The 57,671-nt window shown below is 44.6% G+C and carries 46 protein-coding genes (2 of these 46 only partly in view); 24 read left to right on the top strand and 22 right to left on the bottom strand.

The annotated features are described in order from the left end of the window. On the top strand, positions 1–142 hold the end of the coding sequence (locus tag OCV20_RS10220) for an LssY C-terminal domain-containing protein (protein WP_086773623.1). The gene continues 1,178 nt to the left of window position 1, outside the view; the window shows 142 of its 1,320 coding nt (coding positions 1,179–1,320); its start codon lies off the left edge, out of view; the stop codon is at positions 140–142. Positions 143–363: 221 nt separating this feature from the next. Continuing rightward, positions 364–744, top strand: a complete 381-nt coding sequence (locus OCV20_RS10215) for a VOC family protein (RefSeq protein WP_050052990.1) — start codon at positions 364–366, stop codon at positions 742–744. Positions 745–837: 93 nt separating this feature from the next. Here OCV20_RS10215 and OCV20_RS10210 read toward each other — a convergent pair whose 3' ends face one another. The 4 genes from OCV20_RS10210 to radD form a co-directional block, all read right to left on the bottom strand. Further along, complete coding sequence (locus OCV20_RS10210) at positions 838–2,184, bottom strand: ATP-binding protein (protein WP_086773624.1); 1,347 nt, start codon at positions 2,182–2,184, stop codon at positions 838–840. Between the two features lie 104 nt (positions 2,185–2,288). Beyond that, complete coding sequence (locus OCV20_RS10205; protein WP_017060377.1) at positions 2,289–2,948, bottom strand: response regulator transcription factor; 660 nt, start codon at positions 2,946–2,948, stop codon at positions 2,289–2,291. Positions 2,949–3,009: 61 nt separating this feature from the next. Next, entirely contained in the window at positions 3,010–3,408 is a 399-nt protein-coding gene (locus OCV20_RS10200) for a PepSY domain-containing protein (protein WP_086773625.1), read from the bottom strand. 180 nt (positions 3,409–3,588) lie between these two features. Next, positions 3,589–5,331 carry a DNA repair helicase RadD gene (radD, locus tag OCV20_RS10195; protein ID WP_086773626.1) on the bottom strand — a complete coding sequence of 581 codons (1,743 nt, stop codon included), beginning with the start codon at positions 5,329–5,331 and terminating at the stop codon, positions 3,589–3,591. A 97-nt stretch (positions 5,332–5,428) separates the two neighbouring features. On the opposite strand from radD, the gene rsuA reads away from it, so the two are divergent. The 3 genes from rsuA to OCV20_RS10180 all read left to right on the top strand — a co-directional run bounded on the left by rsuA (position 5,429) and on the right by OCV20_RS10180 (position 8,201). Then, positions 5,429–6,124 (top strand): 16S rRNA pseudouridine(516) synthase RsuA, encoded by a 696-nt coding sequence (gene rsuA, locus OCV20_RS10190; protein WP_017060380.1) that lies wholly within the window; start codon positions 5,429–5,431, stop codon positions 6,122–6,124. 200 nt (positions 6,125–6,324) lie between these two features. After that, positions 6,325–7,542, top strand: coding sequence for a Bcr/CflA family multidrug efflux MFS transporter (locus tag OCV20_RS10185; RefSeq protein WP_048617529.1), 1,218 nt, complete (start codon positions 6,325–6,327; stop codon positions 7,540–7,542). Next, positions 7,542–8,201 (top strand): DUF2913 family protein, encoded by a 660-nt coding sequence (locus tag OCV20_RS10180; protein WP_010441495.1) that lies wholly within the window; start codon positions 7,542–7,544, stop codon positions 8,199–8,201. Before OCV20_RS10185 ends, OCV20_RS10180 begins: the two co-directional genes overlap by 1 nt. Before the next feature lie 237 nt (positions 8,202–8,438). On the opposite strand, the gene OCV20_RS10175 is transcribed toward OCV20_RS10180, so the two are convergent. Then, complete coding sequence (locus OCV20_RS10175; RefSeq protein ID WP_086773627.1) at positions 8,439–9,869, bottom strand: DUF2867 domain-containing protein; 1,431 nt, start codon at positions 9,867–9,869, stop codon at positions 8,439–8,441. Between the two features lie 98 nt (positions 9,870–9,967). On the opposite strand from OCV20_RS10175, the gene OCV20_RS10170 reads away from it, so the two are divergent. The 5 genes from OCV20_RS10170 to nhaA all read left to right on the top strand — a co-directional run bounded on the left by OCV20_RS10170 (position 9,968) and on the right by nhaA (position 17,145). Next, a complete protein-coding gene (locus tag OCV20_RS10170) occupies positions 9,968–11,341 on the top strand; it encodes an MATE family efflux transporter (protein ID WP_086773628.1) in 1,374 nt (457 codons plus the stop codon). Positions 11,342–11,463: 122 nt separating this feature from the next. Further along, entirely contained in the window at positions 11,464–12,135 is a 672-nt protein-coding gene (locus OCV20_RS10165) for an ABC transporter ATP-binding protein (RefSeq protein ID WP_017060385.1), read from the top strand. Next, positions 12,116–14,569 (top strand): ABC transporter permease, encoded by a 2,454-nt coding sequence (locus OCV20_RS10160; protein WP_086773629.1) that lies wholly within the window; start codon positions 12,116–12,118, stop codon positions 14,567–14,569. The genes OCV20_RS10165 and OCV20_RS10160 overlap by 20 nt, the downstream gene beginning before the upstream one ends. Continuing rightward, on the top strand, positions 14,559–15,707 hold the full coding sequence (locus OCV20_RS10155; RefSeq protein ID WP_086773630.1) for a lipocalin-like domain-containing protein: 1,149 nt from the start codon (positions 14,559–14,561) through the stop codon (positions 15,705–15,707). Before OCV20_RS10160 ends, OCV20_RS10155 begins: the two co-directional genes overlap by 11 nt. Before the next feature lie 274 nt (positions 15,708–15,981). Continuing rightward, positions 15,982–17,145: a Na+/H+ antiporter NhaA gene (gene nhaA / locus OCV20_RS10150; protein ID WP_086773631.1), complete on the top strand. Its 1,164-nt coding sequence runs from the start codon at positions 15,982–15,984 to the stop codon at positions 17,143–17,145. A 242-nt stretch (positions 17,146–17,387) separates the two neighbouring features. Here nhaA and OCV20_RS10145 read toward each other — a convergent pair whose 3' ends face one another. After that, entirely contained in the window at positions 17,388–17,999 is a 612-nt protein-coding gene (locus tag OCV20_RS10145) for an OmpA family protein (RefSeq protein WP_086773632.1), read from the bottom strand. Then, a complete protein-coding gene (locus OCV20_RS10140) occupies positions 17,999–19,306 on the bottom strand; it encodes a TolC family outer membrane protein (protein ID WP_048617517.1) in 1,308 nt (435 codons plus the stop codon). Before OCV20_RS10140 ends, OCV20_RS10145 begins: the two co-directional genes overlap by 1 nt. 301 nt (positions 19,307–19,607) lie before the next feature. Here OCV20_RS10140 and OCV20_RS10135 point away from each other — a divergent pair, with 301 nt between their 5' ends. From OCV20_RS10135 to fabV, 4 genes are all read left to right on the top strand, one after another. Further along, positions 19,608–23,417 carry a VCBS domain-containing protein gene (locus OCV20_RS10135; protein ID WP_086773633.1) on the top strand — a complete coding sequence of 1,270 codons (3,810 nt, stop codon included), beginning with the start codon at positions 19,608–19,610 and terminating at the stop codon, positions 23,415–23,417. 444 nt (positions 23,418–23,861) lie between these two features. Further along, the gene (gene psrA / locus OCV20_RS10130; RefSeq protein WP_017065403.1) at positions 23,862–24,491 is read left to right on the top strand and encodes a TetR family transcriptional repressor PsrA; all 630 of its coding nucleotides are present in this window, start codon (positions 23,862–23,864) and stop codon (positions 24,489–24,491) included. A gap of 55 nt (positions 24,492–24,546) precedes the next feature. Next, positions 24,547–26,829 carry an acyl-CoA dehydrogenase gene (locus OCV20_RS10125; protein WP_048609220.1) on the top strand — a complete coding sequence of 761 codons (2,283 nt, stop codon included), beginning with the start codon at positions 24,547–24,549 and terminating at the stop codon, positions 26,827–26,829. Between the two features lie 209 nt (positions 26,830–27,038). After that, a complete protein-coding gene (fabV, locus tag OCV20_RS10120; protein ID WP_029405477.1) occupies positions 27,039–28,241 on the top strand; it encodes an enoyl-ACP reductase FabV in 1,203 nt (400 codons plus the stop codon). A gap of 301 nt (positions 28,242–28,542) precedes the next feature. On the opposite strand, the gene OCV20_RS10115 is transcribed toward fabV, so the two are convergent. Next, positions 28,543–30,225: an aspartate:alanine antiporter gene (locus OCV20_RS10115; RefSeq protein WP_086773634.1), complete on the bottom strand. Its 1,683-nt coding sequence runs from the start codon at positions 30,223–30,225 to the stop codon at positions 28,543–28,545. A gap of 250 nt (positions 30,226–30,475) precedes the next feature. Further along, positions 30,476–30,739: a GrxA family glutaredoxin gene (locus tag OCV20_RS10110; RefSeq protein WP_009847069.1), complete on the bottom strand. Its 264-nt coding sequence runs from the start codon at positions 30,737–30,739 to the stop codon at positions 30,476–30,478. Between the two features lie 406 nt (positions 30,740–31,145). Here OCV20_RS10110 and OCV20_RS10105 point away from each other — a divergent pair, with 406 nt between their 5' ends. Further along, the gene (locus tag OCV20_RS10105) at positions 31,146–32,438 is read left to right on the top strand and encodes an iron-containing alcohol dehydrogenase (protein WP_086773635.1); all 1,293 of its coding nucleotides are present in this window, start codon (positions 31,146–31,148) and stop codon (positions 32,436–32,438) included. A 122-nt stretch (positions 32,439–32,560) separates the two neighbouring features. Here OCV20_RS10105 and OCV20_RS10100 read toward each other — a convergent pair whose 3' ends face one another. From OCV20_RS10100 to OCV20_RS10080, 5 genes are all read right to left on the bottom strand, one after another. Beyond that, positions 32,561–33,415, bottom strand: a complete 855-nt coding sequence (locus tag OCV20_RS10100) for a MurR/RpiR family transcriptional regulator (RefSeq protein WP_004734686.1) — start codon at positions 33,413–33,415, stop codon at positions 32,561–32,563. A 359-nt stretch (positions 33,416–33,774) separates the two neighbouring features. Next, positions 33,775–35,418 (bottom strand): pyridoxal-dependent aspartate 1-decarboxylase PanP, encoded by a 1,644-nt coding sequence (gene panP / locus OCV20_RS10095; protein WP_048609217.1) that lies wholly within the window; start codon positions 35,416–35,418, stop codon positions 33,775–33,777. Between the two features lie 118 nt (positions 35,419–35,536). After that, positions 35,537–36,064 (bottom strand): hypothetical protein, encoded by a 528-nt coding sequence (locus OCV20_RS10090; protein WP_017065407.1) that lies wholly within the window; start codon positions 36,062–36,064, stop codon positions 35,537–35,539. Between the two features lie 174 nt (positions 36,065–36,238). Next, positions 36,239–37,144: a LysO family transporter gene (locus OCV20_RS10085; protein WP_086773636.1), complete on the bottom strand. Its 906-nt coding sequence runs from the start codon at positions 37,142–37,144 to the stop codon at positions 36,239–36,241. Positions 37,145–37,198: 54 nt separating this feature from the next. Further along, a complete protein-coding gene (locus OCV20_RS10080) occupies positions 37,199–38,119 on the bottom strand; it encodes an HDOD domain-containing protein (protein ID WP_050643191.1) in 921 nt (306 codons plus the stop codon). Between the two features lie 358 nt (positions 38,120–38,477). Between OCV20_RS10080 and OCV20_RS10075 the strand changes: the two genes are divergently transcribed. Beyond that, positions 38,478–39,059 carry a TfoX/Sxy family DNA transformation protein gene (locus OCV20_RS10075; RefSeq protein WP_017060401.1) on the top strand — a complete coding sequence of 194 codons (582 nt, stop codon included), beginning with the start codon at positions 38,478–38,480 and terminating at the stop codon, positions 39,057–39,059. A 150-nt stretch (positions 39,060–39,209) separates the two neighbouring features. Here OCV20_RS10075 and OCV20_RS10070 read toward each other — a convergent pair whose 3' ends face one another. From OCV20_RS10070 to OCV20_RS10060, 3 genes are all read right to left on the bottom strand, one after another. Continuing rightward, on the bottom strand, positions 39,210–39,752 hold the full coding sequence (locus tag OCV20_RS10070; RefSeq protein WP_048609214.1) for a hypothetical protein: 543 nt from the start codon (positions 39,750–39,752) through the stop codon (positions 39,210–39,212). Positions 39,753–40,039: 287 nt separating this feature from the next. Further along, entirely contained in the window at positions 40,040–40,537 is a 498-nt protein-coding gene (locus OCV20_RS10065) for a response regulator (RefSeq protein ID WP_017071960.1), read from the bottom strand. Further along, a complete protein-coding gene (locus tag OCV20_RS10060) occupies positions 40,530–42,473 on the bottom strand; it encodes an ATP-binding protein (RefSeq protein WP_086773637.1) in 1,944 nt (647 codons plus the stop codon). Before OCV20_RS10060 ends, OCV20_RS10065 begins: the two co-directional genes overlap by 8 nt. 183 nt (positions 42,474–42,656) lie before the next feature. Between OCV20_RS10060 and OCV20_RS10055 the strand changes: the two genes are divergently transcribed. The 4 genes from OCV20_RS10055 to OCV20_RS10040 all read left to right on the top strand — a co-directional run bounded on the left by OCV20_RS10055 (position 42,657) and on the right by OCV20_RS10040 (position 48,586). Next, positions 42,657–43,919 (top strand): DUF945 family protein, encoded by a 1,263-nt coding sequence (locus OCV20_RS10055; RefSeq protein WP_048609212.1) that lies wholly within the window; start codon positions 42,657–42,659, stop codon positions 43,917–43,919. Positions 43,920–44,082: 163 nt separating this feature from the next. Then, positions 44,083–45,177, top strand: coding sequence for a 3-phosphoserine/phosphohydroxythreonine transaminase (serC, locus tag OCV20_RS10050; protein WP_086773638.1), 1,095 nt, complete (start codon positions 44,083–44,085; stop codon positions 45,175–45,177). Positions 45,178–45,527: 350 nt separating this feature from the next. After that, on the top strand, positions 45,528–46,676 hold the full coding sequence (locus OCV20_RS10045) for a sugar ABC transporter substrate-binding protein (RefSeq protein ID WP_050634578.1): 1,149 nt from the start codon (positions 45,528–45,530) through the stop codon (positions 46,674–46,676). A 20-nt stretch (positions 46,677–46,696) separates the two neighbouring features. Next, positions 46,697–48,586: a GGDEF domain-containing protein gene (locus OCV20_RS10040; protein ID WP_086773639.1), complete on the top strand. Its 1,890-nt coding sequence runs from the start codon at positions 46,697–46,699 to the stop codon at positions 48,584–48,586. A 25-nt stretch (positions 48,587–48,611) separates the two neighbouring features. On the opposite strand, the gene OCV20_RS10035 is transcribed toward OCV20_RS10040, so the two are convergent. Then, positions 48,612–49,427, bottom strand: coding sequence for an AraC family transcriptional regulator (locus OCV20_RS10035; RefSeq protein WP_086773640.1), 816 nt, complete (start codon positions 49,425–49,427; stop codon positions 48,612–48,614). 124 nt (positions 49,428–49,551) lie between these two features. Here OCV20_RS10035 and OCV20_RS10030 point away from each other — a divergent pair, with 124 nt between their 5' ends. Then, positions 49,552–50,244, top strand: a complete 693-nt coding sequence (locus OCV20_RS10030; RefSeq protein ID WP_086773641.1) for an MOSC domain-containing protein — start codon at positions 49,552–49,554, stop codon at positions 50,242–50,244. Positions 50,245–50,321: 77 nt separating this feature from the next. Here the strand turns inward: OCV20_RS10030 and OCV20_RS10025 are convergent, their stop codons facing one another. Both OCV20_RS10025 and OCV20_RS10020 read right to left on the bottom strand, forming a co-directional pair. Beyond that, positions 50,322–51,038 (bottom strand): 3'-5' exonuclease, encoded by a 717-nt coding sequence (locus OCV20_RS10025; protein ID WP_017060409.1) that lies wholly within the window; start codon positions 51,036–51,038, stop codon positions 50,322–50,324. Positions 51,039–51,043: 5 nt separating this feature from the next. After that, a complete protein-coding gene (locus tag OCV20_RS10020; protein WP_050634573.1) occupies positions 51,044–52,933 on the bottom strand; it encodes a DUF294 nucleotidyltransferase-like domain-containing protein in 1,890 nt (629 codons plus the stop codon). A 150-nt stretch (positions 52,934–53,083) separates the two neighbouring features. Here OCV20_RS10020 and OCV20_RS10015 point away from each other — a divergent pair, with 150 nt between their 5' ends. From OCV20_RS10015 to OCV20_RS10005, 3 genes are all read left to right on the top strand, one after another. Beyond that, positions 53,084–53,728: a hypothetical protein gene (locus OCV20_RS10015; RefSeq protein ID WP_086773642.1), complete on the top strand. Its 645-nt coding sequence runs from the start codon at positions 53,084–53,086 to the stop codon at positions 53,726–53,728. A 97-nt stretch (positions 53,729–53,825) separates the two neighbouring features. Beyond that, the gene (locus OCV20_RS10010) at positions 53,826–54,335 is read left to right on the top strand and encodes a helix-turn-helix domain-containing protein (RefSeq protein WP_086774936.1); all 510 of its coding nucleotides are present in this window, start codon (positions 53,826–53,828) and stop codon (positions 54,333–54,335) included. Beyond that, positions 54,332–55,174 (top strand): IS3 family transposase, encoded by an 843-nt coding sequence (locus OCV20_RS10005; RefSeq protein WP_108721729.1) that lies wholly within the window; start codon positions 54,332–54,334, stop codon positions 55,172–55,174. The genes OCV20_RS10010 and OCV20_RS10005 overlap by 4 nt, the downstream gene beginning before the upstream one ends. An 88-nt stretch (positions 55,175–55,262) precedes the next feature. Here the strand turns inward: OCV20_RS10005 and OCV20_RS10000 are convergent, their stop codons facing one another. Both OCV20_RS10000 and OCV20_RS09995 read right to left on the bottom strand, forming a co-directional pair. Continuing rightward, on the bottom strand, positions 55,263–56,453 hold the full coding sequence (locus OCV20_RS10000) for an amino acid aminotransferase (protein ID WP_086775909.1): 1,191 nt from the start codon (positions 56,451–56,453) through the stop codon (positions 55,263–55,265). A gap of 202 nt (positions 56,454–56,655) precedes the next feature. Then, a protein-coding gene (locus OCV20_RS09995; protein ID WP_086775910.1) for an HD-GYP domain-containing protein crosses the window boundary here: on the bottom strand, positions 56,656–57,671 show its 3' portion. It continues 526 nt past the right edge of the window; the window shows 1,016 of its 1,542 coding nt (coding positions 527–1,542); the start codon falls outside the window, past its right edge; its stop codon occupies positions 56,656–56,658.

Here is a 57,671-nt window from a genome sequence, read left to right as displayed (position 1 = left end):
CCCATTGGCAACGGTGGAAGTGATCAATGACGATCATGACTATTACACTGATGGTCGGGTATTAATGATTGGAGCAATGACCCTTAGTAATAGTTCACAAACTTTAGATGTCGCGGTGAACGATATCCAGAGTGATATATAAGGTCGAATCAACGAAGTCTCTTTCCGTAGTGCTCTGGTTTTTCTAAGACATCAACAAACTAAAGCCTTGTTTGAACCCTCAATCAAACAAGGCTTTGCACTGTCTGCTTGCCATGTTTATTCAAACATCGCCTTCTCTTACGCAATGCCTCGGCTATAACTTGTTCTACTTTGACTATGCTCATTAAGGGCGAGTAAGCGGCGAAAGCTAAGGACAACGTTATGCAAATGAATCCGATTGGTTGGTTTGAAATTTATGTTGATGATATGTCGAGAGCAAAAGCTTTCTACGAGTCAGTATTTAAAGTGACGCTGGAAAAGTTGAACAATGAAACGGGAATCGATGTTGAGATGTGGGTATTCCCTTGCGAGATGGAGAGTTATGGTGCCACCGGTGCTTTATGTAAGATGTCCGATGTAAAAGCGGGAGGCAACAGCACCATGGTTTATTTCTCTTGTGAAGACTGTGCGACAGAAGCAAGTTTGGCTGCGGCCAATGGCGGCACCTTACAAGTGCCAAAAATGGACATTGGTGAGCATGGTTTTATTAGTGTAGTTAGCGATACAGAAGGCAATATGATTGGGCTACATTCGATGGGCTAATTATGTTGAAGTGAGAGTGTTTCGCTGAACCGAGATAAAACTAAGCCCTAACATTACGCTAGGGCTTATTGGTTTCACTTTTACTTAGCTTGTTCAGCCTTTACTTATTTTAAGCACCAGAGAAGCTTTTAAGCCGCCCATTGAGCTCTTACTGAGCGTTAGGCTGCCTCGGTAACTGTGTGCCATTTCATTTACGATATTAAGCCCTAAGCCTGTTCCTGGCGTGGTTTCATCAAGTCGAACGCCACGTTTGGTCACTTGCTCAAGCTTCTCTTCAGGAATGCCTTGGCCATCATCTTCGATCACCAACTCTATGTTGCCATCGTCGAGTTCATTTGCATGGACACGAATAATGCTGCCCGCCCACTTGTAACTGTTCTCGAGTAGGTTACCGACCATTTCATCAAGATCGGTTTTTTCTACCGCAACTTCAATCTCAGAGTCTAGCTCGTTAATCATGGTGACTTCGTTGGCAGCGTAGACTTTATCAAACGCCATTGAGATAGCTTCGACACGCTCACAAGGTGAAGACTTCACCGAAAGAATGTTCATTGCACCTGCCATGCGCGCACGGCCAAGGTGATAGTCTATTTGGCTTTGAATCTGATGAATGGGTTGTTGCAGCAGTGCCTTGTCATCCTCTGGAAGTCGCTCTATCTCATTTTTTAGAACTGAAAGCGGTGTTTTCAACGCATGAGATAAGTTGCCCGCGTGGTTACGAGCTCGCTCTAATAGCTCTTGATAGTGGAAGAGCAGGGCATTGAGATCAGAGACTAATGGAGAAACTTCTTTTGGGTAGTTATCGCTTAACCCTTGTTGCTCGCCGTTTCTTAGCATCACCAGTTCGCGTTGCATCTTGCTGAGCGGTAATAGCGACCAACTGACTTGAATACCGATCAACATCAACACGCCAACAAACAGCAGCATTAGGATCAACCAGACTTGGCCAGTCAGTTCGGTCAGTGTCGATTCTAGCGGATCTTCATCAATACCAATGGTGATCGTGACAGGGTCGCTCAGTTCAGGCAGGTAGATATCTTGCTCGATGTAAATCAGCTTTTCTTTCTCAGGCCCTTTGACTGATGTGTGAATTGGCGAACGCTTGATGGTGAGGTCTTTATCCCATAGCGAGCGAGATCGGATGATCTGGTCTTGGGTTGCGGCGCGCCAATAAATACCACTGTAGGGCTGGTTGAACCTAGGATCAGACAGACGCTCTGCCATGATCAGGTTACCACTGTCATTGGTTTCGATATTGGCGGTTAACTCATCCATGGTTAAACCAAGCTGCTGCTTCATGTCGTCGACGAGGTAGTCGTTAACCAGCTTCGGGATCCCGACACCTGCCGCTAATATCATCGCACCTAGCCAAAAAGCCGCAGCAAGGAGCAAGCGGCTTTTTAGACTGATGTTTTTAAGTGTTCGTTTCTTTAGATTCATGCATTTCCAGCCTGCCTTTGCTCATCGTGACTCATCGTATTGCGATGATCAGAACAGGCTGTCCGCTTAATTGATGGTTACTCTTGGCGTGATTGACGACTGAGCTATTCGGCATTCAGTTGGTAGCCAAGGCCGCGAACGGTTTTGATGATCTTTGGTGCGATTTTTTTGCGAATACGTCCAATGAACACCTCAACCGTGTTTGAGTCGCGGTCGAAGTCTTGTTTATAGATGTGTTCAACCAGCTCTGTGCGCGAGATAACCTTGTTTTGGTTATGCATGAAGTACGCGACGACTTTATATTCTAGCGCGGTAAGGCTAACCGCTTGGCCTTGCCACAACACTTTGGAACTGCGTGTGTCTAGGCTTAGATCGCCGATTTGAAGTATCGGAGCAGCACTGCCCGATGCTCGGCGCAGTTGAGCTCGGATACGGGCAATCAGCTCGACCATCTCAAATGGCTTAGTTAGATAGTCATCAGCACCTGCGTTCAAGCCCTCAACACGTTGAGTTAGCGTGTCACGAGCACTTAAGATAATCACTGGCGTGTTGATGTTTTCGTCTCGAATGCCTTTTAATACCGTTAGGCCGTCAAGCTTAGGTAAACCTAAATCGAGGACAATCGCGTCCCATTCTTCTGACGTTGCACGGTAGAGTGCGTCGATCCCATCTTGAGAAAGCTCTGGAACCCAGTCGGCTCCCTCAAGCGTTTCAATAATTTGTTGGCCCAAACGAGGCTCATCTTCAACGACTAAAATTTTCATAATTGTTCTTCTTAATTCTTGTAATGACTATTCGTTGTGCTTAGCTCTTCGTCGTACGTAACTAGTCGCTGTGTTTAATTGCGTCTTTAAAGTTGCGGCCTTTGATCATAAGCATTTCTAACGTCTCAGCGTTGTATTCGACTTTGATGATGTTGTTTTGGTAATTGATTTTTAGTTCATAGACCCAAATGTCGTCATCTTCTTCTAGTTCTACTTTAATGATTCTGCCATGAAGATCGTTTTCAACCGCTGCATACATTTCTGAGAAAGGGCGAATGTAGCCTTCTCGTACGGCTTCATAGACTTCGTCTTGGTCTTCTTCAAATTCGATGCTGGTTCCTGCTTTGTGAACGTCCTGCACCAATTCATGACCATTATGATGTGAGTCAGCCCATGCGCCAGCAGAAACAAATAAGCCTAAGCTTATAGAAAACAAAGAAATCATAGCTTTACTAAACATAGCGAATCCTAGAGAAGGTTGATAGCGTTCAGTATAAAAAAGTAATTCTGAACAGAAAGTGAACCTGATTAATAATGAGAATTTGATACCGAAAAACTTAACGCTTAACTGGCGCAGGCTTTAATACATAAGATTAATTGCCGAGTGTTAAGAACGTAAGACTTACCTTTATTGTTAACCTTAACGCTGCTGTAGTTCGTCTTCGAATATCTTGTCTCTCATTTTCCAAAAGCGTCCGACCTTACGTGCAATCACGAATTGAGGTGGGCGGAATCTATGTTGGTGAGCAACCACTTTCGTTGGCGAGGCTTCTTCAAAAGGGCGATGTCTGTCTGCAAGGTGAGGGCGAACAAACTGGTCTTTGAAGTTTTGCTTCTGCTTTTTGGTGGTTAATGACCAAAACTCATGCACTTGCGCTTGGTTTTCCCCGCGATAGGTGACCTTAAGTTGTGATTTACCTTTGTCGTCCTTAAGCACGTTGAGGTCCATTTCTAAACATTCAAATACCAAGGCATCTTTTAGATTCAGCGCTTCTTTCAGCTTTTTGTCTGGGTCGACTAAGGTTGCATCGCACTCATGACAAATGCGCGCAGCAATGTCATTATCAGCACCACATTCACCGCAATATTTCGCTCGGAAACGATAGTTGCAGTGTTCGCGTTCGCCGGTGTCTTCATCGGTAAAGTAACCTTGGCATTTACGACCAAAGTGCTCAAGTAAGAAGCCATTGCTGTCTAGTTTGCCCCAAAAGTTATTGTTGAAGCCGCACGCCGGGCAGGGGATGGTGATGATTTCACTGTCTGAATCGGGTTTAGGGTCGCCGACCTCAGGTTGGTAAAGGTCGTAACTGTTGCCCGCATAGTCGAGCACCAAACACTCTTTTTTACCCGGAGATAGGCGTAAGCCACGGCCAACGATTTGTTGATACAAACTGATGGATTCTGTCGGGCGTAAAATCGCGATTAAATCGACGTGTGGCGCATCAAAACCTGTGGTTAATACCGATACGTTAACCAAGAACTTGATTTTACGTTCTTTGAAGTCGCTGATAATTTGGTCACGTTCGAGAGTTGGTGTATCGCCAATCACAATTGAAGCTTCACCTGCTGGCAATAAGCCGAGGATCTCTTGCGCGTGTCGAACAGTGGCAGCGAATACCATGATGCCTAGCTTGTCTTGGGCTAGATGAACAATCTGGTCGACAATCTGCGGAGTCGCTCGTTTCGATTGCTCGATCACCATGTCGAGTTCAGCTTCTTTGTAGCGACCAGTACTCGCTGGCTTTAACTGGGAGAAGTCATAGCTCAGTACAGGCGCATCAATCATGCGTGCTGGTGTGAGAAAGCCTTCGTCGAGCAGGTAACGAATCGGCAGCTCAAAGATACAGTCGCGGAAGAAGCGTGGCTCATCTGAACGCACTTGACCGCGAGTGTGGTATTGATAAATCCAACCCATCCCAAGACGATATGGGGTCGCTGTTAATCCAAGCACCTTGATGCCCGAATTATTCTCGCGTAAGTGAGTGATGACTTTCTGATAACTACTGGTCTTTTCATCGGGAACACGGTGGCATTCGTCGATAACCAACAGCGAAAATTGGTTAGAGAATGAATCGAGATTTCGCACCACAGATTGCACCGAAGCAAACACGACTTGTTGGTCGGTCTCTTTGCGTCCTAAACCCGCAGAGAAAATCGAGCCTTTCAGCCCGTAACCTTCATACTTTTCATGGTTCTGTTCAACCAACTCTTTTACGTGAGCAAGTACCAACACTCGACCTTTCGCAAGCCTTGCCAGGTCTGCAATCACAAGGCTTTTTCCTGCCCCCGTCGGAAGCACGAGAACAGCCGGCGTTTGGTGTTTTCTGAAGTAATGAATCACTGATTTTACAGAATCAGCTTGGTACGGGCGGAGTGTATACATATCGCGTCTTGTAAGAAGGAAAACAAATAGTGTGAAATAGCTCAACTAATTGAGCAAAGGTGACTATAATACCCGACTTAGATTAGTTGAGGTATTCATGCGTTTAGATAAATTTCTGTGCGATGCATTAGGCGTCACTCGAAGAGAAGCAACACACTTATTAAAATCCAAGGCAGTGACAGTAAATGATGTCATTCAAAAAAGCGGTTCACTCAAGGTAACTGAAGAGTGCGTTGTGGAATGGCAAGGCAATGAACTGAATGTTCACGGCCCACGTTACATCATGCTTTATAAGCCAGAAGGCTTTGTTTGTTCGCATGAAGATGGCGCAAATCGTATCGCGTTTGAATTACTTGATGAAATCAAAATGGACAAGCTGCACTTTGCTGGCCGTCTAGATATTGATACAACAGGTCTTGTGTTGATTACCGACGATGGTAAGTGGTCTCACCGTATCACTTCGCCAAAGCACAAGTGCGAGAAGACGTACCGTGTGTGGTTGGTTGAACCTGTTGAAGACGATTACGTTGAAAAATTTAAAGAGGGCATCCAGCTTAAGAGCGAAGATGGCCTAACACTTCCTGCACACCTAGAAGTTCGTGCAGAGCGTGAAGTGCTGCTAACGATTCACGAAGGCAAATACCACCAAGTTAAACGTATGTTTGCGGCACTTGGTAACAAGGTAGAAGCACTACACCGTGAACGTATTGGCGAAATTGAGATGGACGAATCTTTAGAGTTAGGTGAATACCGTTACCTAACGCAAGAAGAAGTCGATTCAATCTGGAAGTAGTCCTTAGCTAGAAGTTGCTCTTAACAAGAAATTGTTCTTAGCAAGAAACAACTTTTGCTGGAAATAGCCCTTTCGTTGTAAAGCCGACCATGGATAGCGTCGGCTGATGATGTTGACTGGTACTAGGAAAGTCTCAGCCAATCTTTGACTCGCGTACTCACGCTAGTCCCTAGCTCTATCAGTTGAACATTCGGAGAACCATGCAAACATCGACCTCACAGAGCCCAAGCTCCCAACCAGAAACCCCTCAATTAGGCTTAATGCTGTTTTTGATTCTTGGCGCGATTGGTGCACTTACTCCGCTAGCCATTGATATGTATCTGCCAGCGATGCCGACCATTGCTAAAGATCTTGGTGTGACGGCGGGTGAAGTACAAATCACGCTAACAGCTTATACCGCAGGTTTCGCGTTGGGGCAGTTGCTGCATGGCCCGTTGGCGGATAGCTATGGTCGCAAGCCTGTATTGCTTATTGGTGTGTTCTTGTTTGCTATCGCTTCTATGGTGAGTGCGACAACACACGGTATTGAAGCGCTGACTTACATCCGTACCGCTCAAGGTTTTGCTGGTGCTGCGGCGGCCGTTATCATCCAAGCGGTAGTAAGAGACATGTTCGATCGTGAAGATTTCGCAAGAACCATGTCTTTCGTTACTTTGGTGATGACAGTTGCGCCATTGGTTGCTCCGATGATAGGCGGTTACTTAGCATTGTGGTTCGGCTGGCGTTCAATTTTCTGGGTTCTGGCTATTTTTGCGGTGATCGTGATTCTGGCGGTATCGATGAAGATCCCAGAAACGCTTCCTGCAGAAAACCGACAACCACTGCGCTTTAAAACAACGATTCGTAACTACGCCCGTCTGTGTAAGAACCCAACGGCGATGGGCCTGATTTTCTCTGGCGCATTCTCATTCTCAGGGATGTTTGCGTTCTTAACGGCAGGTTCATTCGTTTACATCGATATCTATGGCGTTCGCCCTGATCTGTTTGGCTACCTGTTCGGCTTGAATATTGTTGCTATGATCTTGATGACGAGTATCAACGGTCGAATCGTTAAGAAAGTGGGCTCTCACGCTATGCTTAGAGTCGGCTTAACCATTCAACTGTTTGCGGGCTTAGGTCTGTTAGTTGGTTGGATGTTAGATATCGGTTTGTGGGGTATTGTGCCATTCGTGATGCTGTTTATCGGCACACTGTCTACCATTGGTAGTAACTCAATGGCGCTGCTATTAAGCGGATACCCGAATATGGCCGGCACAGCTTCTTCGCTTGCGGGCACGTTAAGATTTGGTACTGGTTCTGTGGTGGGGGCAATTGTTGCCATGCTACCAAGTGACACTGCAGGGCCAATGGCTATGATGATGGCAGCATGTGCAATACTGTCAGCATTACTATATTGGACATTAGGAAAGAAGGCATAATGTCAAAATACTATATTGAAATTCAGAAGTTAGTGAACGATGCGTTGGGCGAGCTATATGCTCTGCATAAGTCTGGCAAAGCAATCGACGCACCTATCGCGAACAACCTTTATCTTGTTCGTTGGGTAACAAAAGCGATTAAATCTCAAGCTTATGATCGCGTGATTGTGCCTGACTTAGTTCGTTGGCAGAAACAGGGTCGCTCAAAAGGCAATAACTCTGATTTAACTTTTACCTTTAAACGCATTTCTGCGTTTTACGGACGTTTTTTCCCTGAAGGCGAAGAGCCTAAAGCGCTAAAAGACAGTGATGTTGAAGCGTTCATGGACAAAATGTACGAGATGGGTTGGAGCGTATCGAGTGAAGACGAGCTAACGACTGGCGGTAAGATTCAATTCTTCACCGATGGCGAGCACTCTTTTGCTTTGTGTGGCAAACAGTGTGACGACTCTTTCGACGGTGAGTTGATGGTTAAGCCAATGAACTGGTTTGTTCGTGGTAACCACGCTGAGTTCATCCAAGCGGCGATGGAAGCGGGTTTCATGCTTCACAAAGTAACGGACTATAAGTCTGCGGTGAAGTATCACGGTGAATACATCGTTTACCCTGCTAACCAAGGTAACCAACTGGCTGAGATCCCGATTAGCGTTATCGGCTAATAGCGGATTCGAGATGAGAGATACGAAGAGCGGAATTATCCGCTCTTTTTTTGCCTCTCATAGCGCGTGTCGCTAATTTACTTTTAGTCTTTTCGCATCCCGCATCCGCTTTTAATCTTTTCTCATCTCGACACTCGAATCCCGCATCTGCTTTTAATCTTTTCGCATCTCGTTACTCTAATCCCATATCCGCTTTTAATCTTTTCTCATTTCGACACTCGAATCCCGTATCTGCTTTTAATCCTGTTCTTTAGCCTGCTTCTCAATTGCCTTTACCATGCCTTTAAAAATAAACAGGTGGGCTGGCATCATCGCAAACCAATACAGTAATCCTAGAAAGCCCTTTGGATGCCACCAAGCCGAGATGTTTAGCTCGCGAGAATCACCGTGGTCAGAAACGGTAATCTCCAGTCGTCCTAAGCCCGGGCCTTTCATTCCAAATAGTAGAGATAAAAACTGGTTTTCTTCACAACGAATAACCTTCCAAGAGTCGATCTTATCACCGACTTTTAGATTGGGTCCTTCTGGCATTTGTCGAACCGGTACGCCGCCACCGAAAAGAACATCCAACCATTCGCGGGTGCGCCATAAAGCGTTGGCGAAGAAGTAACCTTGCTTAGGGCTTCCGATTTGCTGAGCCACGTGCCAGAGCGACTCTAATGACGCGGTTGAAGTGATACTTGCGCCTGTTTTCTTCGGGTAATAACCGTATCCCGCTTGCCAGCGTTTGAAGGCGGTTTTATCAAAGCCCCACACGTTACTTTTGACAAAGTTTCCTTCAGCGTGAATGGCTTGTTCAACCATGCTCTCGAACGAGACAAGCTTCTGAGGGTACTTTTCTCTAATGGTGGTCGAACTGGCGATGAAGTCGTGCTTTAAGCCTGCAAGCAGCGCTCTGCCTATGTTGGACGGTACAGAAGTCACCACGCCTAACCAATATGAAGCAATCTTTGGTGTCAGTAGCGATGTCGCCCATAGCCTGAGTGGACGATCGGCAGTTTTGGCAATATGAGCGAACTGGTTTCGGTAGGAGACAATATCCGGCCCGCCAACCTCAAAGATTTGGCTTTCGTTTGGCGTGTCTTGTGCGAGTTTTAGTAAATAATGGTTCAGGTTCTGCAAGGCAATCGGGTTCGCTTTAGAGTCGACCCACTTTGGCGCAATCATGATAGGCAAGTTGTATACGAAATCCCGCATGATCTCGAATGCCGCAGATCCTGGTCCAATGATCACGCCAGCTTGAAGTTCGGTAACTGGTACTGGTCCTTTACGAAGCAGTTCGCCGGTTTTCTTTCTCGCTTGAAGGTGTTCTGAATCGCCAGTCTGAGGCTGTAAAGAACTCAGGTAGATGACGTGTTGATTCTTTGGGCCAAGAGCAGAAGCAAAGTTACGGGCTAAGTTCAGCTCATAATCGATAAAGTCGTGGCCTTCTGCCATGCCATGGACGAGAAAGAAGATAAGATCAAAGTCGGGGACTAAGGCTTGTGTCGCAGCTTGATCGGCCAGATCAAGATACTCAAGCGATAAGTTTTCGTGAGGCTCGGTTCGTGCCTTTAAATAGTCGATATGCCTTGCTGCTGCCGTGACTTGATAGCCTTGCTCAAGCAGGAGAGGGAGGAGTTGCGAACCAACATATCCAGAAGCGCCTAAAACCAGTACTTTCTTCATTGTTACTCCATTTATATCTGTGGTTAAAAACCGAACATTGATATAATAGCGCGATATTTATCTTTATTCATCAATACGTTCCGTTTAGGTCTCTCTCTATGTTGCTCTCTTCAATTATTCATCACACACGAGGTGATTTTGTTCGCAGGCTTATTGCGATTGCACTGCCTATCACCTTGCAGAGCATTATGTTTTCAAGCCGGGGCTTAGTAGATGTGTTGATGTTGGGCCAACTTGGCGAAGCAGACATTGCGGCTGTGGGTGTTGCGAGCCGAGCGATGTTCGTGACGACCATTATGCTGGTGGGTGTTACCACGGGCGGTGCTCTTCTTACTGCTCAATATTGGGGCGCGGGTAACAGACAAGGTGTGAGAGAAAGTACTGCGCTGACGTGGCTAGTTTCGACACTGTTTGCGTTACTGACCATTGCGTTTTTCGTTTCATTTCCTGCACAAATCATGGGCGTGACGACTGACTCTCAAGAGGTCATTAACCTAGGCGTTGAATACATTGTCATTACCTCATTTAGCATGCTAGCAGTATCGTGTGTCAGCAGTATGGCTGTAGGTTTGAGAGCGATGCATAAACCCGGGCTAAGTACCTTCTTTAGCGGTATCGGCATCCTGTCTAACGTGTTCTTAAACTGGGTGCTGATCTTCGGTAACCTAGGCTTTCCTGCGCTTGGAATCAAAGGTGCGGCGATTGCGACGGTACTGAGTGGCGCGATTGAAGTCGCGACTTTGTTTGGTTATCTTTATTGCTCTAAGCATTTATTGGCTTTTAAGTTTTGCGATATTAAAGCAGCAGCTTCGATTGATAAGGTGATTCGCTTCTTGAAGCTGTCTCTGCCGACCACGTTTAACTTCTTAGCATGGGCGGGTGGCTTGTTTGCTTATCACGCGATCATGGGGCAATCGGGCGTTCAGGGGCTGGCTGCGCTATCGGTCATGACGCCGGTTGAATCTATCTCATTGAGCTTATTAATTGGTTTATCGAATGCGGCAGCGGTTCTGGTGGGTAACCAGCTTGGTGCGAAAAATAATGAAGCGGTTTACTATCAAGCACTTGGCTTAACAATTCTGTGTTTCTTAACCAGTATCGTTGTGGCCGTTTTTCTCTATTTCGTTCAAACGCCAATACTCAATGCCTTCAGCGCATTGACGGAAGAAACCAGAGCCCTCTCAGAGAAATTCATTCTGATCCTCAGTGTGGGTATTGTCATTCGCTCGGTGCCATTAACTGTGATCGTTGGGGTGTTGAGAGCGGGTGGTGATGTGAAGTTCTGCCTCTATCAAGATTTGATTGCTCAGTGGGTGATCGGTATCCCATTGGCAGCCATCGCGGCTATCTATTTTAAGTTTCCACCTGAGTGGGTATATCTGCTTTTCCTAACGGAAGAAGTCCTCAAGTGGGGTGGGTCGCTCTATCGCATGAAAACAAGAAAATGGATTAAAAACTTGATAGGAAGTTGAAGTAGGGCGCACCAATCGCATCACTTTATCGTTGGCGTGTGATCTATCTTTCAAAATACTTCCTCCTAACAGGGAATTAGTGTAGATTCTCCTTCCAAATTCTAACTAATGCGAGCTGTTTAATGTTAAAGCTGTCAGACCTATGTAAAGGCTATGTCGATGGGGGGGAGTTTCACCCTGTTTTGCAAGGTGCTGAATTAACATTAAACCAAGGTGACCAGCTGGCATTAATGGGAGAAAGCGGTTCAGGTAAAAGTACGTTACTGAATCTTATCGCGGGTTTAGACCTAGCGGATTCAGGTGAAATTGCTTTCCCTCACTTCAATATGCACGACTCAACCGAGCGTGATCGTACCGCTTATCGCAGAAACAACATTGGCCATATTTTTCAGCAGTTCAACTTACTGCCAACGCTAAATATTGCCGATAACATCCGCTTTTGCCGTCAGTTAAAAGGCTTACCTGAAGACAAAGGTCTCTGGAGACAGATTCTCTCTGCTTTAGACCTTATGCCTTTACTTGGCCGTTACCCTGAAGAAGCGTCTGGTGGCCAACAACAACGTGCGGCCATTGCGCGTGCGCTGTATATGGAACCGAAAATCTTGTTGGCCGATGAGCCGACCGGAAGTTTAGATGAGCGCAATGCAGAAGCGGTAATGCGCTTGCTGACCTCTTTGGCTCGTCAATTAGAATGTACGTTGCTGTTGGTAACACACAGTGAAAAAGTAGCTCTGCACATGGATGGCAGGATCCGCCTACAAGGAGGGCAACTGCATGTTATGGCCCGTAGTTAAGGCACTACTCGGTCACTATCGACGTTACCCACTGCAGATTATTTTGGTATGGCTTGGTTTAACCCTCGGCGTATCACTTTTGGTTGGTGTTACTGCTATCAACCAACACGCCAAGCAAAGCTATGCACATGGCGAAAAACTCTTTTCGAATCCTCTTCCTTACCGTATTCGACCAAAACACAACGCCAATAAAATCCCGCAAGGCTTTTATATCCAACTTCGCCGTGAAGGCTTTCAACAGTGTTCTCCTCTTGATCACCATCGTATCACTGATGAAAATGGCGCAAACTTCATGGTTGTCGGTATAGACCCTGTTTCTATGCTTCAGCTGCAACCTGGTATTGCGTTAAAAGACCTCACCGCTTTGAACCTCATGAAGCCACCATACCCAATCCTTGTCAGTGATGATCTTGCTGAACACATGGAATGGCACAACGGTGATTACATCCCTTTGATGGATGGCTCTGAACTTGGTCCTGTGGTTGTCGATCAAAATAACCTGATCAATGGTACAAGGCTGATTGCGGATATCTCCTTGCTCCGAATGCTAAAACGCAGTGCAGGGCTTTCTGTAATTGCGTGTTCAGACATGTCCACCGAGAAGTTTGAACGTCTCAAAAACATGCTACCTAATGGTTTGACGATCTCTCGTAGCTCTAAGGCAGAGCTTGAGTCGCTAACCAGTGCGTTCCACTTAAACCTAAAAGCGATGGGTATGTTGTCGTTTGTGGTTGGCTTATTCATTTTCTATCAGGCGATGTCGTTGTCGTTTATTCAGCGCCAACCGTTAGTCGGAATCTTAAGGCAAACAGGCGTATCGGGCTGGCAACTGGCTAAAGCGCTTTGCTTAGAATTGCTGATATTGGTCGTACTGAGCTGGATCTGCGGTAATGTATTCGGGGTCATGTTGGCCAACCAATTATTACCAGCGGTATCTTCAAGCTTAGGCGACTTATACGACGCCAACGTTGGCTTAACGATTGACTGGAATTGGCGATGGAGCGGCTACAGCTTATTGATGGCATTACTTGGTGCGTTCTTAGCGTGTGCTTGGCCATTGGTGCGCTTGCTTAGTTCACAACCGATTCGTTTGACCTCTCGCTTATCTTTGATGCGCTTTGCGGGTACTGAGTTTACTTGGCAAGCATTGATTGGCTGTGGCTTCTTAGTTGCCGCTGTCGCCGTGTATCAAGCCCCTCAGACTCAAGAAACGGGTTTTGCGATTATCGCACTAATGCTGATTAGTGTGGCTCTATTTACTCCGTTTTTGATGTGGAAGTTATTTAATAGCCTCTCTTATTCATTGCGCTGGGTTCGTGCTCGCTGGTTCTTTGCTGATGCAGCGTCAAGTATGAGTTACCGTGGTGTAGCGACCATGGCCTTTATGTTGGCCTTAACAGCCAATATTGGTGTAGAAACCATGGTGGGCAGCTTTAGAGATACCACTGATAAATGGCTAACACAGCGTTTGGCTGCCGATCTGTATATCTACCCAACCAACAATGCCGCTGCTCGTATGAGTAATTGGTTATCTGACCAACCTGAAGTGGATTCGGTTTGGTGGCGTTGGGAGAAAGATGTGGCGTCTCCAGTCGGTAGTATTCAGGTGGTCAGCACGGGCCCTTCTGAAGGCGAACTTGAAGCGCTGACGATCAAATTAGGTATTCCGAATTACTGGTATCACTTACATCACTCTAAAGGTGTGTTGATCAGTGAATCGATGTCTCTCAAGCTGGGGATTCGTCCTGGCGACTACATCGACCTCTATGACAGTCTCGGCTCTGGTTGGCAGGTTGTCGGTGTTTATTATGACTATGGTAACCCTTACCATCAAGTCATGATGTCGCATCGAAACTGGCTGTATGGATTTGCTGGGCGGGGTAATGTCGGCCTTGGCGTAATACTCAAAGACGATGTGAATTCATTAGGGCTTCGCAGCCGATTGGAAAGCGTATTCAGGCTTGGCTCTGAGCGCGTATTCGATAATAACAATATTCACAGTCAAGCGATGCGGGTGTTCGACAGAACGTTCGCGATTGCAGATACACTAGGTAACATCACCTTGGTTATCGCCGTCTTCGGTATCTTCTTTGCGACGGTAGCGGGTGAAGTATCTCGCCAAAGGCATATTTCCTTGCAGCGTTGTTTGGGTGTCTCGGCGAAAGAGCTGATTCTGACAGGTAGTTTGCAGTTGTTTGTGTTTGGGCTTATTTCCTCCTTAATTGCGATTCCGCTCGGATTAGCGCTAGCGAGTCTAATTGTTGATATCGTGATCAAGCAGTCTTTTGGGTGGTCACTCGAGTTACAAGTGATTCCTTGGGACTATTTGCAGACATTTGCATGGGCCATGGCAGCATTGATGCTAGCTGGTGCTTTACCAGTGATGAGAATGATTCGGAACACTCCGATGAAGTCACTGAGGGATGCGCTTTAGTATGTTTTTACGGAATACCTCAACTAAGTTAAGACAACGAATCCTGTCTTCTCTTCTATTAATCAGTTTCTTCGGCATCTTTTTAAGTGTTTGGGGTTATTACTCCTATTTCATCGATCCTGGTGAAAAGGGCATGATTGAAGTTAACTCAATATTGGTTAATGAACACTTCAATGTGTTCGAACCTGTTTTGCCAGACCGCAACGTGTCGCTACCACAAGATTTTAAGTTTCACCCAGAGTTTCAGCACGAGTGGTGGCATTACTTTGCATCTTTGAAAGGTGATGACGGTAAAGACTATTCGGTTCAGTGGAGTTTTTTCCGTATCGCAACGGACGAACGTGAAACACCGGGGTGGCAAAGCCCTCAAGTCTATATCTCAAATGTAGTGGTATTTTCTAAATCCAAAGTATGGAAAGAACAGCGCATGGCTCGTGGCGGCATTGGCCAAGCGGGAATGACTAATCGTCCATTCAGGCTTTGGATTGATAACTGGAACTGGCGTGCACTCGGCAACACCCCATTCCCAGGGCGCCTTCAAGTGCAAACTGATACGTTTGGACTTGAGCTAGACACCATTGCAAAAGGGCCCTATGTGCTCAACGGCGATAACGGTTATCAGAAAAAGCACGACTTATTGCCTGTCGCGTCTTATAACTTCAGCGCTCCATTTTTATCGTTGAGTGGTGTGTTGAACCTAGACGGCATTACCAAGGAAGTGGAAGGAACAGCGTGGGTACATAAAGAGTGGGGCAGTGGCTTACTTGGAGTGGGCCAACAAGGTTGGGATTGGTTTGTGTTTAACCTCGATGACGGCACAGCGTTGAGCATTAACCGTTACCGTCATAACCAACAGCTGCCTTACGTATTCGGTACCTTGGCAACGCGCTCAGGCAAAGTTTACCAGTTAACGGAATCCGACATTTCTATTCAACCGTTGCAAAATACAACGTTGATGAATGGAAGACGGATGCCTTTACAGTGGATCATTAACGTCCCTAAGCATGATATCAACCTCACAACGCGTATTATACGCAGAGATATGTGGCTTCCTTTTGTCATACCATATTGGGAAGGGCCGATTAAGGCGAGCGGCAGCCATGAAGCTACAGGCTTTATGCAGTTAACTGGCTACTAAAAAACACCTAAGGCTATCATTTGATAGCCTTTTTTTATGCCTGTGACTTTTAGCCACCCCAATGAATTGTGCATACAGGTTCGATGATCTCATCTATACTTAATTTATGGTGCATAATAACATTATGGAATATACGACGTATTGTTTAGTATTTGTAGGAAAAACCGAAGTTAAACATCCGAAGAAGTGATTATCTATCAATTAAACTTGGATATAAACTCGTGGTTATTCTTTGTTATTCGTTTATTTAAATAATAAATATAAGGGCGAAATCATGACCGACGTCATCCGTGACTTCTTTAAAATGGAATCTGCTGGCGGCATCATACTAGTCATCGCTGCGGCGATCGCAATGTTTGTAGCAAACTCACCACTGAACGAAATGTACCAAGGTGTACTTCATAGTTACGTTCTTGGTATGTCTGTGTCTCACTGGATTAACGATGGCTTAATGGCTGTCTTCTTCCTTCTAATCGGCTTAGAAGTTAAGCGCGAACTTTTAGAAGGCGCATTAAAGTCTAAAGAGACAGCAATCTTCCCAGCTATCGCAGCTGTGGGTGGTATGCTTGCTCCTGCACTTATTTACGTGCTATTTAACTCAAGTAACCCTGAAGCGCTTCAAGGTTGGGCTATCCCAGCAGCGACTGATATCGCATTTGCATTGGGTATCATGGCTCTTCTTGGTAACCGTGTACCGGTAAGCTTGAAGGTATTCCTGCTAGCACTGGCAATTATCGATGACCTAGGTGTTGTTGTTATCATTGCACTGTTTTATTCAGGCGACCTATCAACGCTTGCACTTACAGTTGGCTTCATCGCGACTGGTGTGTTGTTCATGCTAAACAATAAGCATGTGACTAAGCTGAGCGTTTATCTTATTGTTGGCGCAATTCTGTGGTTCGCAGTATTGAAGTCTGGTGTTCACGCAACATTGGCAGGTGTGGTAATTGGTTTTGCTATCCCACTGAAAGGCAATAAAGGGGAGCGTTCTCCGCTGAAACACCTAGAGCATGCTCTGCACCCATACGTCGCTTTTGCAATCTTGCCAATCTTCGCATTTGCAAACGCAGGTATTTCACTAGAAGGCATCTCAATTTCAAACCTTACAGGCATGCTACCGCTTGGTATTGCTATGGGTCTATTGGTTGGTAAGCCACTGGGTATCTTCCTATTCAGCTGGGGTGCTGTGAGAACGGGCGTAGCTAAGCTTCCTGAAGGTGTGAACTTCATGAACATCTTCGCGGTATCTGTGTTGTGTGGTATTGGCTTTACGATGTCTATCTTTATCTCGTCACTGGCATTTGGTCCAACGAACGCAGATTTTGATACGCTTGCTCGATTAGGTATCCTGATGGGCTCAACGACGGCAGCTATTTTAGGTTACTTCCTGCTAAGTATTTCGCTACCGAAAACTAAGCATCAAGAAGTAAAACTATAATCGGTAGTAGGCTCGCTTAATAGGGAGCCTACTCACTGAGTAACAAGTCAACTTCTGAGTAGCAAGAAGAGTCACAGAGTCTCCCTCGACTCATGTGACGATAAAGAACAAAAAAGCCGTGGTGGGCAACCCTATCACGGCTTTATTGATCTTATAACTAAGCTGCTGTTGTTCGAACACTCGCTCTTGCTCTATATCATAGCTATATTTACATCATCGAAATCCACAGTGATAATGTCACGCTATTTTTCAAGCGTGGTGAATATGGTCCACTCCTCGACGATTTGTTCACTTAACCCTACCACAGTCGCTGTTACCTTACGGTTCAATGCGTGTGAAGTAGGGTCGTCGCCATCGCTTTCTAGGCGCTCTTCACCATAGCCGACAATTCGCACTCGCTCTGGTTCGATACCATTCGACAGTAACTCGTCTTGAACATTGTTTGCTCGTCTCTTTGATAGGTCTAAGTTGTACTCGTTAGAACCCACTTTACTCGCGTAGCCTTGTATTTCAATCGAGGCACTTTTGTAGGTTTCAAGAAACTCTGCCATCGTGCTGATCTGGTCTGAGAAGATCGGGTTCACTTCAAATGAGTCATGAGCAAAGAGTATTTTTAGCTGTCTGACTTCTTCCGCACGAATCGTTTCTCCACAACCATCATTGTCGACTTGTGATGTCTCAGGCGTACCTGGACAGATATCACGAGCGTTCACCACACCATCTCTATCATCGTCTTGCAGGTCTGCAATCTGTTCTGCTTCAGGTGTCTCGATATAGGCCTCTTCCTGCTGGCTCGAACAGGCAAGTAAAGTCATCGTTAATACGGGAAGTAATAAATAAGTTCTTTTCATCATTAATACTCCACGGCCGTTGTCCACTCTTCTGGAATATCGACCAGTAGAGCATTCAATAAAGAACCTGTTGCGTTCATTACACGGTACTTAGCGTACTGCTCGGAGTAATGGGCATCGAGGTAATCTTTACGGGCTTCAAACAGTTCGTTCTCAGTGTTGAGCAAGTCAAGTAGAGTACGCTTGCCTATTCGGTATTGTTTTTCATATGCGATAACGGTTTCCGAAGCTGAATCAACATGATCAGATAAGAAGTTCTTTTGTTGTAACGTCAGGTCCAGCGCACTCCATGAGAGACGAAGACCTTCTTCCACTTGTCGATACGCACGATCTCTTAGATCTTTAGCCTTATTCAGCTGGTAAGCTGCAGCTTCAGAGTTAGCACTGTCTGTACCACCGTTGTAGAGGTTGTATCGCATTCTCAACATAGCGAGTGTTTCTTGACTTGAGCCTTCATCACCACCTGCATCGTCACGCCATGACTGTGATGCTTCGATGGAGAAGGTCGGATAGTTCACGCCTTTCGATTGTTTGTATTGGAAGTGCGCAGCATCAACGTCAGCGGCTGCAATTTTTATAACGGGGTGTTTGTCTAAGGCATCAACAATGGCGTCCGTTAACGACAAAGGAATTCTAGAAATATCGGCTCTTGGGTAAATCAAGCCTAAAGGTTCTTGACCAACCACTCGTCTAAATTGGGTGTGTGTATCGATTAAATTATTCTGTGCAGCCAATAAGTTACCGTGAGCTTTTGCTATCCTAGCTTCAACTTGCGACACATCCGCAGTTGAACCTATTCCGGAGTTAGCCCGTTTCTTAATGTCTTTATAGATTTTTTTGTGTATTGAAAGGTTACTTTCAGACAGTGCCAGCACTTCAGTGGCCTTCACTGCGTCTAGATAGATTTGGGTCACCTCCAGTGCTTTGTCTTCGGCATCCGCAATCAATTGTAATCGAACCGACTCGGCTTCTGCAGCGGTACGATCAATGTCGTACAGAGTCGCGGAACCATCCCACAGCAATTGAGTGAGGGAAATCGTCGCTTCCTTTCGTGTTAGATCCGTATCGGGACCGTTGTTTGGTGCAGGATTTATACCTTCATAACCAATACCGGCGTCAAGGTCGATACTTGGCTTGTATGCTCCTCCTGAGGCATCGTTACGTTTTCGCACGCTCACATATTCGTTGAAGATGCTTTTTATCTCTGGATTTGTTGCCAAAGTAATTGCTACAGATTGTTCCAGAGTTTGAGCGATGACTGGTGTCGCACTAATTAAGCAACACATGATGGATAATTTAAACAATTTCAAAGTAGTTCTCCTTCTACTTTCAATGTCTCATCCGTTTCCCAATCTACGTTTACCGCTGAATTGAGAGAAGTGTATTAAACGAAGCTTAGGACATTTGCAAAAAAATGCGAAGTTTGTTGGTTTTTTTTTGAATGTAAGTCGCTATTGCCATTGACTAATTTAAAAAGCACCAGATTTACCAACTTTTAGTGAGTTGATTATCAATAGTGCCACTACTAGATTTATTGTAGGAAATAGCCACAGCGCAGGGTGGGATTGATTCCGCGTTTGGCGTGTTCTGGGCAGAAGTGGGAATATGGATATGGGAAATATCAACCTTAGTATACTAGGCCTTGTTAGCGGGAGTGTAGTACTCGACGCTCAAGGGCAAGTTAGACGTTTGTCTCCGGGCGAACAACCAGCTGCTAGTGACGTAATTATCAGTTTTGGGAATAGTGAAGAGAGCGTGCCAAGCGTATCTGCACGTTTTGTAGATAATCAAGGCCAACAGAATGCACTAGATACTGATGATGCGATCGCTCAAGTTCAGCGTGCTATTGAAGAAGGATTTGATCCAACGGAATTAGGGGATGAGTTTGATACTGCAGCTGGTGAGCAAGGCTCTAGTTTGACCAACAGCGGTAGGATTGAACGTACCGGCGCCGAAACTCAAGCTGCCACAAATTTTGAAACTGATGGGTTTGAGTCTCAAGGTTTGTCCGAAACTCAAAGTCTTGCTCTTTTTGATATCATCGCTTTTGCGCTTATTTCAGGTGAAACTAATGTTATTGAGTTTGAGCAGGATGAACCTATTGAAACTGGGGGCGCTTTAACGAGTGAAGACCCAGACGTTACCTTTATTGTTAAAGAGGTCGCTGGGGATAATGATCTCGGTACTTTTGTTGTAAACGAAGATGGTACTTGGACCTTCGTGGCCAACAGTCCTTATGATGAGCTTGCGGATGGTGAGCAAATTCAAGACTCGACGACAGTACAATCCTCCGATGGAGGCGAACAAGTCATTACAGTGACGATAATTGGTACTGATGATGCGGCTGTGGCTACTGATGACTCGGGCAGTGTGACTGAGGACATTGATGTAGATGAAATCACCAATCAATTAGTGACGTCTGGTCAGATTGTGATTACAGATGTAGACAGCGACACTCCTACCTTTTCAGCTGATGGTGAGTTTAACCTCGTAGGTTCAACAAACGAATCACAGCTAGGTGTATTGAGCATCGCCCCTGATGGTGCTTGGACTTACGTAGTTAACAACGATGACGTTCAGTACTTGGATGACGATGAGTTCGTTACTGAAGTTTATACTGTGACAGCAAGTGACGGTACTACGAGTGAGGTGATCATCACTATTAACGGTGCCGATGACCCATCTGATATAACCGTAGATGAAGGTGATTCAGATACTGGTGAAGTGACTGAAGATGTGGATGTAGACCTAGAGAGCAACAACTTAATTACTTCTGGGACACTAACGATCACCGATGTCGACGATAACGATGTCGCTGCTTTTCAACCAAACGGTGTGTTTAATCCTGAAGGATCAACCAATGGTACCGCGTTAGGCATGTTGACCATTACCGACGATGGTGAATGGACTTACACCGTAGACAACGATGATGTGCAATATCTTGATGACGATGAGTTTGTTACCGAGGTTTACACAGTTACTGCGATTGACGGAACCACAAGTGAAGTGACCATCACCATCAACGGTGCCGATGATCCGTCTGAGATTACTGTTGGTGAAGGTGATTCTGACATGGGTGAAGTGACGGAAGATGTCGATGTCGATCCTGAAAGCAATGACTTGATGGCGACAGGAACATTGACGATCACTGATGTTGATGCCAATGATGTCGCGGCTTTTGAACCCAACGGAACGTTTAATCCAGAAGGTTCGACCAATGAGACCGCATTGGGTATGTTGACCATAACCGATGATGGAGCATGGACTTACGTCGTAGACAACGACGATGTGCAATATCTTGATGACGATGAGTTCGTCACTGAGGTTTACACGGTTACTGCCATTGACGGAACCACAAGTGAAGTGACCATCACCATCAACGGTGCCGATGATCCATCGGAGATCACCGTTGGAGAAGGTGACTCTGATATGGGTGAGGTGACGGAAGATGTCGATGTCGATCCTGAAAGCAATGACTTGATGGCGACGGGAACACTGACGATTACTGATGTAGATGCCAATGATGTTGTGGCCTTTGAACCGAACGGAACGTTTAATCCAGAAGGTTCGACCAATGATACCGCGTTAGGTATGTTGACCATAACCGATGATGGCGAATGGACGTACGTTGTAGATAACGATGATGTGCAATATCTTGATGACGATGAGTTCGTTACTGAGGTTTACACGGTTACTGCGATTGACGGAACCACAAGCGAAGTGACGATTACCATCAATGGTGCCGATGATCCATCTGAGATTACCGTTGGTGAAGGTGATTCTGACATGGGTGAGGTGACGGAAGATGTTAATGTCGATCCTGATACCAACGAACTTTCAGCGTCAGGTACTTTAACGATTACTGATGTCGACACGAGTGACATGCCCGCCTTTAAACCTAATGGTGTGTTTACCCCTATTGGGTCTACTTATGCACTTGCTTTGGGTATGTTAACGATTACTCCAGAGGGCGCATGGAGTTATGTCGTTGATAACGATGCGGTTCAATACTTGAATGATGATGACACGGTTATTGAAAGATATGTGGTAACCGCGATTGATGGTGTAGAGCATGTTATCGAGATAACAATCAATGGTGTCAATGACGCACCTGAAGCGACCAGCTTTACGGTCGTTAATGATGAGGACGCGATTATACCTATTCTCTTCGATTCTGAAGATGGCGGCATGCCAGATTATATCTCGGATATAGAAGATGACCATGACGACATTCCACTTAATATTCGAATCGAAAGTTTGCCAACCAACGGCAGCCTTTTGTATACCGATGAAAATGGCGTCACGAGAGAAATCGTACAGTCTGATGTTGATAACGGTGAGTTGTTTGTTCCGAACAATATCAGTTTTGTAGCTGGGCCTGGAGAAATGTTTGAAATGGGCTTTAGTGGCGATCCTGAGGATATGCCAGAGCTTGTTGATGGTTTCTATAATTGGGGTGTGGAAGTTTCACCAACAGAGAGACTTATTACGCTAGATAACGGTAATACGATTACACTAACGATCGAAGATAACAATAATAAACCGTTGAAGCAGTATCAAGGCGAACAATCTCATGTTGGTTTTGGTATTGGTGATACCGATGGTAGAGGTATGAACAAACAGGAGACCTTGGTCCTCGATTTTACTAATAATCCATTAGAGGTTGTTGATTTTGGTTTAGATGGGTTGGGTGGTTCATTTAACACTGATAGTAATGTTTATGTTGAAGTGCTCTATACCTTTGCTGATGGCACTACTCAGACGGAGCAATATCAAAAAGATCCAGGAGATACAGGGAATAGCCAAATTCTGTATGATTTTAGTTATTCTTCACCAGACAATCCGATTGTTGGGATGGAGCTGTCATCGACAGGGGGCAGTTGGGAGTTACGCTATGTCCAAGGTAACGAGGCGGTAACTGAAGACCCGCAGTTTGATTATGTCGCGGTCGACTCTAATGGTGCAGAAAGCACGGTAGAGACGGTCACAATAGATATCGAAGAACCGCAGCAATATAACGTTATTAGTGCTGCGAGTAATGAACCTTTGTATGCCGAGTCAGGCAACGATCTGCTTATTGGAGATAGCGGAGACAACATCTTCACTTGGCTAGACTCTGCGCTCGACAACGGTACTGATATTATTAAAGATTTCGAGCTTTATACAGGTGGTTCTGGGGATCTGATTGACCTCAATGATTTGGTCGAAGACCCTCAAGATGAGACTCAAATGGCCGAGCTACTTGATGCGATTGAGGTCTCTGTCGACGGAGAAGATATCGCTTTGTCCATTCCAATCAATGGAGGGGATGATGTCCAAACTATCGTTGTTGAGGGGATTGCGACTGAACTGGGTGGTTCGGTTGACCTAGGTAATGACCTAGCCGTGCTGGGAGAGCTGATAAAAAATGATGCTGCTTAATTAGATAATGTGAAAGGCTCTAACGCTTAACGTAAGAAAAGCGCTCGATTTCGGGGGCTTTTTTGTGTCGAGTACCCGCTAAAGAAAAGGTATCGGAACAACACACAAAAAAAAGCCCAAACCAACGTGGTTTGGGCGGATACAAGTATAGGAGTTAATAAGGAAAATGCAGTAATTAAGAAAGCAGTGAGAAGAACAAGTTTGACGGCCTGTTAAACTTCTAAATACGCTGTTTTCTACCTAATTTATGACCCTCCATTTCCATTTCAGTTCCAAGAAAATTCATTATTTTTTTCTTTTTTTGTAAACACACAGTGATTCAATCGGTTAGTGCTGAGTTTTATTAACTGGTACGACCAATTTGTGAAAATGTGATGTTGCTTGCTTGTTAAATAAATGTACTAGGCGTATATTTCAAACAGTTGTTTAATACGAGTGATTGAAATGGCACCAAGAAGTACAACCAAAGACAAAATCTTAGATGTGGCGGAAGGCTTATTTGCTGAGCACGGTTTTAATGACACCTCTTTACGTACGATTACGAGTAAAGCGAATGTCAACTTAGCTTCAGTGAACTATCACTTTGGCGATAAGAAGACTCTGGTTCGTGCGGTACTCAATCGTTACTTGGAAGCATTTATGCCAGCACTACAAGATGCATTAGTGAACTTAAACTTGAACGAAACGTATTCTATGAGTGACGTGTTTGAGTCGTTGAGACAGCCACTAAGAGCACTTAATGATGTTAGGCCAAATGGTACCAGCCGATTCATGTTACTCATCGGCAGAGGCTATACGGATGTGCAAGGGCACTTGCGTTGGTTCATTACTACCCGTTATAGCGAAGTACTTTCTTTGTTTACGACGTCAGTAATGAAGGCGAATCCGAACCTCACTCAAGAACAGTTATTTTGGCGATTACACTTCACCCTAGGGACTTGTGTATTCACCATGGCATCAAGTCAGGCTCTAGTAGAAATTGCAGAGAATGACTATGACAGAAAGATAGATGCTAAGGCAGTGGTTGATATTCTTATTCCATATTTAGCCGCTGGCATGTCAGCAGAAGAATAAAACAATAAAAAGCGAAACATTCACAACCAATATAGTGAACAAAAGGATCTGAACTATGAGCTCTCTAAGACAAAAATGGGTAAGTGACCCAGCTTTTAAACTCTTTAAAAAAGTACTACCACCACTATCTAGCACCGAGAAAGAAGCGATGGAAGCGGGTAGCGTGTGGTGGGACGGAGAGCTGTTTTCTGGTAAGCCAGATTTCACTAAGCTGCACCAATACCCAAAACCTCAGCTGACAGCAGAAGAGCAATCGTTCATGGATAATGAGCTTGAAACCTTGCTCGCTATGCTTGATGACCACCAAATTGTAAAAGAAGATCGAGACCTCCCTGAAGAGGTGTGGAACTTCTTACGTAAAGAGCGTTTCTTTTCGCTAATTATTGCGAAAGAGTATGGCGGTCGTGAATTCTCAGCACACGCTAACTCAACTATCGTAACTAAGATTGCGACGCGTAGTATCAGTACTGCGGTTTCGGTAATGGTTCCAAACTCTCTTGGTCCTGGTGAGCTGCTGTCTCACTACGGTACTCAAGATCAGAAAGACTACTGGCTGCCTCGCCTTGCTGACGGCACAGATATCCCATGTTTCGCACTGACAGGCCCAGAAGCGGGTTCTGATGCGGGTGGTATCCCTGATGTCGGTACTGTGTGTATGGGAATGCACGAAGGTAAAGAGACACTAGGTATCAAGCTTAACTGGAACAAACGTTATATTACGCTAGCACCAGTAGCGACGGTACTTGGTCTGGCTTTCAAACTGCACGATCCAGAAAAGCTGCTTGGCGACAAGGAAGACATCGGTATCACTTGTGCGCTAATCCCAGCTGACCACGAAGGTGTTGTGATTGGTGAACGTCATGACCCACTTGGTCTTGCATTCATGAACGGTCCAACACGCGGTCACGATGTATTTATCCCAATGGAGTGGCTAATCGGTGGCGCTGATTACGCAGGTAAAGGCTGGCGTATGCTGGTGGAATGTCTGTCTGCAGGTCGTGGTATTTCACTACCAGCACTGGGTACAGCAATGGGCCACCTAACTGCGAGAACAACTGGCGCATACGCGTATGTTCGTAAGCAGTTTGGTATGTCGATTGGTAAGTTTGAAGGTGTTGCGGAGAGCTTAGGCCGTATTGGTGGCTTAACGTATCTACTAGAAGCGACTCGAACGCTGACAACTACTTCACTTGATATGAAAGAGAAGCCGGGTATCGTTACGGCTATCGCGAAATATCATATGACAGAAATGGCGCGTACTATCCTGAATGATTCAATGGATATCCACTCTGGTCGTGCAATTCAAGATGGTCCAATGAACTACTTGGCTGCGCCTTACCTAGGTATTCCAGTTGCTATCACAGTAGAAGGTGCGAACATCCTGACTCGTAACCTGATGATCTTTGGTCAAGGTGCGACACGTTGTCACCCATACGTGTTAAGCGAAATGGAAGCTGCAGCAAACCCGGATGAGAAGCAAGGTGCGAAAGACTTTGATAGCTTGCTGTTCAAGCATATCTCTCACGCAACTAAGAACACGTTCGGCGCGTTCGGTGCAGCACTAACTGGCTCTAAATTCATTAAAGCCGACATGAGCGGTCCAACTAAGCCTTATTACCAAGACTTAACTCGTTTGAGTCGTGCGCTTGCAGTAAGTGCGGACTTCGCAATGCTAACGCTAGGTGGTGAACTGAAACGTAAAGAGCTTATTTCAGCACGTTTAGGTGATGGCCTAAGTTACCTTTACATGGCGTCAGCAGCGCTTAAGAAGTATGAAGACGAAGGTCGTCAACAAGCTGACCTAGACTACGTACACTACGCGGTTCAGCACTGTTTCCACAACGCGGCTAAATCGCTACAAGAAGCGTACAGAAACTTCCCGAACAAGATGGTGGGTAAAGTACTTAAAGGCCTAGTTTTCCCTGTCGGTAACCACTTCGAAAAACCAAGTGATAACCTAACAGTTCAACTAGCAGAAAGCTTGATGACTCCGGGCGCACACCGTGAACGTCTGACTCACCTTTGCTACATCGGCAAGGAAGAAGAGGACAGCGTCGGTTTAATGGAGAACGCGTTCAATGCGATGTACAGCATCAAGCCATTAGAGCGTAAGATCTTCAAAGCAGTGAAAGAGGGCAAAGTGGCTCGTAAAGGCTTACTGCAAGACAAGTTAGCTCAAGCACTTGCTGCTGATGTGCTAACGCAAGAAGAAGTCGACCAAATTGTGGCTGCCGATAAACTGCGTTACGCTGCGATTCAAGTTGACCACTTCAGTCATGACTTTAGTGAAACTTTGACGCGAAAAGAGTTAAAACCTAAGCTAAATAGCGTTGCTTAGATAAAGAAACGATAAAAGGCACCTAATTAGGTGCCTTTTTTGTTTTTGTCGTAGAAGTCGCAATAGATGCGTTAACAAATGGTGACTTAGTCAGCAAATATCAGCTGAGTGCTCCAACCACTTGCATTTTCACCACATTTTTACAGAAATTAGATGCCATTTGCGTACGAAACTTTTATCCTTAACCTGATTTTTTAAGGAAGTTGAATATGATCATCAAACCTCGAATTCGCGGATTCATCTGTACTACAACACATCCAGTCGGTTGTGAAGCTAATGTAAAAGAACAAATTGCTTACACAAAAGCTCAAGGCCCAATCGCAAACGCACCTAAACGTGTACTAGTTGTTGGCTCTTCAAGTGGCTACGGCTTGTCTTCACGTATTGCGGCTGCATTTGGTGGCGGCGCTTCAACTATCGGTGTTTTCTTTGAGAAAGCCGGTACTGAGAAAAAACCGGGCACAGCTGGTTTTTACAACTCAGCAGCGTTCGACAAGCTAGCTAAAGAAGAAGGCCTGTATTCAAAAAGCCTGAACGGCGATGCTTTCTCTAACGAAGCGAAACAGAAAACGATTGACCTGATCAAAGAAGATCTAGGCCAAATCGATATGGTTGTGTACTCACTGGCATCTCCAGTGCGTAAAATGCCAGAGACTGGCGAAGTGATTCGTTCAGCTCTAAAACCTATCGGTGAAACGTACACATCAACGGCTGTTGATACCAACAAAGACATGATCATCGAAGCAAGTGTTGAGCCTGCATCTGAAGAAGAGATCAAAGACACTGTTACTGTAATGGGCGGTGAAGATTGGGAACTTTGGATCAACGCTCTATCTGAAGCGGGTGTTCTAGCTGACGGTTGTAAAACTGTTGCTTACAGCTACATCGGTACTGAGCTAACGTGGCCAATCTACTGGGATGGCGCGCTAGGTAAAGCTAAGATGGATCTAGACCGTGCAGCGTCAGCGCTTAACGAGAAACTAGGCCAAACTGGCGGTACTGCAAACGTTGCTGTTCTTAAGTCTGTTGTGACTCAAGCAAGCTCTGCTATTCCTGTAATGCCTCTTTACATCGCTATGGTGTTCAAGAAGATGCGTGAAGAAGGTATTCACGAAGGTTGTATGGAACAAATCTTCCGTATGTTCAGCCAACGTCTATACAAAGAAGACGGCAGCGCAGCAGAAGTGGATGAAGTGAACCGTCTACGTCTAGATGACCTAGAACTTCGCGAAGACATTCAAGATCACTGTCGTAACCTATGGCCTCAAATCACAACTGAGAACCTAAAAGAACTGACTGACTACGTAGAGTACAAAGAAGAGTTCTTGAAGCTATTCGGTTTCGGTGTTGAAGGTGTTGATTACGAAGCTGAGGTTAACCCAGCTGTTGAATTTGATGTAGCTGACATCTAATTCAAACAATCGAATCAAAACGAAATAGGCGCTCATTGAGCGCCTATTTTTTTGTCTGTTATTTAGCTCGGAGATTTAAGAGCAGATACCGGATTCGAGTGGCGGGATGCGAAGAGATTTAATAGCGGATGAGAGATTTGGGTGACGAGATTCGAAAAGAATTTAGAGCAGATATGGGATTTGAGGTTCGACGAGCTCTAAGAGCAAGTGAGAGAAAAGAAGCCATAAAAAATGCACTAATCCGAAGATGAATTAGTGCATTTGAAATATCTAAGCTTGGCTGCTTTTAAAGCCGCAGACGCTAGCTAATGATGATGATGAAAGTACCCGCTAAAGTCATCAATATATTGGCTATCGCGTATGTACCTGCGTAACCCAGAGCTGGAATGGTTGAGCGAGCGTGGTCATTTACGATGTCCATCGCCGGAGCGCAAGTTCGCGCGCCAATGATCGCACCAAACAACAGAGCTCGGTTCATCTTCAATACGTAAGCGCCAACCAAGTAAGCAAAGAATACCGGCAAGACACTGACCACCAGAGCGACACCGATTACCTGCGGACCAACTTGGGTTAAGTGTTCGAATATCTTACCACCGGCGCTTAAGCCGATACCGACCATAAAGAACATCAAACCGAGGTCTTTGACCATGTTCAATGCCCCCTGAGGCACATAACCGAAAGTAGGGTGGTTTGCTCGTAAGAAGCCCAGCATGATACCCGATAAAAGCAGGCCAACTGCGTTACCTAGTCCAAATGAAACCTGACCGAATGTCATGGTGATCAAACCAAACAAAATACCCAAAATAAAGAAGCTACAAAAGGCCATCAAATCCGCCATTTGGCTGTGGATTGAGATGAAACCAATTTTTTCAGCTAGGCCGTGCACACGACTCTTTTCGCCACTCACCTGCAGTACGTCACCTTTAGAAAGCACAATGTTTAAGTCCATCGGCATCTCTATTTGAGCACGCACTACGCGGTTAAGGAAACAGCCGTATTCAGACAGGTTCAAGTCTGAAAGACGCTTACCTGCAATGCTGTCACTTTTAACGACGATCTCTTCTTCCACGATACGCAGATCGAGAAGGTTACGGTCGAAAACTTCTTTACCGTTACGGAAGCTTGGGTCTAGACGAGCGTGACTGTCTGGGAAACCAACCAATGCGATCTCATCGCCTTCTTGCAGAATCGCATCACCATCTGGGTGGGCAAGAATACCATTACGTCGAATACGCTCGATGTAACACCCTGTTTGGCGATAGATGCCCAGTTCACGCAGATTCTTACCGTCAGTCCAAGAGATAAGCTCTGGTCCCACTCGATAAGCACGAATAATGGGTAGGTAAACCTTGCGCTGACCTGAAGCGCCTAAACCACGTTCTTGGGCGATTTGCTCTGCCGAGTCGTGTAGGTTGACTTTTTGAAGCTTTGGAATCAAGCGGGCAAACATAATCATACTGATTAAGCCAACCAAGTAAGCCATCGCGTAACCCACTGATAGGTTTTCGATAATCAGGCTCAAATCCATATTTCTTGGTAATTCTGCAAGCCCAGAATTCAGAGCATCTTGAGCACCTACCAATATCGGCGTTGCTGTTAAGGCCCCCGCCATCATGCCTGCAGATAAACCAAAGCCTAGGCCAAGGTAATGACTACTGAAATAGGTTAGGGCAATTGCGGTAGAAAGTACCACAAGGCTCAGAATGAGGTAGTGCTTACCGTCTCTGAAGAAGATACCGAAAAAGTTTGGTCCAGCTTCAATGCCAACACAGTAGATGAACAGCATGAAACCAATGGTGAGCGCATCTGCGTTAAAAGAAAAGCCAAGATGTCCCATGATAAGGGAAGTAATCAAAACACCGATTGAATTACCAAGTTGGAGGCTACCGAAACGAATTTTACCAATGGCTAATCCAATCGATAAAACAACAAAGATGAGGAGAATGGGGTTTTGTTCTAACAGAAAAACAACGTCGATATTCACGGTGGTCGCTCAATAATTGGCGTGGAACACAGGGTAAGTTTGAGATGTGAATTGTATCTAAATATAAATAAATTATAAGCAATATTTTGCTAATTTACTTGATTTTGACCTTATTCTTATTCCGTATGAAAACTGGTCATAAAAAAAGCCCGCTACAGTGAGCGGGCTTTCTATAAATCGTACAGTCTAACGCCTAAATGGGTCAGCTGTTTAAGGCCTTAACCTCAAGTCTCCTGTGAGAAATCCTAGCTTAGTCGAAAAGACCTAGGTTTTCTTTTGCGTATGCTTCAAATTCTGTGCAGCCGCCGATGTGGTCTTGGTCGATGAAGATTTGTGGCACTGTATCTACAGGTTTACCAACAGTCTTCTCTAAATCAGCTTTGCTGATGCCTTCAGCGTGGATGTCAACGTAACGGTAGTTGAAGTCATCGCGTTTAGCTTTAAGAGTTTCAGCATGCTCTTTTGCACGAACACAGAATGGGCAAGCAGGGCGACCAAAAATAACTACAAACATTTAATTTCTCCTAAATACGGGATGAGGCTCGTTAACTCGATTATGTTAACTATTCTTTAGTGAATGCCACTCAAAATTTCTTAAAACCAACTATGCCTCAATGCCATGGGGAAATAAAGATGGAATTACCTCTTAATACAATAGGTTTTGTCTATCAGAGCAAATAATGGTCACAAAAAGGATCCATGCTGATTTCTGATGGGTATCTAGATTGATTACCCTTAACTTAAGAGTGTGAATTACCCCTAAGAATACGACTTTAATTCATCTTTAATGCGACAAGTTGCACCTCGTCAAAAAAAGCGCATACAGAACGAGGCATCTTAATACTGATGCACGATATAAAGGCTAAATTCCAATAACCAAGAGTTCGCAGTTTTGTTCGGTCATAGGCGCAGGAGGCACCATGTTTCAATTTATGACATCTACAAAGATCATCTTTGGTGATGGAGCACTTTCCGCTTCATTGTCTCTCTTTAATCAATATGGCTACAGCGTGCTATTGGTTACAGGCAATACATTAGAGCGCACTTCAATTGTTACTGACTATCTGGATGTGCAGAGTATGCGTTATCAGCACATTGCCGTTTCCGGTGAACCTAATATCAAAATGGTTGAAGAGGCGGCTATTTCTGCTCGTCGTTTTAAGCCAGATATGGTTGTCGCCATGGGGGGCGGTAGCGCCATCGATATGGGCAAAGCGTTGGCTGCGGTTTTACCTAATCAAGGCAATTTATATGACTATGTTGAAGTGGTCGGGCGTAATGTTCCTCTTAAAACCAAACCACTTCCGTTTATCGCAATTCCAACCACAGCGAGTACCGGCGCCGAGGTCACTAAAAACGCGGTGCTGAAATCAGGCCAAGACCAAGTAAAAATCAGCCTGAGAAGCCCAGACATGCTGGCTGACGTTGCGATTGTCGACCCAACCCTAACTCATGGAACCAATCTGTATCTATCTGGGCGAGGTGGGATGGATGCCTTTACTCATTTAATGGAAGCCTACGTGTGTGGTGAACCGAATCCGTTAACCGATATGATCTGTGAAGAAGGGCTGCGCAAGTTAAGTAGTTCTGTGGTTAAAGCGTGTGTTTATGATGAGCCTCAAGCGCGTTCTGATCTTGCTTTCGCTTCTATGCTTGGTGGTATGGCGATAACCAATGCCAAGCTTGGCGCGGCCCACGGTTTAGCCTCCGCACTAGGAGGTAAGATTTCTGCGCCTCATAGTGTGATTACCGCGCGTTTAGCGCCGTTTGTGATGTTGGAGAACATAGCCGTTGCAAAAGAGCAGCAAAGAAGCGACATCCTAGCGCGTTATCAGCGAATCGCTCAGATAGTAACAGGTAACGTAGAAGCAGCAGAAGAGGAGGCAATTTCTTGGTTATCTGAAGTGCTTGATACGCTTAAGCTACCCAACTTGCTAGAATTTGGTGTTTGTGAAGCACAGTTTGATGAGGTGTCTACCGATGCGCTCAAGTCAGTGGCTATTAAAGGAAACCCTTTGCCGCTTAACCACGAGAGGCTCGTACATATTTTGAAGCAAGTATGCGAGAAGTGCAGTTGTGGAGAAGGGCATCATGAGGGAGCTTCAATGAATCAAATTGGCTATGAACCTGCTGTCGAGTCGAACTTTACCATTATCAATTCTTATGCGTCCGAGAATAGCGTAGTCGAGAAGGGCAATAGTTGGACCATCTAATAGTCTTCAATCTGCTCATTGTATAAACCATTTTAAACAGACAAATAAAAACGGAGCACTAGGCTCCGTTTTTTAATTTCGCTTGTTCTCTGGTCATCTGTTTTCAGTTCAGACTAAGCAGATTAGAACTGAGAGTACTTCTCGTAACGTGAATCACGAAGTGACTCTTTGACGCGCTTCAGGTTCTCTCTGAAACCAGATCCACGACGTAGCGTAAAGCCTGTCGCTAGCACATCGATAACCGTCATCTGAACAACGCGACTTGCCATTGGCATGTAAACGTCAGTGTCTTCCGGTACATCTAATGAGATAGACAGCGAGCTCGCTTTATCCAGTGGAGAATCTTTTGCTGTGATAGCAATCACTGTCGCACCGTTTTCACGCGCTAAGTTTGCAATCTCAACTTGGCTTTTAGTGCGGCCAGTATGAGAGATAAGAACAATAACGTCGTTATCACTGCAGTTAATGCAGCTCATTCGTTGCATCACGATGTCTTCGAAACATGTGATTGGGATATTAAAACGAATAAACTTGTTTTGAGCATCTTTGGCGACAGCAGAAGAGGCACCCAGTCCGAAGAACGAAATGCGTTTTGCTTGAGTCAGCAAGTCAACAGCACGGTTTACTTGCATCGCATCTAGACTGTTTTTAGCAACGTCTAGACAAGCCATAGTTGATTCGAAAATCTTATGCGTATAAGCATCTGGACCATCATCTTCTTCAACATTACGGTTCACGTAAGGTGTACCGTTCGCCAAGCTTTGAGCTAGGTGAAGTTTGAAGTCAGGGAAGCCCTTTGTGTCTAATCGACGACAGAAGCGGTTAACTGTAGGCTCACTCACGTCAGCCATTTTAGCTAAGGTAGCAATGCTAGAATGAATTGCAGTTTGAGGGGAAGCCATAATTACTTCGGCTACCTTACGCTCAGACTTGCTGAAATTTTCCAGGTTTTTTTGTATTTTTTCTAATGTATTCATAGTGTTCACAAGGGTATAGAGAACAACTTGCTAGTTAATATCTTTTACCAGGGGGTATGGCTGAAGCAAATATCAGTAAACACAAAGCCAAATGTATATTCGGTATCGTAAATACTGCTGCGTCAAATAGATATCAAGCTAACTAGCACCATAGAGTCAGTATAAACCCAACATACTATTTACTAATACAAAAACAGGGCATGAATGCTTAAGAATATGACAAACCTCAACAAAATTTTAGAAAACTACAGAATTGGAAGAGAGTTGGAGCAAAAAGAATGCAAAATGAGTATGAACTGACAGCTTAGTTACATCAAAAAGAAAGAAATTTTCAATTTGATGCAACTAAAATTGAATGACTATGCGTTGATTTGCGTAACCAGTTTGTTGATTTTGCCCATCAAGTTTGGTGCTAGTTTAGAGATCTCACGTTGTTCTTCAAGCACTGACGAAAGAATATCATTGCCTGTTAGTGGGTTTGCTAACACCACGCGGAAAACGATGATTGGTTGATGTGCCCATGCTTCAGGGTTTAAGCGTGTACGTGACACGAAAGACTTACCTGTTTCACGCTGCTTCTTCTGAATAAACTTAGTCAGCTCATTGAGCAACTCATTCAGTTCGACACGATGTTCAGGCTCAGCTTTAAGCAGTGCCGCTTTGACTGATTCAGGTACATAGCGATAAGTCAGTAGGCAAAGCTCAGGTTCTGAAACCAGTTCGAAGTCGCTCTGATCTTTAATCAGGTCGGCAAAGTAGCGTGCTTTGTTGATGCTTTGGTCGATCAACAGTTCATAACCTGGGCGGCTAATGATATGCATTGCGGCGTAAACCAGCATAGCCATGCCTGAACGAGAACCTTCTAACGTATGGCTGCCTAAATCTTTTGAGCCTTTACGAAGAATGTATTGAGCATGATGTTCAATCGCTGTCATCGCATCTGGCTTCTTAAACAGAACCATGCCCGCACCCATAGGGATATAAAGCTGTTTATGCGCATCAATCGTAACTGAATCCGCCAGTTCAATACCATCAAGCAGGTGACGATGATTGTTAGACATCAGAGTCGCACCGCCCCAAGCTGCATCAACGTGGAAATGACAATCGGATTCGGCACACACCTCGGCAATGTCTCTTAGCGGGTCGATATTACCGGTTTCGGTTGTACCAGCCACACCAATGACGGCGAAAGGTTTGATCTTGTTCTGCTTGAGTTGCTCGATCTTGAGTCTTAGATCATCAGTACAAATACGGTTGTCGTTATCTGTTTTAACAGACACTAGACCTTCTTGACCAATACCAAGGACATCCGCGGCTTTTTTCAGAGAGTAGTGACCACGTTCAGAGACTAAGATGGCAAGGCCTTCGTAGTCGTAGTGCTTCATGGCTTTAAACAAGCCCTCTTTTTCCACACCTTTGAACGAACCTTGCGCTTTTAGTGCGTTGTTACGTGCGACCCAAAGCGCCGTAATATTCGCGATGGTACCGCCAGAACAAAACGCACCTAAAGAGTGGTTTGCGCTGTGCATCCAACGAGAATAAAACTGGTCACTATCTTGATAAATCAGGCGATGTAACATGCCCAGAACTTGACGTTCTAGGGGAGTGAAAGCTTTTGAGGTCTCGATTTTTACTAGATTCTGATTCAACGCAATCATGATTTTTGAAAGCGGCATCAGGAAGTACGGCAACGCAGAGGTCATGTGGCCAATAAAACTTGGCGAAGACGTGTGAACCGAATGAGACACAAGAGAATCAAGGAGATGCTCAGTATGTTCAGAAACAAACTCAGGCTGCTCTGGGATATGAGCATTTGAAAAATCTTTCTCAATTTCACGCAGCGGCTTTTCTTCAGCCACAATATGTTCACGTAAGAATTGATTCAGGTTTCGTGAAAGTTTGTCTTCAATTTGAGTGAGTGTTGAATCTGGGCCTTCAGGTACCGTGAAGATACGTAGAAGACTGTCGAAGCTAACATCTGCTGTTTTTTGTTCCGTAACCATAGCAAGCGAGTTATTTTTCTAATATTGACGCGAGCGGGACAATCTAAACGAAAACGGGAACAATGTCCCGTCTTAATTATGAAATCCAACTTCTCAAAAAAGCATATTAAATGAGGGGTTATTTACACTTAATCGCTTCAAGTTTACTGATCGACTGGTTGTAACGCTGCAGCGCTGAGTCGATTTGCTTAGGGTGACTAAGCAGCTCGGCAAAGGCAGAACGTAATTCGTAGTTTTGAGCGTGAGGCGTTGATTGGCGGTCATCGAACGTTGTTTTCGCGATTTTACCAAGCTCATCATCACGTGTTGATAGTGTTTTAATGTCGTGTTGCTCGAGTTGCAACCAACCTTCTACAGGTTGCTCTGTTGCCACTTTGCTTGAATCGTTCACAAGGTAGTAGTTAACCGCAGCACGGTTAAGCTCAAAGTGGTGCTTACGACCTTCTAGGAACCACTCACTCACTTCTGTTAGCTCTGGGTATTGCTCAGAGGTTAATGCAGCAAGGTCGGCATACCAATTCAAAGAAGCGTCGATGTACGCATCATATTTTTTTGCTTGGCACTGGTTTGTCTCAGACATTGAATCTGCTGCAAAAGAGAAAGTAGAAGTTGAAGCTAGCAGTAATGCGACGCAAAGGCGTTTCATAGTGGTTCCTTTTGTAAGTTTATTCTTTTTATAACTTTGTCGTTACAGGTTACCGTGATCGTTATTTGTTGAGCAATGACACTTAGTGTCTTTTTATTTCGGTAACTGTATCGGTGTCTTGGGCATTGGTATTCGAGTTGCATTCTAATCTAAAACAAACGCTATTCCTGCGATCTAGTTAGCAAGAGATACAAAGAACAACATCAATATCGGAACAAGCAAGCTGAGGATAAAGCCACTGACGATAGCGATAGGCACACATCGAACGCCGCCTGTTGTTTGAATGACCGGTAAGGTGAAGTCCATCGCAGTCGCACCAGCATAACCAATGGAAGTGCATGGGTAGCTGCGAATCAGCACTGGAATCAGTACCAAGGCAACTAACTCTCTTAACAGCTCAAGCATGAAGGAAGCGCCGCCATAGATAGGGCCAAAGGCGTCACCCATTAAGATACCAGCCAGAGAATACCAACCAAATCCAGAAGACATTGCCAAGGCTTTGAACAGAGGGATATCTAGGATGTAAGCCGCGATTACACCACCTAACATTGAGGTGATGATAATGGTGATTGCGATAACCATGCCGTGCTTGTTGAGTAAGATCTGACGAAGTGTGAGTCCGCTATTACGCAGCTGAATGCCGATAAAGAACAGAAGAACAAAAAGAATCCATTCGCTTGCGGTATCAACCCAATCAAGGCCAATAGGCAGCACTAAGCCAGCGATTAGCCCTGAACCTACCACTAAGATGAGTTTGGCGGATTCCATCGCCATAGAAGAGAGGGGAAGCTTCTTCTTGCTACTGTCGGTTTTGAGTGGCAATAACTTATCAATAGCGGGCAGTGCCATTAGGTTACATACGCTTAAGCAGACAAAGAAAGTGACGGTATATAGAAGGATTGTCTGCAGATTACTGCCTAGGTTATCGAGGGCGGCTAAGCTTAGTCCCATCAACGCCAGAATAACGTAGATCAACCGCGATGTTGAGCTGTTGATAAATTCTAATGTCTGAGCGTTCGAAATTGCAAAAAGATACCCCACGACGAGTGGCGCAAATATAAAGATCATCCCTGTAAACATGCTTTCCCCATTGCATTTACTTCATATTACACTTACTTGTAATTTAACAGTGACTTAGAAGCCGCTAGTATTGATCACGTCGCTTAGCTTTGCATTAAAATCATGCTTGCTCAAGTTGCTTAATTTATAAAGCACCTCTGCACCTGTCACGTTAAGTTCAACTTCGTGATCATCGATGTTCTCATCCTTGTTTCTGAACATCAGCAGGTGGTTAGCGATTCGTGCAATATCCAAGTAAGACACTTCACGCTGTTCGTGGTTATTGATGGTATTGCTGCACACATCAATGAAGTCGCTGTCGAAGCCCCAACGGTTAAGCACCAATTTACTGGTAGCGGAACATTGGCCTTGGAAGATTTGTAGAGCGATGTCGTGATCTAGGTAATTGCCATTTTCGAGGTAGAGGTGGTATTCGCTAACCAAACAGAACAATCCTATGTCAGCCAGTAATCCAACAAGCAGAGATTTTTCATGTTCAAGGTAACGGTATTCAGTAGGGGAGAGCTCTTTGAAGCTGTTGGTAACAAGCACCATAGTAGCGCCTAGCTCTTTTGATACAGAAGCGCTCTGAACCAATAACTTATTACACTCTTTACTGAGGTTGACTGAGTGTTTGAGTTGCTCAATAGCCTGAGCCGTCACGATGTCACGTACTCTTAATATGCCAAGGCGCGACACAGCCGTCATAATATCAACACAAGTAATATTGCGTCGGTTAAAGACGACAGAGTTAGCCACACGAATGACAATAGCAGCGAGGCCTGGGTCTTCGAGTAAGCACTCGGCCACTTCAGCAATCCCAGTTGATTCAAGGGTACAAAGCGATTGAATCTTCAGTACAACGTTAGGGATAGGAGGAAGTGTTATTTTTCCCGCTGAGATAGAATGTCCAACAAGTTGGGCAAACTCTGATTCTAGACCCTTTAAGAGAAGAGCCTTATTTTGAGGTAGCCAGAAAAACGATAAATGATTCATATAAAAAGTAAAAACATGTATGTCTTGCCATTTTACAAGCCGCGATGCTGCGAGGCAATACTCATCCGTCCACATAACCTTTAATAATTTGAACCGGTGTATCACTAGGTGTCCAAATTCAAGCATGGTTTGATAGTTTACTGTGACGTCAATCATGAAAAATCAGAATATTCAATTGATTGATGTGAACTAAGTCCAGACTTATTTTTCTTTTCGAAGTATGATTTATTTAAAGGTGAAAAACGAAACCATAATATTCACCTATAGAATAACAAAATAGATTTAAAATTTTTCGCATAACAAGCTGCTTGTCTGGTGATCAACCTAATCGGGGTAATTTGATTAAGGATCAACGGATATGACCGAGACAGCATTTATTAATTACGTGAATCAATTTGGTGAGCATCAAAAACGTTCTATGTTCGGAGGTATTGGCCTCTTTCAAAATGACGCTATGTTCGCTTTATTGAGTGAAGGTTGTTTATTCATTAGAGGTGGAAAATCATTAGATAAAAAACTGACCGATCTTGATTGTGAAAAGTATCGTCATGTAAAGAAGCAGACAACAGCAACCGTAAACTATTACGACATTACGGATCTGTTTACCTGTGAACATCCTGAATTGGATAGTATTATTCGTACTTCAATCGATAATTCAATTCAGCAGCGTAGCTTCAAGAAATCATCAGCTAGCCGTAGATTAAGAGATCTACCAAACATGCAGCTTACGTTAGAACGCATGGTTAAAAAGGCGGGTGTGGATGATGTTTCAATGTTTATGCAGTTGGGCGCGCCTGAAGTGTTTAATAAGGTTCGCGAAGCGTACGGAAACGATGTTGACCTTAAACTACTTTGGAAATTTGCGGGTGCAATTGATGGTATTCATTGGAAACTATTACAAGAGCCACGCAAGCAGCAATTACTAAAGAGCTGCCACTAAAGAAGTTTGCCTTATATGCTTAAGATTACTGTTAATAAATAAAAACCGAGGAATGTCCTCGGTTTTTTTGTTTCTGTCTTAGCCGGATTTCTTAAAAGACTAAGTATCAAAAGGCTAAGTGCTCGTTAAGAGCTAGCTGGGCTTTAAGTATTAGTACTTGAAGCGAGCAGTGAACATAAGTTGGTCACCGTAGAAGTCGTTAATACGAGCTTCAGCACCTAGAGAGAAAAGCTCTGTAGAGTGGAAACGCGCGTAAACAGAACCTGTCCAATCATCGTTGTCATCGATAGAAACGTAACCACCTTTACCACCAACTTCTAGTTGTGGTCCAAGCCATTGGCGAACACCAACGTTGATTTCCATACCGATATCAGTAGAGCTTGAGTTCTCAGGCTGAACGATACGAGCTAGCATTTCACCTGTTAGATCTGCCCAGTTGTTTAATGGAGCATGGAAACCAAGACCTACAGCTGAGTCGTAATCGCCTTCAAATTCTGAATCGATACGTGCTATAGCGTGAGCGTTCGGGTGAATGGACTTACTGAACGCACCACCAAATGTTACTGGGCTAGCACCGATACGTGCTTCAAAGTAATCATAGTTAAAGTTGCTCATTACCTGTGGTTGTTCATCAACAGCTAGTGCTTGACCAGAAGCCAATAGCATAGCGGTAGTAAGTAGAATTTTGCGCATAACGACCGTAAACCTATATTAGTGTTAATTCCTTTGGTTTGAGACAAATCGGCAAACCATAAACATTGAGACAGTTTAATCTAACTCACGGAAAAGTAATCCTTTAAAATGTAAAACCTTACTCATTTAGTTAAAAAACAAGCAAATTAAGGATCAGTATGTAACGGAGATCTCATGTTTTAGGGCGAATGAGAAAAATAGACGAGCGAATTATCCAAAATTTGTATGCATTCGGACGGTTCTTATATCGGATGCCGCTTTTCTCAGTATCCATTAACCAATCAGTGCTATTCACCAAAACTGGTGCGTTTATCCGCCATTGAAGTCAGTATGCGCTCGGTATCTAAGATCGAAGTCCAGTTAAGCAATTGCTTGTCGTTGGCAATGACATAGTCAGTCAATTGTTGAGTAATCGTGTCTCTCAGTTGGTCGCCTTGCCAAGGTTTTGAAATATAGAAATCAAGTGCTGCGTTGTTAATGGCCGTGACGGTATCTTCTAGCCCAGCTTGCCCTGTGAGCAACAGCTTACGCGTTGGTTTAGTCGCGTCGTGTTGGTTTAGTTCGATCAGAAAATCGATGCCGGTCTTTTCTGGCATGATGTGGTCGCACAAGATTAACGCGAGCTTAATACCATCTTGTCCCATTTCTTTGATGACTTGCTTGGCTTCATCGACAGACTCAGCACCTTCAACCAGAAAGTTCTCTTCAAATATCGCCAAGTCTTGAAGGACACTATTGAGAACTTCAGGTTCATCATCGACACATAAAATTAGGTACTTATTCATGAGGTGATCCTTCTTGTTTGAATGGAAGCCACACTTGCATGTTTGTATGACTGCCTACCTCTGACTCCACCAAAATAAACCCTTGATGAGCCGAAACGATTTGTTGAGAAATGGATAACCCAATCCCTAAACCAAAGTTGCCTTCTTTTTTGGTCGTGAAATTTGGGTTGAAAATGGTGTTAATGTCTTCTTTGGCAATGCCGTGGCCAGTATCGGAGATTTGCACCACAAGAAACGTGTCGTCGCCTTTTGTCTGTTGAGAAGTGGTGATGGACACTTTTCCTCGTTCAGAAAGGGCATCGAGCGCATTGGAGATAAGGTTGGTCCACACTTGTTGCAGCGAGAGCGACTGGCACAATAAAGGCGGTAAGTCGGTATCGTAATGCTTTTCGAGTTGGTGGTGTTTAAGCCTGTTTTCGAAGATCACTAAGGTATCTTCCAGCCCTTCGTGGATATCTGTGTAGTGGCGAACTTCTTCATCTTCTCTAGCATAGCTTTTTAGGCTTTTGACCATATCGGCAATACGCTTGCTGCACACTTGAATCGAGCGGATAGAGTTTCCAACATAGTGGTAATGCTCTAAGTCATTGAGCAGCTCTTTGCCTGCGACAGGGGACTCTTTTAATGTGTCTAAAACCGTAGAGTCTTGGCTTAGGTTTAGTCTCACGGCTTTTTTTGCTAAAGCACGGTCATCAATAGTCGACGTAAGATGCTTTACGAGCTGTCTTTCTTGGGCTGTTGATAGTGGCTTAGCTAACTTTGAATGTGCCAGTACGTCAGTCCCTTTATTGGACTCTGGAACAGATAGGTTTGCCAATATCTGGTCGAGATGTTCTGACAAAGTTTCGATGCTTCTCAATATGGCTGCAATCGGGTTATTCAGCTCATGTGCGACTCCCGCGACAAGCTGTCCGAGCATCGCCATTTTCTCTTTTTCGATCAGTTGTTGATGTGCAGATTCTAACGACTCCAGTGTTTGCTGCAGTTTGATCTTATTGGTGATGCTGCGTTGCAAACGTCGATTGAAATGACGAAGCAATAGATTGGTAAATAAAGGCAGCAGGGTATTGTTTGAATGCATCACCTGAGCAAAGCTATCTTTATCCAGCTTGATAACGCGTGTTTGCGTTAGGGTGATCGCGGTAGAAAACGAAGGCTCGCCTGTCACAAATGACATCCCGCCAACAATATTCCCTTTGGAGTGACGAACCACTTCCCGCTGTTGCCCGAGTTCATCTTTCTTATATAAAGCCGCTTCACCCTCAATGATCAGCCATAAAAAGCGATTGTCTTCGCCTTCTACTGTGAGTAGATGTTCTGGGGAGTAGTCACGAATGGCCTTGGTTTTGTCATCTTTTGAAAACACATCTTGTAAGGCACTGACGACGCGCTCTGCAAGGGCATTATCCGAAAGCTGGTGGTAGTCGTGAATGAAACCCGATTGGAAAGAGTGAATCTTTTGTTCAATGTGCGCTCTGAGTAAGCGCTGTTGATCCAATGCATCACTGTAAGAGAGCAGGTTTTCTGAGTCGTATTGGATGACAAAAGAGGTCAGCTCTTTTTGCGCTGACTTGAACAGAACCTGATCTTGAACCGGTTTGGTTAAACAGTGGTTGAGCCTGCCTTCATTTACAGCGGTTAGAATGGATTGAATGTCTGACGAAGCGCTGACTAATATCGTTCTTGCGGTATTACTATGGGGCAGCTGTTCGAGTTCAATCAGAAATTGCACGCCATTAAATTCAGAATGATGATGAGTGATCACCAAGGCTACGGTTTGGTTGTGATCATGAATATCTTCTAATGCGTGATGAGCATCTTCTATGTTCTCGGCAGTATAAATATCGAATACAGAAGCCAACGGAGCCAGCTCCGAACGTATTCTTTCAATGCTAACCGGATTATTGTCCAAACAGATAACAGCGTATTGATTCACAGCTCAACCTTAATAGTAGCGACGTCTCTAGCCTAGCAAGAACCGCCTAATAAGGATGAGAGCTAGCCGTTAATTTATTGAGGCAATCGAAGTATCGAGCAATAGACTGATTTAACTCAATGTTTCTTGTTTGCTACTGATGGGTTAGACTAAAAAAAACAGACACGTGTAGAAAGAGAACTCATGGAACAGTTAAGAAAAATTGGTGCAATTGGCGGCGCAATCTCATTGGCACTTTGTTGGCCACTAGCGGTTGGCCAAATTGGACAAAATGCTATTACCGATGGCGTTGCAAAGCTTAACAATTCAAGCATTCAAGCTGAGATCGTGGAATACGATAGAGGTTACTTGTCTTCCAACGTAACCACACGTCTAACTGTGACGGATGAAAACCTGAAAGAGCAACTTGCGATTGATGGGCTGCCGAGTGAGTTTGTCATCAATAGTGCAGTTAGCCACGGTTTGGTGAGCCTAAATGCACTGTCGACGTTTGAGAATACCGATATTCTGCCTTTAACTCTGACGACTAGCACTGAGCTAAACGGCAACACTGACTTTAACTTCGAGTTAAGCCAGTTCAATCATCAAGGTTCTGATGAGAATGGTACTTCGGTATCGATCACTAAATCGAACCTTTCTGGCCATGCGACTGTTTTAGGCCAAGTTGATTACGAGCTTTCAATCCCTTCAGTTCAAATTGATTTTGAAACCGGTGAAGAGGTAACGCTATCTAATCTGAAAGGTGTGGGTTCAGGCCAACAAGCGAAAGGCTACTGGTTAGGTACTCAGAATTTTACTATCGATAGCTTCTTGGTTTCAGATTCTGCAATGCAGCCTTTCATGACCATTGAAAACTCTAAGTACGATTTTGAATCGCATCTAGATGAAGCAACTAAGCGTCTGCGCAGCAACCTTAAGCTGGATATTGCAAACATCGAGACCAGTGAAGGCCAGTTGAACAACCTAAACGTCGATTTTGAAATGTCGAAGTTGGATAGCGAGTCGTTTGAGAAAATCTTTGAGATTTACCAATCTAATCCTGTGATGACGCAAGAAGACGTTGCAGAGATCATTCCATTTATCGATATCCTGTTTGCTAAAGGTTTCGACCTTTCAATGAACAACATGTCACTAGAGCTAGGTAAAGGGCAGTTCGAATCTAAGTGGTTGGTGAGCGTACCGGAAGGGACCGAAAACATCAGCAGTAACCCTTCGATGATCATGCCTGCATTAACGGGCAACGTTCACTCTAGCTTCTCAAATGAACTTGTTGAAGAGTACCCATTCATCCGTGAAGGCATCGATGAATTGCTTGTGATGGAAATGATCAAGGAAACAGAAAGTGGTTATGAAATCAGCGCTGACTTAGAAAATGGAAACCTAGTGTTCGAAAATGGACAAGAAATTCCATTAATCGCTCTACTTATGCCGGTTTTTGTTCAATAAACAGAGCAGGCTTGAATACTGATAGGGTGATTTAGCAGGTTAAGCTTAAACATTTTATACGGTACAAAACAAAAGAGGTCTTAATACCTCTTTTGTTGTTTTTATGTTGGGTAAAACATGGTATTACTTGCATAGTTATTATTTAGCAGGAGCAATCATCCCCATGGAACTTACATTAGATAACGTATTCAACTTCAGTGCTGGCCCAGCTGCACTGCCTAAACCGGTAATGAAACAAGCGCAAGCGGACTTTATTGATTGGAATGGTTTAGGGACTTCCGTGATGGAAATCAGCCATCGCAGCAAGGAATTTATTCAAGTTGCTGACGAGTCCGAACAGGACCTACGTGATCTTCTGAACATCCCAGACAACTACAAAGTTCTTTTCTGTCAGGGGGGCGCTCGTGCTCAATTCGCTGCTGTTCCTCTAAACCTTTTAGGTGATGCGACGAAAGCGACTTACATCGATGCGGGTTACTGGGCAGAAAGTGCGGTGACTGAAGCGAGCAAATATTGCGAAATCGATGTATTCAACGCGAAGACGTCAATTGATGGCAAAGCAGCGGTTGTTCCAGCTAAAGATTGGAAAATCGACCCGGAAGCGGCGTATGTACATTTCTGTCCAAACGAAACCATCGATGGTATTGAAATCAGCGAGCTTCCTCAAACGGATAAGCCAATCGTAGCGGATATGTCATCTAACATTCTGTCTCGTAAGATTGATGTGTCTCAGTACGGTGTTATCTACGCGGGCGCGCAAAAGAATATTGGCCCAGCGGGTATCTGCATTGCAATCGTACGTGATGATCTACTCGAACTCGCAAACGACGTGTTGCCGAGTATTCTGAACTACAAAGTACTTGCTGAAAAAGACTCAATGTTCAACACACCCCCAACGTACGCTTGGTACCTATCAGGCCTTGTGTTCAAGTGGCTGAAAGATCAAGGTGGCGTTGAAGCGATGGAGTTGGTGAACAAAGAGAAAGCAGCGTTGCTTTACGGTGCAATTGATAGCTCAGCTTTCTACAAAAACGATGTTCACACTGCAAACCGTTCTAGAATGAACGTGCCTTTCCAACTGGCGAAACCTGAGTTAGATGGCAAGTTCCTAGAATTGGCTGATGCTGCAGGTCTGAAATCACTGAAAGGCCATAGAGCAGTAGGTGGAATGAGAGCTTCACTTTACAACGCAATGTCTCTGGAAGGCGTTCAAGCGCTGGTTAGCTTCATGAAAGACTTCGAAGAGAAATACGCTTAATCGATGATAGGGCTTTGACTGATAAATTGCTTATTTGACTTTTATTGTGTTGAATGCACCGAACGAGATAAATGCCGCTTTTGCGGCATTTTTTTGTCGTTAAAAATAAAGGGTATGGTATGTTGATTTATTGTAAGAACAGTCATTCAGAGATATGACGGATGTATCGGAATGAGCAGACCTTTCTCTTAAAGCGAGAGTACCAACTGTTTTTCAGGCACTTTTTACTATATAACGTGTCGCCCAAAACTGAATCTTTAATCATGAGCTGCGAGCGATTAGCTGCATCGACCGGTTTGTTGATGGGCAATTAAAATCCAACGTCTAATTTTTACCACAAGGAACCAAGTGTGAGGTTATTGAGTCTATTTGCGATGCTATTTCCAGCCGTTGCTTGTTCGTCCACACTTGAAATATGGGCTGGTATTAATTATGAAACGGCTGATTATGTAAAAGAGCATATCGAAACGATGACGGATCATCGTGTAGAAATTCGTTCGTTTGACGTCAACAGTATTCGTTCTGAACTTCTTGTTGCTGACCCTAGAGACAATACCTTTCCCGATGCCATTTGGGTTCCTTCTGACTTCTTAGGTCTAACTGAATATATCGAATTAGCGACACTTCCCGAGGCTTGGGTTGATACCCAACGCTATGAGAAAAAGGCACTCGATGCGGTGGTCATTAACGGTGAGCTTAAGGCGTTACCGGTTGGTATTGGAAACCAGGTCGTTCTGTATTCGAGCAAGCCTCAAGCGCAAGTTGTGACATGGGAAAGCCTAATTGAACGCTCTGCTAAGTCCGATCAAGTGAGTGTGCTTTTTCCCAATCCAAACATGTACTTCTATCTAGCTTTCTATCAGCTTTTTTCTGAAGACTTATTATCGTCGAAGAATGTTAACGGTGAAGGGTTAGTTGCCATTTTTGATTTCATCGACATGTTACAGCAGAAAAAAGTCATTGAATCATCGTGCAGTGATATTTGCGCGAGGCAGAGATTCATCAATGGGGAAGTCGAGTTTTTGATTGACGGCGACTGGGCTTTCAGCGAACTCGATGCCGCTTTTGGTCGAGATTTATACATCAATTCGTTGCCGACCTATCGTGGTGAGAGTATGTCTTCATTTAGTGGCGCGAAGATTTTTGCTGTCACGGAAAAAGGCATGCAAAATCCAGATAAGAAATTAGCTTTGAAAGAGGTCGTTCAATACCTGCAATCAAACAGTTTCACCTATTTAGCTCACTCGAGTGCCATGGTTTCGCCGTTTTATGAGGTCAATCAACGCCGTGTTGAGGAAGGCAACCAGACCTTTTCAAATATGTACGATGAGTTCCAAGCGTCGCAAATGATGTCGAGTGACTACAAGATGGCGATCGTTTGGGAGGCATCGGCTCGGGCGTATCAGCGTTACAAGTCAGGGATGCCAAAGAGTGAACTGCATAAGTTTTACAATGATTTTGTTCAATATTACTCGGCGAATATGAGGGTAAGAGATTGAAGCTATCATTAAAATACACCATGGGCTTGGTGTTGCTGGCTTGCTCAATGCTCCCTGTTTACCTAGCGGGACAGTTGATTCTCAATAAACAAAACCAAAGTTCTTTAGAGCAAAAAGAAACCAAGCTGGACAACTCTACGACCGGTATTCGTCAAACCGTACAAGAGCAAATTAAGCTGACGGCGAGCCTAACCCAATGGTATTCGCAAGACCGATCACTGATTAAAGCGGGTGGTAATATCTTTTTCTCGAGTGTGGTTTGGGACAAGATGGATAGCTTCAATGCGCTAGCGGAGAGTGTGTCCGCGACTTATATTCTGGACCAAAACTGGAAGCCCATTTATGACAGCAAAGGCAGCTTGTACCATTTTGAGCAGAGCCAGTTATTAGAAAGCTTGAAGCGTCCTCAATCGGTTTATGGGCAAGGGAAATTGTTCCACACCGAGTTTACCGAAACTGAGTTGGCGGATAATGCCACTGCCGGTATCGCTTTTGTCGCGCCGATCTTACCTTATCGTTTGATTGAAGGTTCTACATACACGCCGCAGGGCTATCTTGTCGTTCTTATGGGGTATGACAGGCTCAACACTAAAGTGACGCCTTTCCTGTATCAAAATGAGTCGGTTGAGTTCAATTATGTTGATTCAACGGATGCTCAATCTTCTGAACAAAGTGCGAACACTATCTCTATCGACAGTAAATTCTTTACCGACAAATTGGTGCTTAACGTCAAACATCATATTTCTGATAGTGCGCGCTTATTAGAGATGCAACAAGCTCAGGTGGTCTTTGTCAGAATATTAGTCGCGACGCTTGGCATCGCGATTGTGTTTGCTCTGTTCCTAAGCCGCTGGTTCTCAGGGCAGTTAAACCTGTTGGCTGAATCTGTTACGTCGTATTCGCACAACCAGTCACCGACTCATAGTGTGGATGAACATCGTTTTACAGAGTTCGTCATGCTGAGTCGTTTATTGGAAACCATGTGGGGTCGTATACAGTACCAAGTCCGTGAGCTTACCGAAAGCAACGATAAACTCGAAAGATTTAATGTTCAGCTAGAGGACTTAGTCGAAGAGAAAACCAGCAAGTTAACGTATTCGCTCGCGCGTGAAGAATCCCAGAAGCATCGTATTTTGAAGATCGTGCAGTTTGCATCATCGAGACAGGCGGCTGAATATCGGCTGATTCCTCAAATGGTCGATCAAGAGTTGAAGACATTACTTGCTCAACATTCAATTCAGTTTCATTTTAACCGAACTGACGAGGCTGACTTGAGACTCTGTGACTCACAGGGGACAGCAATTGGGTATTTTTGTTCGAGCTCATTTGCTCTACTCAGTGAAGAAGACCTGCTGATTTTTGACATGTACCAAAAACAGTTAGCCGGTTGGCTAGAGCTCGAAAATATTACGCGCATCAACATGCCAACTGGCTGTTTGAATCGTAAAGCTTTTAATGAAGATCTCGAGTTCAGTAAACGAAGCATTAACCACAATCAAAATCAGATTTCTTTGATCATTATTGATATCAATGGCTTGAAAACGACCAATGATGTTCATGGGCATGAAGTCGGGGATGAGCTGATACAGCGCTGCGTAGACGTAATCAGCCACGAATTGACACCTGCCAGTAATCTATATCGTTTGGGTGGAGATGAATTTGCGGTGCTTACCTTAACGTCTGGTGAGTCGAATTCGCTCAATGTCGCAGAGATGGCTGAGCAGTTGTACATTGCTCAGGAGCAACAGGCAATCGAGACCAAAACGGGTATCACTATTCCTGTCAGATTCTCGATTGGTGCAGCCTCTAGTGATTTAACAGACGTTGAGCAATTGTTCTCAGTCGCTGATGAGAATATGTATCAGCAAAAGCGTCGTTATTACCAAACGTTGTCTGTGGTTGGGAAGTAATGCCAATCACGCTGACAAATAGCGATCACGATTTTCGACGCCCATTAGAGCGGAACTGCTGCGGCGTAACATTAAAATAAGCTTTAAACGCTTTGATGTACGACGAGTCGTTTTGATAGCCGACTTGGTCAGCAATACGTTGGATCGATATCTCTTCATCAAGCAAAGATAACGAATAAATCAGTCGGATTTGTTGTCTCCACAACTGAAATGACGTGTTGAACTCTTTTGAGAACAAGCGCGATAACGTTCGCTCCGATGCGCCGACTTTTTCTCCCCACTCTTTTAGCGAATAATCTAATCTTGGTGTGTCTGTCAGCGCTTCGAATATCAGCTTTAGGCGTCTGTCTTCGGGTAGCAATAATTGAAAGGTTTGCACATTATCTTTCATTATTTGGTCGTGCAGAACCGCGAGCAAACGCGACACCTCATCATCACTCCCCAATCCTTCGCACTGCCTTCGGATCTCTTGCAATAGTTCATTTAGAAATGGCGTGAGGGTAATGGTTCGCACTTGAGGCTCATATTCACTGCCAAACACAGGGTTAAGGTAGATGCCGACAAACGTCGTATGGCTCAATGCGATAGATTCATGTTGAATACCCGCAGGTACCAACAGCGCAGAAGTGTGCGGAACAAGATGCTGGTAGTGATCAGTCTTAGTTTGCAATAAACCTCTGATTGGAAAGATCACTTGATGCCAAGTATGTTGGTGCATTGCATCGATGAAACCTTTAGGCATGTCGATGGTCTTTACTAACGCTGGTGAGTTGGGGTTGGCAGCCATCATCTCGTTGGAAGTCATGACATCGGAGTGAGAATCTATTTGGCGGGTTGGCATTGTTAATTGTCCTTACATCTCTACTCTGACATTGGCTTGTTAGGCTATCATGCTCGGCATAGTGAATGAAGTCGTCTTATCTCACGCAGTTCAGTAATCAAGTGCCTAGTAAGAGGGAAGGGATATGAAGAAGTTAGGTGTAATCAACAGCGTATTGGTAGGGAAAACCGTTGCCTTTGCTCATGGTGCACAGAGTGCTATCAACAAACAGGTTTTATCGGAACGTCAACACGCCACAGAGCTTGGTTTTACCAATGACGAACAAGGTGACCCTCGTTTTCACGGTGGTATTCAAAAAGCGCTCCATATCTACCCGAGTGAACACTACCCAGTTTGGGAAAAGGACTTGGGCAGCAAAGCCATCTTCCAATCTGCAGGCGCATTTGGCGAGAATCTAAGCTCAAGCGGAGTGACTGAAACGTCTATTTGTTTAAACGACAAGATTCGGATTGGTTCAACATTGCTAGAAGTTTCGCAAGGGCGAATGCCTTGTTGGAAGCTCAATGTGCGATTCGATCAAAACGATATGGCAAGAAGGCTGCAAGACACACTTCGAACTGGCTGGTATTTCCGAGTATTGGAAGAGGGCGATATTGGCGCAGGTGATGAGATTACTCTGTGTGAAAGACCATACCCTGATTGGTCGCTCGCGCGCATTATGGGCGCTGTCTTTACCGGAAGCCTAGATAGAGAAGAACTGAGTCAGATGGTTGAACTTCCTTTGGTCGAGTCTTGGGGGAAACTGGTTGAACGTCGTCTCGAAACGGGCGAAGTTGAAGATTGGGAGATGCGTTTGGTTGGGCCAACTGCCCTATAAACACAGACGATAAAAATGACAAAGCCCACTTATGGGAAGTCGTGGGCTTTAAATGTGTACGTTCTGTTCAACGTCAGCTAGAGCCAGAAACTCTTCAAAGGCATCTCAGAGTCAAAGTGATGAGCAATTTGCGCTTGGAGTAGCTCAGCGGTCGCAATAGCGTCAGTTAATGCATGATGCGGCGTGTAGTCGGGTAGGTGGTATCGACGACGACTCTGACCCAGTCTCACTGAAGCTGGCTTCTTACCTTTTAGCTTATTCCACAAGCCGCCAGCCAGTTTATTTTGGATCTGAGATTCAATCTCGAGCGTGTCGAGGACTGGGAACTCAATGCCTTCACCGAGTCGTACTTTCAATGCATTGTCCAAAAAGTCACGTTCGATACGACGATAGTGAACCACAGGTATATGTCCCGCCATTGATTCTAAGATCTCGCCCAACACTTCGCTAAGGTCTGGCGCATCAATGATGTCATTGTGAGTGATGCCATGAATCACGACAGACTCTTCTTCCAACTTCTGTTTTGGTCTTAGTGTCCAGTGTTTAGCTTGTCGCAAGTAGATACGATTGAGCGTAAATGGCACTAAACCAATGGTAATGATGCCGTCTTTGTTTGGGTTTAACCCCGTCGTTTCAAAGTCGACAGCCAAGAACATCACTTCTGAAAGTGGCGTATCAGGCGCAGGAAGAGGCTGGCTATAAAAGTGCTTTAAGCGCTCGTCTCTCGCTCGTTCTAGCTTCTGAGCAAACTTAAATGGCCAATCGACCGCAGGTGATCTGAATAGTTTGTTCATAGGCCCTACTTAAACTTGTTGCTGGCTTGATAACGGAACTTAAGGAAGTTTTGCGCATTACTTAATATTTGGAATGCATCCTTTAGGTTACGTCGCTCGAAGTCAGACAGGTTCTCAGGCTCGATGTTGTTATCAGGCTCGATGTTGTTGTCGACATCGTGTGCTTGGTGGCGAATACGAACCAGAGAGATAAACTCCATCGCATCTTTCAGATCCTGAGCTCGACCTTTTGGCAGAATACCTGCGTCGATAATGTCATCCAAACGTTCGAATGAGTTCTTAGAGCGAGAGCCAACCGCCAACGAGTGAACACGAATTAAATCGGCCAGAGGCGCAGTACCACGACGCTTAAGGTTGATTGAGTTGTTGTGACGGCCATCTTTCTCCATCACGAAATCTTTGAAGAAACCGAGCGGCGGTGTGCGGTTGAGTGCGTTACGTGCAAGACACGCCAAGAAGCGGTTGTTCTTGCGTGCGCGTCGAACAATAAAGCTGTTCAATTGCTCAGCCCATTTCAGACGACCATAAACGCCATCTAAGTCGAAGAAGATTGAAGCATTCAACAGTGCTTTCGGGTTTGGATCATCAATCCAATCGGCAAAGCACTCTTCCCATTGGCGACGAGTCATACGCCACGTTGGGTTAGTTGCCATGATGTCACCAGTACAGTACACATAACCACATTGGTCTAAGCCATCACAAATGAAGGTCGATAGCTCTTCAAAGTACTTACCATGCTTTTTCTCGTCGTAGGTATCATCAAGAATGATTGCGTTATCTTGGTCTGTAACCAGTAGCTGCTCATCACGGCCCATAGATCCTAATGCAAGGAAACAGTAAGGAATAGGCGCCTTGCCCAATTTCTCTTCACCCAGTTCGATAATTCGCTGCTTAAAGCTACGACCAATTACCGACATTGCGGTACCCACCATGTGGGCGTTGGCATCTTCGTTAACTAAGCGCACAAAGCTGTCTTTCACTTGCTCGGAAAGCACCTTTAGATCTTCAATGCTTTGTTGTTGGAAGATGCTGCTTACCAATAACAGCGAGTTTTGAGATTCGTAACGAACAATATCGGTCGCTTCGATAATACCAATCGGCTTCTTATCTTTGAGTACTGGTAAATGATGCACGTTATAGCGAAGCATGGTCATCATAGCTTCGTATACATAAGCATTATGGTCGAGTGAGATAACCTCGGGTGTCATTACGCTGGATACTTCATCCGATGGATCGAGACCTTCGGCGAGGACACGCGTACACAAATCTCGGTCGGTGATGATGCCAATCACGGGTGTTGAGTCATCTTCATCATCTTCAACGATATCTGGGTCGATGATCAGCAAGGACGAAACATTATCTTGTGCCATCATGGTTGCAGCTTGCTGAATGGTGCGCGTTTTTTCGATCATTGGCGCTTCGCTGGTCAGTAGCGTTTTAACCTTGGATGTCGTTAGGTCGTTAGCGTCGTTGCTGTCTGAGTTGGCTTGGCGCAGTCGCGCGTTATCTTCTACTTCTACGAAATCGGCAAAGGAGTCGTAGTTGTCGTAGAGCTCTTGAAAGATAGGCTCAGGAATACAGTAGAGTAGGGTGTCTTCAGTCGCTTTAACTGGGAAACGCACCTTGTTGTTGGTCAGTAGGCCCATTTGACCGAACAGGTGGCCTTCATCAAGGCGGTTATAGAGTTCGCCTTTACGACGGTAGACTTCGACTTCGCCACTTCGAACGATGTATAAGTCATGTATTTGATCACCAAAGTGAATGATAGGGGTATCTTGGCGGTAATAAGAAATTTCCACGCTACTGGTCACTTTCGCCAACATCTCCTCAGGGAGTTCTGTGAAAGGGGGGTATTGTGCCAGAAAGTTTTGAATCTCTAATAACTCAGCATCCATAATGATCATCCATTGGTTTGTATGATTTCATGGTACAACATTTGATAATATTTTGCCGTCACAAATCAATCTGTGAGCTAAAACCTTTTTAAAGTCTTATGGATAGACTAACCTTTCAATTAATGGAGTGACAGTTTAAGGATGATAGGAATGTCGAAGTGGAAGCTTAGTTTTGTATCTACAGTTTTTGTGTTTTCTCCAAGTTTGTGGGCAGACACTAACGCCGTGGATATTCTTGATTATGACCATATATATGCGACCGCGCATTCGGGCAGTTTAAATGAAGATGCAGGCAGTAATAACAATGCCTCGTCGTATGGACTCGGCATTAGTTACGCGATGACGGATGATTGGTTGTTGCTTGGAGACTACAGCGCACGCTTTATTCACCCTGATGAAAGCACGACTCGAATTGATACCTTAATGGCAGGGGCTGGTTACCGTTATAGCATTAAGAAAGACTTAGATATTGTGGCTTCTTACTTGTTGGGTGTTACCAAAGGTGAGGTTGAGCTTAACGGCAGTAATAAAACCTTAGAATCGGATACTGAATTTGTCCAAGGGGTAAAAGCAGAGCTTAACTATGGCTTTGCGAAACGTTGGATTGCCAATGGCAGCGTACAAGTGAATCGAAGCGATTTGTTCGACGAAGAGATTTACCACCTAGGTTTACGTTATCTGGTGACCAACAAATTTGCGATTGGTGGTTCCTACCAACACCGAGATGGCGAGGGTAGCACGGGTGTGAGTGAAAGAACGAATGAGTTAGGTGTTGAGTTCTTCCTCGAGTATTAACTTACAAAGTATCTAAAACTGAAAATCGAGACACGAAAAAGCCAGCTTAATTGAACTGACCCCCAATAGTTGGACACCAATTATTGGGGGTCTTTTTATGTCCAAATATAGCCGAGAGCTAAAATGTATCATTGCTAAGCAATACTTAGATGGCACGTCATCTCTCTACTTAGCAAAACAATATTCAATTTCTTCAAGGCAGATACGGTATTGGGCTCAAGTCTTTGCCATCCATGGTACTGATTCATTTTTACCAACTAATCATGCCGCGACTGCTCAAACAAAACGAAAAGCATTGAATTTAATGTGGACGAATGAATGGTCTCTCACGCACACTAGCGCTGTATTAAACCTCTCATCCCCTGGAATACTCTCTGTCTGGCTTAAACGATTTAATGAGCTCGGTATCAAGGGGCTCGAAATGCGCCAGAAAGGAAGACCCTCAATGAAACAGCAACCTCAACGTACCACTAAGCCTGATAATGAAATGACACTTGAGGAGCTAAAAGAGGAGTTGGTCTACTTACGAACCGAGAATGCCGTTCTAAAAAAGTTGGAAGAGTTGGAGCAGAAAAAAAACCGTCGAACAAAGAAAAAGCGGTCATAGCTCTAACTCTTAAAGGCAAGTACCCATTAAAGCACTTACTGCACACTCTACAGTTGGCAAAAAGTGTCTTTTATTATCAGGCTCAAACGAGCAAGCGCCAAAATAGCTACGAACGTGAGCTGCGGTTGATAAAGTCAATTTATCATGAACATAAGGGGCGATACGGCTACCGCCGTATTCACTTGGAACTAAAGAATCAGGGGTTCGTGCTTAATCACAAAACGGTTCAAAGGCTTATGGCTCAGCTCAACCTTAAATCGACGGTCAGGATTAAAAAGTATCGTTCATACCGAGGAGAGTCAGGAAAAGCTGCTCCCAACGTTCTTGAAAGAGATTTTAGTGCGACTCAACCCGATGAAAAGTGGGTAACTGATGTCACGGAGTTCAAAGTCAAAGAGCAGAAAGTATACTTATCTCCCGTTGTCGACTTGTTTACTCAGGAGGTGGTTGCTTATAGAGTGGCCAAAAATGCCTGCTTGCCGCTTGTCACAGATATGCTGACGGAAGCTATATCAACGCTTAAACCCAACTCAAAGCCAATTATACATAGCGATCAAGGTTGGCAATATCGCCATCGACAGTATCAGAAAAAGGTAGCGGAGAGTGGGTTAACGCAAAGCATGTCGAGAAAAGGTAACTGCTTGGATAATGCTGTTGCTGAAAACTTTTTTGCTTTACTCAAAACCGAGATGTATCACAACCAAAGCTTTGAAGATGCAGATGCTCTGATAGAGCAGATTAAAGAATACATCGAGTACTACAATACCAAACGTATAAAAGTGAAACTAAAAGGCCTGACTCCGATAGAATATCGAACTCAGGCCTTGAAAGCCGCTTAACAGAAATGTCCAACTTTACGGGGTCACTTCAAATTGCTGGCTTTTGCATCTCTATCTGTCTGCAAGAGCAGACTTGGTATTGTTACGATTAAAGAACCGCAGCGATACCTTTACATAGAGGACCCATGTTTGACTTAGTCATACCAGCAACGCTGATACGTCCAGAACCAACAATGTAGATTGCGAATTCGTCTTTTAGGCGAGTCACTTGCTCTTTGCTTAGGCCAGAGAACGAGAACATGCCGTTTTGACGTTCGATGAATGTGAAGTCTGCATCAACACCTTCAGATTTCAGTGTCGTTACGAATAGTTCACGCATCTCTTGGATACGGTCGCGCATTTCTGCTACTTCTGCTTCCCATTCAGCACGTAGATCAGCATCACCAAGGATGTGAGTAACGACAGCACTGCCGTGCGCTGGTGGGTTAGAGTAGATAGAGCGGATAATGCTCTTAACTTGAGAGAATGCTGTCGTTGCTACGTCTGCTGATTCAGCAACCAGAGTGAATGCGCCAACACGCTCGTTGTACAAGCCGAAGTTCTTAGAGAACGAGCTAGCAACAAGGATCTCTTTGTTGTATTGAGCAAAAATACGTAGGCCAGCAGCGTCTTCTTCAACGCCTTTTGCAAAACCTTGGTAAGCAAAGTCGAATAGAGGCAGCAGTTTCTTCTCAGCAACCAATTTAGCCAGAACTTCCCACTCTTCAGTTGTTGGGTCGATACCTGTTGGGTTGTGACAGCAGCCGTGCAGAAGAACGATATCGCCTTCAGAAGCTTTCTCTAGGTCAGCAATCATGCCAGCGAAGTCTTTGTCTTTAGTTTCAGCGTTGTAGTAGCTGTATTGAGCAGTTTCGATACCCGCAGCAGCGAAAACGCCGTTGTGGTTCGCCCAAGTCGGGTTACTGATCCAGATTTTTACGTCGCCCAGTTGGCGCTTGATGAATTCACCCGCTACGCGAAGTGCACCTGTACCACCTGGAGCTTGTGCAGTTTTCGCACGTTGAGATGCAACGATCTCTGCGTCTGAACCGAAAAGAAGTTTCTGAACCGCTAGACCGTATTCAGCCGTACCTTCAATCGTTAGGTAAGATTTGGTTTTTTCGTTTTCAAGAAGTGCAGCTTCTGCTTTCTTTACTGTTTTAAGTACAGGCGTTTGACCATCTTCATTTTTGTAGATGCCAACACCAAGGTTGATTTTCTCTGCACGAGAGTCTTTTTTAAACTCTTCAGTAAGGCCGAGGATAGGATCGGCGGGAGCAGCTAACACTTTTTCAAACATAATCTTCATCCATGTCAATTGAGAGGGGATAGTATCTATGGGTAGTTATACCTGTATGGAATTTTTAAGACAATACGAAGTGAACAGAAAGGCTAAAAAAAATCCATTTCAATCAGATTTATTGACTAAAGAGGGTATTTGATAACAAAACACCCTACGGATTAACCTATAGGGTGCAAGAAGTTAGTGGTTTTTGAATAGATTACGCTGGTTGAGCAATAAAGCTTTCGCGCTCGAGTTCGCTGGCTACATTTTTGCCATCTTTGTAGGTCGCGGCAATTGAAACAAACGCTTGTTCGACGGCTAGAAAAGCTTGGACAACTTGCGGATCAAAATGCGTCCCATTGCCCTCTAAGATGATCTGTTTAGCTTGTTCGTGAGTAAAGGCTGGCTTGTAGACTCGCTTCGAGATGAGCGCATCATAAACATCGGCCAATGCCATCAAACGGCCGGATAACGGGATATCTTCACCAGACAACTGATTAGGGTAACCGCTGCCATTCCATTTCTCGTGGTGAGTCAGAGATATCTCCTTTGCGACTCTTAAGAAAGAGCTACTTCCCAGCTGCTTTTCTGCGATAGATAACGCTTCAGCGCCAATCGCGGGGTGACCTTTCATTATCTCAAACTCTTCGTCCGTCAATTTACCCGGCTTCAATAACACACTATCAGGCACACCGACTTTGCCTACGTCGTGCAAAGGCGCAGATTTGTAAAGCAACTCGATGTAGTTTGGTTTTAACAAGCTTGAGTGGGTTTCTGATTTGCTGAGTTCTTGTGCGAGTACCTTGACGTACTCTTGAGTTCTTAGGATATGAGCGCCCGTTTCATTGTCTCGAGATTCAGCCAATGCCGATAAGCTCACAATGGCCACGTCACGTGTGGTTTTGACTTCGTTTTGCGCGGTTTCAAGGCTATCAAGCATGGTATTGGTCATAGATGCCATTGAGCCAAGCTCGTTGTAGCCGAAAATAGGTAAGCGAACGCCTTGCTCACCATTGGTGACTTTGTTTAATGCGTGCTCTTGGCTTAAGAGAATGCGCTTAATTAGCTTGCTCCAAAGCGTCATGATGGTAATCGCGTAGCCACCCAGTACCACAGCCAAATAAATGAACTCTTTGATCACGCTGATCTTGCCGGTGCCATCCAATAAGCGGTCAGGGTTGTGTTCTAGCCAGAAGATGTCTTTAACGGCAATCATCGTCAACATAGTCGTCA

It is taken from the genome of Vibrio coralliirubri, from assembly GCF_024347375.1.
Classification (GTDB): domain Bacteria; phylum Pseudomonadota; class Gammaproteobacteria; order Enterobacterales; family Vibrionaceae; genus Vibrio; species Vibrio coralliirubri.
The sequence above is the reverse complement of the archived record's forward strand: the minus strand, read 5'-3'. Positions and strand labels throughout refer to the sequence as shown.

What these genes read in the sequence shown, in the direction of transcription:
- OCV20_RS10215 (WP_050052990.1), top strand. Translation starts at nt 364, where the DNA reads ATGCAAATGAATCCGATTGGTTGGTTTGAAATTTATGTTGATGATATG.
- OCV20_RS10210 (WP_086773624.1), bottom strand. Translation starts at nt 2,184, where the DNA reads ATGAATCTAAAGAAACGAACACTTAAAAACATCAGTCTAAAAAGCCGC.
- OCV20_RS10205 (WP_017060377.1), bottom strand. Translation starts at nt 2,948, where the DNA reads ATGAAAATTTTAGTCGTTGAAGATGAGCCTCGTTTGGGCCAACAAATT.
- OCV20_RS10200 (WP_086773625.1), bottom strand. Translation starts at nt 3,408, where the DNA reads ATGTTTAGTAAAGCTATGATTTCTTTGTTTTCTATAAGCTTAGGCTTA.
- radD (WP_086773626.1), bottom strand. Translation starts at nt 5,331, where the DNA reads ATGTATACACTCCGCCCGTACCAAGCTGATTCTGTAAAATCAGTGATT.
- rsuA (WP_017060380.1), top strand. Translation starts at nt 5,429, where the DNA reads ATGCGTTTAGATAAATTTCTGTGCGATGCATTAGGCGTCACTCGAAGA.
- OCV20_RS10185 (WP_048617529.1), top strand. Translation starts at nt 6,325, where the DNA reads ATGCAAACATCGACCTCACAGAGCCCAAGCTCCCAACCAGAAACCCCT.
- OCV20_RS10180 (WP_010441495.1), top strand. Translation starts at nt 7,542, where the DNA reads ATGTCAAAATACTATATTGAAATTCAGAAGTTAGTGAACGATGCGTTG.
- OCV20_RS10175 (WP_086773627.1), bottom strand. Translation starts at nt 9,869, where the DNA reads ATGAAGAAAGTACTGGTTTTAGGCGCTTCTGGATATGTTGGTTCGCAA.
- OCV20_RS10170 (WP_086773628.1), top strand. Translation starts at nt 9,968, where the DNA reads ATGTTGCTCTCTTCAATTATTCATCACACACGAGGTGATTTTGTTCGC.
- OCV20_RS10165 (WP_017060385.1), top strand. Translation starts at nt 11,464, where the DNA reads ATGTTAAAGCTGTCAGACCTATGTAAAGGCTATGTCGATGGGGGGGAG.
- OCV20_RS10160 (WP_086773629.1), top strand. Translation starts at nt 12,116, where the DNA reads ATGTTATGGCCCGTAGTTAAGGCACTACTCGGTCACTATCGACGTTAC.
- OCV20_RS10155 (WP_086773630.1), top strand. Translation starts at nt 14,559, where the DNA reads ATGCGCTTTAGTATGTTTTTACGGAATACCTCAACTAAGTTAAGACAA.
- nhaA (WP_086773631.1), top strand. Translation starts at nt 15,982, where the DNA reads ATGACCGACGTCATCCGTGACTTCTTTAAAATGGAATCTGCTGGCGGC.
- OCV20_RS10145 (WP_086773632.1), bottom strand. Translation starts at nt 17,999, where the DNA reads ATGATGAAAAGAACTTATTTATTACTTCCCGTATTAACGATGACTTTA.
- OCV20_RS10135 (WP_086773633.1), top strand. Translation starts at nt 19,608, where the DNA reads ATGGGAAATATCAACCTTAGTATACTAGGCCTTGTTAGCGGGAGTGTA.
- psrA (WP_017065403.1), top strand. Translation starts at nt 23,862, where the DNA reads ATGGCACCAAGAAGTACAACCAAAGACAAAATCTTAGATGTGGCGGAA.
- OCV20_RS10125 (WP_048609220.1), top strand. Translation starts at nt 24,547, where the DNA reads ATGAGCTCTCTAAGACAAAAATGGGTAAGTGACCCAGCTTTTAAACTC.
- fabV (WP_029405477.1), top strand. Translation starts at nt 27,039, where the DNA reads ATGATCATCAAACCTCGAATTCGCGGATTCATCTGTACTACAACACAT.
- OCV20_RS10110 (WP_009847069.1), bottom strand. Translation starts at nt 30,739, where the DNA reads ATGTTTGTAGTTATTTTTGGTCGCCCTGCTTGCCCATTCTGTGTTCGT.
- OCV20_RS10105 (WP_086773635.1), top strand. Translation starts at nt 31,146, where the DNA reads ATGTTTCAATTTATGACATCTACAAAGATCATCTTTGGTGATGGAGCA.
- OCV20_RS10100 (WP_004734686.1), bottom strand. Translation starts at nt 33,415, where the DNA reads ATGAATACATTAGAAAAAATACAAAAAAACCTGGAAAATTTCAGCAAG.
- panP (WP_048609217.1), bottom strand. Translation starts at nt 35,418, where the DNA reads ATGGTTACGGAACAAAAAACAGCAGATGTTAGCTTCGACAGTCTTCTA.
- OCV20_RS10090 (WP_017065407.1), bottom strand. Translation starts at nt 36,064, where the DNA reads ATGAAACGCCTTTGCGTCGCATTACTGCTAGCTTCAACTTCTACTTTC.
- OCV20_RS10085 (WP_086773636.1), bottom strand. Translation starts at nt 37,144, where the DNA reads ATGTTTACAGGGATGATCTTTATATTTGCGCCACTCGTCGTGGGGTAT.
- OCV20_RS10080 (WP_050643191.1), bottom strand. Translation starts at nt 38,119, where the DNA reads ATGAATCATTTATCGTTTTTCTGGCTACCTCAAAATAAGGCTCTTCTC.
- OCV20_RS10075 (WP_017060401.1), top strand. Translation starts at nt 38,478, where the DNA reads ATGACCGAGACAGCATTTATTAATTACGTGAATCAATTTGGTGAGCAT.
- OCV20_RS10070 (WP_048609214.1), bottom strand. Translation starts at nt 39,752, where the DNA reads ATGCGCAAAATTCTACTTACTACCGCTATGCTATTGGCTTCTGGTCAA.
- OCV20_RS10065 (WP_017071960.1), bottom strand. Translation starts at nt 40,537, where the DNA reads ATGAATAAGTACCTAATTTTATGTGTCGATGATGAACCTGAAGTTCTC.
- OCV20_RS10055 (WP_048609212.1), top strand. Translation starts at nt 42,657, where the DNA reads ATGGAACAGTTAAGAAAAATTGGTGCAATTGGCGGCGCAATCTCATTG.
- serC (WP_086773638.1), top strand. Translation starts at nt 44,083, where the DNA reads ATGGAACTTACATTAGATAACGTATTCAACTTCAGTGCTGGCCCAGCT.
- OCV20_RS10040 (WP_086773639.1), top strand. Translation starts at nt 46,697, where the DNA reads ATGGGCTTGGTGTTGCTGGCTTGCTCAATGCTCCCTGTTTACCTAGCG.
- OCV20_RS10035 (WP_086773640.1), bottom strand. Translation starts at nt 49,427, where the DNA reads ATGCCAACCCGCCAAATAGATTCTCACTCCGATGTCATGACTTCCAAC.
- OCV20_RS10030 (WP_086773641.1), top strand. Translation starts at nt 49,552, where the DNA reads ATGAAGAAGTTAGGTGTAATCAACAGCGTATTGGTAGGGAAAACCGTT.
- OCV20_RS10025 (WP_017060409.1), bottom strand. Translation starts at nt 51,038, where the DNA reads ATGAACAAACTATTCAGATCACCTGCGGTCGATTGGCCATTTAAGTTT.
- OCV20_RS10020 (WP_050634573.1), bottom strand. Translation starts at nt 52,933, where the DNA reads ATGGATGCTGAGTTATTAGAGATTCAAAACTTTCTGGCACAATACCCC.
- OCV20_RS10015 (WP_086773642.1), top strand. Translation starts at nt 53,084, where the DNA reads ATGTCGAAGTGGAAGCTTAGTTTTGTATCTACAGTTTTTGTGTTTTCT.
- OCV20_RS10010 (WP_086774936.1), top strand. Translation starts at nt 53,826, where the DNA reads ATGTCCAAATATAGCCGAGAGCTAAAATGTATCATTGCTAAGCAATAC.
- OCV20_RS10000 (WP_086775909.1), bottom strand. Translation starts at nt 56,453, where the DNA reads ATGTTTGAAAAAGTGTTAGCTGCTCCCGCCGATCCTATCCTCGGCCTT.